Raw genomic sequence first — 57,671 nt, 5'->3', positions numbered from 1 at the left:
AACCGCAGAAGCCCTGACTCTAGGGATGGGATCCGCACAGCCCTATGATATGTATAGCGTCGTCATGTGCCACAAAGCGCGACATGCACCCTCCGCTGTACCGGTGACAGCAGATACGCCATCACCGTCGCTCGCCGTACCGGATCTCCGCGATTACGCGCATGCCAGCGCTCAGTCCATATGCACTGCCCGTCGCGTCAGATAACCGCTGAGTATTGCGTGGGATGCGCGCCTTGTAGGTGGCCATGTTTCCGCTATCCTACCTGGCGGCTTCAGTGCTCGGCTTGTCGCCCACCTCTACGGCGTCGACGTGGATGGCATAGGATCAGCGAAAGTCTGCGAAATTGCCGTACCAGGCGTCGATCAGCGGACCGACGCACACAGCCCCGAATTCAGCGCGGCCCCCCAGTCAGGCCAAGACGATTTGGCGGTGTTCCTCGGTGGAGGAGCTACGGTTGCCCTCCGGGGATACAAATCCATCCAAGCGGTTGTCGATTGCGGTTGTCGATTGCACCAGCCTAGGTGAGCAGGTTCGCTTCGACGCAATCGGCGATGAAGGCATCGCAAGCGGCAATCTTTGCTTCGACATTAAGTTCTTCCGCGAGCTCCGCTGTGACGAGAAATCCGAGTTCCTGAAATTCGGCCACCCGCAGCTTTTTGCGTTGGCGACGGTTCCGTCGTTTGCTCATGGGTTCAATTCCTTTGGGGTGACCGGCCAACCCGAAAGACCGGTGCCGTACCTCGATTGTCGCTGCAAGACGACCGCACGTGTGCGTGTTGCCCAGACCCATGCGCTCGGAAAGAACGTCGCACCCCAGTCGGCGGGGTCCGGCCGGGAGCAGTCGCACGACAAAACGTATCATCCGCCTGATGTACACACTCCGACCCAATGCCTTCGCCATCATGCATCACCGAAAGCGACAGGCAGGCATTGATCGAAATCCCATTCACGAGAATGGTGCAAGCGCCGCACTTGTCGTGTTCTCCTGAGCGGCCAGTCCATGCGCGCATCGTCGGTCCAGGAATCATCGGCTTGGCGCCCTTCGTTGACGCCCCCACATTGCACAAGTCCGTCGACAGCAAACGAAACGACGCACGGCTTTCGTGACAGATCTGTCATGCAGGAACTCTGGGCAAATGCCACGCTGAGAATCCGTAGCCGTAACTCTAAACGGAACTTCAGCTTCCACGAGCCTGCTTAACAAGACTTAACAACGGGCACGATGCTCGCGAGCCACAGGCCGCATGCAAAGTCGGCTCGCTCCAACGCCTCTCGCACAAACACATCTTCATGTATGGAGATGCCACCATGGACGCCGCTCCGGCCGCGGTAACGTCCTAGGATTTTGCGGCCATTCGACAGATGCTCAGCCACCGTGACAATATTCAAACTTCACCCCCGAACCACATGGGCATGCATCATTACGCCCCGCTGTTGATTTGCACCGAATCCTGACCCACGCGCAGCATTCGGTGCTCGGTGGTGCTGCAGTGAGCACAGTGAACGCCGGCATCGATGCGTTCGGGCGGGCAGCAGCGCTCGAATTGCAAGGCAAAATTCGCGTGAATGTCGTCAGCCCAGGATAGGTGTCGGAGACGCTTGAAGCGATGGGGCGCGACCCCGCCAAGGGCGTTCGGGCAGCGATGGTCGCACAGGTCTACCAAGAATGTATTCTCGAAGATACTTCCGGGCTGGTGGTGTTGGTCACCCACTGAATCGCATCGCCCGCGCGCCGCTTCAAGCCGCAATCATGAGGCTGATCGGCCGTGTCCCGAGCGTCGTTCCATGATGAGGGTCGACCTAAGGCAGATCTCTTATGCTTCAGATATTCACTAATCGCGGCCGAACCTCGAGTACGGCTCCATGCTCTCACCACGCGCTAGAGCAGGGAGCTGCACCGCGCGTCGCACGAACATCTCGTCGAACCCGCGCTCGACCAGCAACTCCTAGAGGTCGCACAGGCTCAAATTGAATCGGAAGTACTAGCGCACCGCGATGCTGATGATCTCAGCGGGAAAGCGATGGCCGTGACAACGGCGATCTTGTCTTCTTCACTGCGACCGAGCCGACAAGCTGACAACGCCGTCGGACATTGAGCGCCGCAGCCGTACTGTCCTATGTCGCCAGCTCTCTGATCTTCTCGACGACCTCCGGATTGGCAAGCGTGGACACGTCGCCAGGTTCCTGCTGGTTGGAAATCGCCGCCAGCACGCGGCGCATGATCTTGCCCGAGCGTGTCTTGGGCATGTCGGGAACGATGATGACCCGATGCGGGCGCGCTATCGCGCCGATCTGGGACACCACCGAGGCCGAGACCTTGTTCGCGATCTTGGTGGAAGGCGACAATCCCGGCTTGAGCGACACATAGAGATCCGGCACCTTGCCCTTGACCTCGTCGGCCACTGGCACCACCGCTGCCTCGGCGACTTCTGGCACCAGCAGTGCAGCGGATTCGATCTCCTTGGTACCGAGGCGATGGCCGGAGACGTTAATCACGTCGTCGATGCGACCAAGGATGCGAAAGTAGCCGTCCGCCGCCTGCATTGCGCCATCGCCTGCCATATACGGCCAATCGCGCCAGTCCTTGCTGTCGGGATTCTTGCAATAGCGCGCATAGTACTGGCGCACGTAGCGGTCCGGATCCTTCCAGACGGTCTGGAATATGCCCGGCCAGGGATTGCGGATGCAGATATTGCCCGCCTTGCCCGAGCCGGCCGGAACCTCCTTGCCGTCCTCGTCAAAGATCACCGGATGAATGCCCGGAATCCCCGGGCCCGTGCTGCCGGGCTTCATCGGGTGGATACCCGGCAGCGTGCTGCAGAGAAAGCCGCCATTTTCGGTTTGCCACCAAGTGTCCACAATGACCGCCTCGCCCTTGCCGACTTCACGGTGGTACCACTTCCAGACTTCGGGCTCGATCGGCTCGCCCACCGTGGTCATGTGCTTGAAATGGAAGTTGTACTTCGATGGCTCGTCGGGCCCATTGCGCCGCAGCGCGCGGATTGCCGTGGGCGAGGTATGAAAAATATTGACGCCAAGGCTTTCCGCAATACGCCACGGCCGGCCGGCGTCGGGCCAGGTCGGCACGCCTTCGTAGACGACAGACGAGGCGGCGAGCGCGAGCGGGCCATAGACGATATAGGAATGCCCGGTGATCCAGCCAATATCGGCCATGCACCAGTAGACGTCCTCAGGATGGATATCCTGGATGTACTTCGATGTCCACGCCACATAGGACAGGTAGCCGCCGGTAGAATGCTGGCAGCCCTTGGGCCGGCCCGTGGTGCCGCTCGTGTACATCAGGAACAACGGTGCCTCCGCCGGCATCGGCTCGGGCTCGACACGCCTACCGCGGAACCCGGCGAGCACGTCATTGAGAATGACATCGCGGCCCTTTACCAGTGTGGCGGCACTAGAATACTTGCCCGGGTAGCGCTGCCAGATCAGGACCTTCTCGACCTGCTGACCGGCGCTGGCGGCCTCTGCCACGGCGATGTCGGCCTTCTCCTTGTGATCGAGCAATTCACCGCTGCGGTAATAGGCGTCCATGGTGATCAGCAGCCGGCTCTCGGAGTCCGCGATGCGCTCGGCGCAAGCCTTACCGCTGAAGCCGCTGAATACCTGTGAATGAATCACGCCGATGCGCGCGCATGCGAGCATGGTGATTGGCAGTTCGGCCACCATGGGCATATGCAGCGTGACGCGGTCGCCGGCCTTCAGGCCGCAGAACTCGCGCAGCAGGGCGGCCAGCTCATTGACGCGAACAAAGAGCTCCTGGTAGGTGAGGTGTTGCACTTGCTCATGCTCTGGCTCGGGCACGAAATGAATCGCAGCCTTGTTCCTGTACGCAGCGAGGTGGCGATCCACGCAGTTGTGGCAGGCGTTGATCCTGCCGCCGACGAACCAGCGCCAGAAAGGCGGGTGGCTCGTATCCACCGTCGTTTCCCAGTATTTGTACCAGTCCAGCAGGTCTGCGAACTCCTTGAAGCACTCGGGGAAATGGTCGAGGGAGAAGCGTTCGAAAATGCGCGGGTCGGTCAGATTGGCCTGCGCAATGAACTGGCCCGGCGGCGGGACAAAGTCCTCCTCGGGCCAATGGACCGCGATTTCGGCCTCGGACACATCGGCCGATTCCTGTCTTGTAGTGTGGCGTAGCGATTTGCCTTCAGACATGACGATTCCCCATCACTTTTCATGGCATCCATCGAGGTAGAGAGTCGATGCCACTAGCCCGCGACAGCTGCCTGAAACGACTAGTCCATATTAAGTCCGGGCACCGGGAGTTTCCAGGAAATCGCCCTACGCTGTCCGCCGAGCCGAGAGCTTGCCTGCTGGCCGCCATAGGCTAGATTCGTAGTGGGGGGCCATTGGAGAATGGCAATGACCAACGATCTTCTCGTGGAACGCGTGGACGTGTGGGCCGCAACCATACCGGATCGGCCCGGCGGCCTCGCGGGGGTACTGGAGGTCTTGCGCGATGCCGGTGCAGACCTGCAATCTGCAATTGCGCGCCGCACGCCAGAGGACCCCGGCAAGGGTGTCGTGTTCGTGACACCGCTGCAGAATGACAGGGAAATCCGTGCAGCTGCCCAGGTCGGCTTCAATGTCACGCACAGCCTGCATTCGGTGCGTGTTATGGGCGGGGACCGGCCCGGCATCGTGGCGGAGCTAACCCGCAGGCTGGCAGAAGGCGGCATCAATCTAAGCGGATTCTCTGCCGCCGTCATTGGGGTGCAGTTTGTCGCGTTCGTGTCGGTCGACTCACTCGAAGATGCGAACAAGGCAATGACGATCCTGGGCAAGGGCTGAATCCTGCCGCGGGGTGTTTGGCTGCGATGCAGACAGATCAGCGTTATGGAAGCGAGGTCAGCTCATTTTGGGAATGGATAGGGCGAATCCACTTGCGTGAGAAATGCCCGCAGCGCTGGTAGCACCACGGTAGCCATGTCCAGCCTGGGCACCCCACACCTCACTGGCGTTGAGACTCGCCCGCGCCGCGCTAGCCTTATTGCGACCCTGGGCCGAAAGTACTTCGGCACCGGCGCGAGGCCCTTGGCAGCCGCGCGCAGGATGCCCATCGCGCCGGCATCCGCAATGCTGTGGTACTCCCCTTCCCATCCGCCCAGCGCTGGAGTCCTCCGTGCGCTCTCATTGCTGGTGGCAACATAGTGACTCCCGAGCTATGCGTATCATGGCTGCCGTCTGCGGCGAGCCAGGCCCGAAGTCCACGCCAGGCTGCTGATGTCGATGCGTCGGCAACCGATCGCCCGAGCACCGGGGCTGCATTGGTCTTCGTCATTGCCATCGCGTGGGGCAACTCGCAATCCCGCTCGCCCCGGCTTCCTTGGGCGTGCCATTGCATGAATAGTACGAGCGTCGGTCGGATCCGCCGCCAATCCTGGGTCCAGGAACGGTAGCGTTCGGGCCTTTGGATTCACATGGTTATCATCTATGATGTGATTCATGTAATCATCGTATTGCCATCTTGAGGCTCCCATGGAGCAGAAGACCGCCCGGCTTACGCTGCTCATTGATCCCAACAAGAAAGCTGCGTTCGAGCGCCTTTGCGCACAGCAGGATCTGACAGCCTCGCAGGTAATACGGCGTCTTATCCGCGACTACCTCGCCCAGCATGGCGTTCAATATGTCCCCAGCGGCCTGGACACGGACAATGCGGAAGCCATTGGCAACGAGAGGCCACAGGAGGCGCCGTCGCGGCGCGACTCAACACCTCCCGCTAAGCGGCGTGCGGTCCGGCGCGGAGCCTGATCCGTGAGCAGTGCGCACCCTCTCACGCAATGGCTCCATCTCGACTGGATGCTTGTTGTGATTGGGGTCTGGCTGTTTGTCGGCGTGGCAGGCGTTCTGGCGCTGCATCGGTTTGCCCTGATATCCCGCGTGCTGTTCCCGATCGGCGGATTGCTAGGGCTGGCGCTGTTCGGTCTGGCGCTCCACGCCGTGTTCGGCACGCCTGAGGTTGCTGTGCTGCCCATTGGCCTGCCAGCGCTGCCATTCCACGTCCGGCTCGACAGCCTGTCCGCCTACTTCCTGATGGTAATGGGGGGCGTGGCGGCCGGCATTTCGACGTTTGCGGCTGGTTACTTCCGCAAAGGGGAAGGCACGCCGCCGGGCCTGCTTTGCCTTGAGTACCATCTGTTCCTCGCCAGCATGGCCGGGGTGATCCTGGCGGACGACGCGTACTCTTTCATGGTGATGTGGGAAACCATGGCGCTGTCGTCGTTCTTCCTGGTGACCGCCAACCACCGCATCGCCGAAGTGCGCCGCGCCGGCTATCTCTACATCACGATGGCGCACATCGGGGCGATCGCGGTCCTGCTGTGCTTTGGCGTGCTGCAGGCCAACACTGGCGACTATACGTTTGCCAACATGCGAGCCCTGGCGCTGACGCCGTTCTGGGCCTCCGTCGGGTTCCTGCTTGCCCTGTTCGGATTTGGCGCAAAGGCTGGCATCCTGCCGTTGCACGTCTGGTTGCCGGAGGCGCATCCTGCGGCGCCATCGCCGATATCGGCAATGATGAGCGGCGTCATGCTCAACACTGCGATCTACGGCCTGCTACGCGTGTCCTTTGACTTGTTGCAGATTCGTCTGTGGTGGTGGGGCGGATTGCTGCTGGCCATTGGCCTGGCCACCGCGCTGTTCGGCGTGGTCTTCGCGGCGGTACAGACCGACATGAAGCGGCTTCTGGCCTATTCGTCGATCGAGAACATGGGCCTGCTCTTTGTTGGCATGGGCCTGGCCCTGCTGTTTTCGGCCTACGGCATGACGCCAATAGCTGCCCTGGCCCTGACGGCCGCGCTCTACCATGTTGCCAGCCACGCCTTCTTCAAGAGCCTGCTCTTTCTGGGTACCGGGAGCGTGCTGCATGCTACAGCTGAGAGAAGCCTGGGTAAGCTGGGCGGATTGATTCGCTATATGCCATGGGTAGGCTGGCTTACGCTGCTGGGCGTGCTAGCCGGCGCGGGGCTGCCCCCGCTTGGCGGTTTCGTTTCGGAGTGGCTACTGCTGCAAAGCTTCCTGTTCACGCCTGGCCTCCCGGAGCCGATACTGACCATGCTGGTCCCAGTGGTCGCGGCACTGATCGCGCTGGTGGCGGCCCTGGCCGGCTACACCATGGTCAAGTTCTTCGGCGTGATCTTCCTCGGCCAGCCGCGTGAGCCCAAACTGGCCTATGCGCAAGACGCCGGTAGCTGGGAGCGCGCGGGCATGCTGTGGCTAGCGCTGGGCTGCCTCGCGCTTGGCCTGCTGCCGACCCAATTCGTCCAACTGATCGATCCGGTGACGCAGCAACTGGTGGCGAGCGGACTCGGCGCCCGGACTGCGGCCAGCGGCTGGCTGCTGGCGCCGAACGGCCTGGCTCAGGCCAGCTATGGGCCTGTCATTTTCCTGTTGGGCATTCTGGCCAGTTTTGCACTTGCCTACCTGCTGGTGCGTCGCTTCTACCATGGTCGGCTTCGCCGCAGCCCACCCTGGGCTTGCGGCTTCCCATGGGGCACCGCGCGCATGCAGGACACTGCCGAGGGCTTCGGTCAGCCGATCCGCCAGATCTTCGAGCCGTTTTTTTTGATGCACCGTGACCTGCCGACGCCATTCGATGAACAGCCGCGCTACCGGGTCACTGTTATGGACCATTTCTGGCACTGGCTGTATGTCCCCGTGATCAATCTGACATCGTATCTGGCCCGGCTGGTTGGTCTGATGCAGCAGGGACGGATCTCAGCGTACCTGCTGTACAGCTTCCTGACCCTGGCCGCTACGCTGCTGGCCGTGATGTGATGAGGATTGCATGAACCTGACCGGAACCCTGTCACAGCTACTCGAGATCATGATCTCGATCACGCTGGCACCGCTGCTGACCGGTTGGGTCAATCAGTGGCGTTCCTGGTTGCAGAATAAATCCGCGCCCAGCCTCTGGCAACCGTATCGGGTGCTGCATAAGCTGTTCAACAAGGAATCGGTGGTCGCCGACAATGCGTCGCCACTTTTCCGCGCCACGCCCTATGTGGTGTTCGGCTGCATGGCGCTCGCTTGCTCGATTATCCCTACGGTTTCCACCGACCTGCCACTGGCACCGGCCGCCGACGCAATCGCCTTGGTCGGCCTGTTCGCGCTGGCGCGGGTCTTCATCTCGCTGGCGGCGATGGACGTTGGCACCGCCTTTGGAACTCTGGGCGCGCGGCGCGAGATGCTGATCGGCTTCCTGGCGGAGCCGGCGCTGCTGATGGTGCTGTTCTCCGCCTCGCTGGTCTCCAAGTCAACCTCGCTCACCACCATTGTCGAGACGATTGCTCATCGCGACCTGGCCATCTACCCGGGACTGGCATTTGCAGGCGTTGCGTTCACCATGGTATCGCTGGCAGAGAACGCCCGTGTGCCGGTCGACAACCCTGCCACCCACCTCGAGCTGACAATGATCCACGAGGCGCTGATCCTGGAATACTCGGGCCGGCATCTGGCGCTCCTTGAGTGGGCCGCAAGCCTGAAGCTGTTTGCCTATTCCTGCATCGGCCTGGCGCTATTCTTTCCGTGGGGAATCGCTGAAGCGCAAGCGCCTATTGCCATGCTGCTGGCGCTGCCCGCGCTGCTGTTCAAGCTCATTGTGGGTGGAATCCTGCTCGCGGCGCTGGAGACGGCGAGCGCCAAGATGCGCATCTTCCGTGTGCCGGAGTTCCTGGCCACCGCCTTTCTGCTGGCGGTGATCGGCATGCTGGTCCACCTGCTGTTGGCTCACTGACGACAAGAACAATGACTGCGCTCCTCACCCAGTTCGTCAACCTGCTCGGCGCGGTGCTGCTGATCCTCGCCTTCGCCATGATCTCGCAGCGACGGATACCGTCGCTGATCAACTTGTTTACGCTGCAGGGCGCGACCCTGGCATTGGCCACCGCGGTCGTTGGCTACGTGACGGGTCAACCGCACCTTTACCTGTCAGCCGGCCTGACCCTGATACTCAAAGTATTGCTCATCCCCTTTCTGCTGCACCGCGTTATCAATCGTCTCCAGATCCGCCGGGACGTCGAGACGCTGATCAATATTCCCACCACCATGCTGATCGGCATCCTGGTGGTGATCTTCGCCTTCAATCTCACCATGCCGATCTCACGGCTGTCGCTGAAGCTGGCCAGCGGCACGCTGGGCATAGCGCTGGCTTGTGTGTTGTTGTCCTTCCTGATGATGATCACGCGCTCCAAGGCGGTGCCGCAGGTTATCGGCTTCCTGGCGATGGAGAACGGCCTCTTCTTTGCGGCCACCTCCGCGACATACGGCATGCCGATGGTGGTCGAGCTGGGCATCGCGCTGGATGTGCTAATCGGCGTGCTGATCCTGGGCGTGTTCATGTTCCAGATCCGTGAGCAGTTCGACAGCCTGGACATCCGTCATCTTGAGAAGCTGAAGGAGGATTGAGTTGATTGCGCTGGCCCTGTTGCTTGCAATTCCACTCGCTGGCGGGCTGGTGCTGGCGCTGACGGGACATCGCGAACGCGCACGCGACATCAATGTCGCCTTCAGCCTGGGCACATTTCTCGCCGCCTGCGTGCTTACGGCGCAGATCGTCGCCAATGGTCCCATGCTGGCATGGGACAGCGAGTTCTACATCGATCCGCTGAACGTCTTCCTCGTTGCGCTGACTGCGTTCGTGGGCCTGACGACTTCAATCTTCTCGCGGCCGTACATGCGGGTTGAGCACGACCACGGCAAGATGACCCCGCCGCGGCTGCGCCTGTACCACAGCATGTATCAGCTCTTCACCTTCACCATGCTGTTGGCGCTGACGACCAACAATCTGGGCATCGTGTGGGTCGCGATGGAGGCCGCCACACTAACCACTGTGCTGCTGGTCAGCGTCTACCGCACCGCCGCCAGCCTCGAGGCGGCATGGAAGTACTTCATCCTGTGCGGGGTGGGGATTGCCCAAGCGCTGTTCGGCACGGTACTGCTCTACATGGCGGCCGAGAAGATCATCGGTCCGGAAGGTGGCGCGTTACTGTGGACTAATCTGAACGCGGTCAAGCGTCAGCTCGATCCCAACATCATCACGCTGGCGTTCGCCTTCCTGTTTATCGGCTATGGCACCAAGGTCGGCCTGGTCCCGCTGCACAACTGGCTGCCTGACGCCCACGCCGAGGGTCCGACCCCGGTGTCTGCCGTGCTCTCCGGCCTGCTGCTCAATGTGGCGCTCTATGCCGTGCTGCGCTGCAAGGTGCTGACCGATGGGGCACTGGGCAACCATCTCACTGGCCGCCTGATGATGGGGTTCGGCCTGGTATCGGTGGTGGCGGCGGTCTTCTTCCTGATCCGGCAGCGCGACATCAAGCGCATGTTTGCGTATTCATCCATCGAGCACATGGGCATGATGACCTTCGCCTTTGGCATGGGCGGACCGATCGCGAGCTATGCCGGCCTGCTGCACATGACGGTGCATTCGCTGGTCAAGTCGGCGATCTTCTTCGCCGTCGGCCACGCCGCACAGAAGGCGGGCACGCAAGTCATGGACGACATCCGCGGACTGATCCGTGTCAGCCCCACGGTGGGCTGGGGCCTGATGCTGGGGGCGCTCGCCATCCTGGGCATGCCGCCTTTCGGGGTCTTCGCCAGCGAGTTCCTGATCGTCACGACCGCCATGCGCGAGCAGCCGTGGGCCACCCCCTTCCTGCTGATGGCACTCGGGTTGGCGTTCGCCGCGGTGTTCAGCCGGGTGCAACCGATGGTCTTCGGCGACACCACGCTCAAGCCGCTGGCGCATCCGCCAGCGCTGGTTCCGGTGTTCACGCACCTCGCTTTGGGACTGATGCTGGGCCTCTATATTCCGCCCTATCTCAACACCTGGTACCGCCAGGCTGCCGCAATGCTTGGGAGCTGAACCGATGACACCGTCAGATTTCAGCGTTGATCTGGAGCGGCTGCCCGCGCCGCTGCCGGTCTGGCATGGCCAGGTCGGGCAAGACGGCTGGTCCGCTACGGCCCGAACGGTAGCAGACGCTGGCGGGCGCCTCGTCGCGCTGTGGGGCATCGACCGGAGCGCCATCGGCGGTACGTTGGCGGCATGCGTAACGTACGCCACGCCGCAGGGACTGGTATGGCTCGAACTACGGCTTGATGGTGTCGCGCTTGCTGTACCGGATCTGACCAGCTTATTCCCATGTGCAGGCCGAATGCAACGTGCCATGACCGACCTGGTAGGTATCGCCGTGCAGGGCAGCCGCGATACTCGGCCCTGGCTGGACCACGGCCTGTGGCCACCCGGGGCGCGGCCGCTGCAAAGCGGCTCGCAGGCGGGTGTGGCCGCGGCCGGCAAACTGCCCGCCAACTATCCTTTCGTACGGGTGGAGGGCGACGGGGTGCATGAGATCGCGGTCGGCCCGGTGCATGCCGGCATCATCGAACCCGGCCACTTCCGCTTCTCCGTGGTCGGCGAAAAGGTGCTGCGGCTGGAAGAACACCTGGGCTACACGCACAAAGGTATCGAGCGGCGTTTTACCGAACTGCCGCCGCTCGAGGGCTACCGGCTGGCCGGCCGGGTCTCGGGCGATTCCACCGTGACCTATGCCTGGGCCTATTGCATGGCGCTGGAGTCTGCCTGGGGCTGTGCGCTCCCATCGCGGGCAAACTGGCTGCGTGCCCTGATGCTCGAGCGTGAGCGCGTGGCCAATCACCTGGGTGACCTGGGGGCGCTTGGCAACGACGCGGGACTGGCCTTTGGCCTGGCGCAATTCTCGCGCCTGCGCGAAGACTGGCAGCGGCGGTCAGGAGAGGCTTTCGGCCACCGGCTGATGATGGACGCCGTGGTACCGGGCGGCGTTGCGCGGGACTTGACCCCAGCGATGCTTGATCGCCTGCAACAGCAGTGCGACGACATCGAGCGGGAAGCCCGCGTGCTGCGTGCGGTGTACGACGAGCATGCGGGCCTGCAGGACCGTTTTCTCGGGACGGGATGCGTCACGCCACAGCTTGCCACCCAGCTTGGGCTTACCGGGCTGGCCGGGCGCGCCAGCGGCCGCGCCGCGGACCTGCGCTGCGACCATGCCTGGCTGCCCTACGATAGCCTCGCAGTGAAAATGGCGATGCAGCGCGGCGGCGATGTCGCCGCCCGCGTGGCGGTGCGATTCGATGAGGTGCTGGAGTCGCTGCGACTGATCCGTGCCATTTGTGCAGGCTTGCCGGACGGCCCTATTCGAATCGTGCTGCAAGCGCGAGCCGGCGCCGCCATCGGGGCGGGATGGGTGGAGGGCTGGCGTGGCGAAGTCCTCGTCGCGCTTGAACTGGTCGATGACGGCAGACTCCTCCGCTGCCATTGCCACGACCCATCGTGGCAGAACTGGCCGGTGCTCGAGCATGCCATCATCGGCAACATCGTGCCGGACTTTCCGCTGATCAATAAATCCTTCAACCTCAGCTATTCGGGGCACGATCTCTGATGTGGCAAATCCTTAAGCAGATCGCGCGCACCGGTATCGTCACTGAGCCCGCGCCTCTCAGCTCGGCGGGCGAGACCACCACCATTCAACGCATCCACCAGGAACTGCTCGACATTCTCGGCCAGGCACTGACGATTCGGCAGGTCGACGCAGGTTCGTGCAATGGCTGCGAGCTGGAGATCCACGCACTCGGCAATCCCTACTACAACATCGAAGGCCTCGGCATCAAGTTCGTCGCGAGCCCGCGCCATGCCGACATGCTGCTGGTGACCGGACCCGTCTCGCGTCATATGGAAGAGGCCCTGCGGCGCACCTACGCGGCAACCCCGGAGCCCAAACTGGTGGTGGCAGTAGGCGACTGCGGCTCTACCGGTGGAATCTTCGGGGAGAGCTATGCTAGTTGCGGTCGCGTCGGCAACGTCATTCCGGTCGACGTAACGGTGCCGGGCTGCCCACCGCCACCCATAGAAATCCTGCGTGGGATTTTGAGCGTCGTGCGGCAGACCAATTCCCACCGGCGCTAGCGATGTAGCGCGCGGGGTAGCGCTGCTTGCGATGCCCTTCAAGTTGCCAAGTTGGGCTCAGCATCCAATCTTGGACACTGCATAGCGCCCGACGCGAGGCCTCGTCTCACTGCCACAGTGGCACGGTCGACTACAGGCCTTTCGGACTGGGTGCTATCAATATGGCATGACGGCCAAACGCCCGTCGCTCACTGGCGTGCCATACCTGGATGCCATACGGACCAGACAACGCGTGTGGACACCTATACCTGGGCACCGGCTGGTCCTTTCCAACTATCACTCACGATCGTTCGCCGCCAACCTGGGCGCGCCGACTTTCGACCTGGTGGTGTAGTCCACCTCGTACTGCTGCAAATAGTCGCGAATCAACTGCCGAACAACCTGAGATGGCGTCTGGTCTTGGGCGGCACACAGATCCTCAAAGGCCTTCTTCTTCACCGGGTCAATCAATACGGTCAGACGAGCAGTCTTGGATTCCATACGTTCTAGAGTGTCATTGTATTATAATGGCATTATCATTACATACAACGGCGAGACTCGCTACGTTCTCATCGACCATCCACCGCGGTGACTCCACCAGCTTGGGCATGACGAGCGGCTTCCGAGAAGCACAACACGTGGCACCTGTACAGATGAGTCTTGAGGTTCACCATTCTTGATGAGGGCGCGGTGGTAGAAGTGACGTTAGAGGCGACTGCCAGAGATGGATTTCAAGGGCGGAATTCCGCGCGGTTGGCTTTCACGGCCAATCAGTTTGAGTGCGAGATCAGGCTCACCAGCGGCCCCTGGATCGCAAACGCCAAGAATGTGATGGAGGTCATGCGCCTGTGTGCCCGGGTGGGGGCACATATATGCATCCAGGCAGACGGCGTGGACGAGGCCGCCGCTGTCGTCACTATTGCGGCATTGTTAAAGGGGGAGAAGCTCCCCAAGTCGCTCTGATGGACCGACAGATGCGAGCCGACCGCTCCTCGTTTGAGGCTTATCTGAAATTTCTTGCTGAGTCGACCAACGACGGCACGCCCCAGGTGTTGGAAACCCAAAACGCGTTGTCGCTGCATTTCGACGCGCTCGCCACGCAAAGCCTCATGTCGCGCAAGGATCCCGACAAGCTCGTGTTGGGCTATACCCGCACGATGATGGGATTCCTGCTATTTCACCCGACGCCCACCAGGATCTCGATGATTGGCCTGGGTGGGGGCTCGCTTGCCAAATACTGCTACCGGCATCTGCCCAACGCCAAGATCGTGGCAATTGAAATCAATCCGGCAGTCATCGCCCTGCGCGAACAGTTCCAGATCCCGGAGGACGAACGACTCGAAATCGTCTGCGCGGATGGCGCTGAATATGTTGCGAGCCAGAATGCGCGACCGGACGTCATCCTGGTGGACGGATTTCTGGCCGACGGCATGCCGGTACAGTTGGGCACTGCGGACTTCTATGCCGACTGTCACGCACGCCTGGCCGATACCGGCGTGCTGGTAGCGAATTTTCTCGAAAGCGATCCGGATATTCCGCTCTATCTGGAGGAAGTCAGCGCCGTGTTCGGAAAATCGATGTCGATTTCCCTGTCCGAAGACAGTTGCAACTACACGCTGTTTGCCTGGAAAGGGACGCACGAGCTGCCCTCTCTGGAAGCGCTGATAGCGCGTGCGCGCATCCTGGAAACGGTGCACTCGCTGAAACTGGCTGCGGCCGCCCGCCGCCTGAAGCGCGGTGAGCAGCTTGCATCGAACCGTGCCTCCTGGCCCAAGCCCGCAAGATCGAAGATCCGGTATTGACACCGCCCCCCGCCCCCCGCCCCCAGGCCTCCTCTCAACGCGACCATGTCAATCCTGTACTTGCGTAAGCTGACTGGGAAGGAGCGCAATCCCGGAACCAATCAGCAACTCGCCCGCTACCTGGCCTTTGTTGCAGGGGCGACCAACGCGGGTGGCTTCCTGGCTGTACAGCAGTACACCTCGCACATGTCGGGGATCGTGTCCGCCATGGCCGACAACCTGGCGCTTGGCAGTTTCTGGCTGATGCTGGACGGCCTTGGCGCCCTGCTGTCGTTTCTGGCAGGCGCTGCCTGCTCAGCGGTGCTGATCAACTGGGCCCGGCGCGAGCGGCTGCATAGCGAATACGCCTTGCCGCTCATGCTGGAAGCCGCGCTGTTGGTATGTTTTGGCCTGCTGGGAAGCAAGCTCGAGCACCATGAATGGTTGTTCGTGCCAGCAACCGTCATGGTGCTCTGTTTCATCATGGGCTTACAAAATGCCATCGTCACCAAGCTGTCGAATGCCGAGATCCGCACCACGCATGTGACCGGCATGGTCACCGATATCGGCATCGAACTAGGCAAGCTGTTTTATTGGAACCTGTCCAGGGCCGAGTCGAGCAAGCCACTGGTGCTCGCCAATCGGCACAAACTACGGGTACTCACTACGCTCGTCGCATTGTTCTTTGCCGGTGGCGTCGTTGGCGCCTTGGGGTTCAAGCACGTCGGGTTCAGCGCCACGCTCGTGCTCGCAACCCTGCTGCTCGCCCTCGCTGCCGTCCCGGTGCTGGACGATGTGCGTCAGCACTTGTGGCGCCGGGACCTGCTGCCACACCTGATCGCACGTTCTCGGCGTTGGGCTCGCGCAGTCAAGGAAGATGTGTACGCGGTGTGGCTGGCCGCGCAAGATCCCCGCACGCCATGGTATGCGAAAGCACTGGCCGTGCTGGTCGCCGCTTATGCCTTGTCGCCCATTGATCTGATTCCCGATTTCATTCCGGTGCTCGGCTTTCTGGATGACGTGGTGGTGGTGCCTCTCGGCTTGTTGCTGGCAATTCGGTGGATTCCGGTTGAGGTGATGCGCGAGCATCGCGCGGCGGCTGCGGCGGCCGCCAACCGCCCCGTCAGCCGCGTTGCGGCGCTGGTGATCCTGGCGCTCTGGGCCATTGCCTCGGTGTTGGCATCGGTCTGGCTCGCACGGCATCTCGCCAGGCGGTGAGATACCTGAAACGACGGCCAGATCAAGCGCAGCTATCGGCCATTCCCACTGCCAAGTCACGGTTGAACTGCCCTCGGGGTAGAAATGATGCCCTTTGCGAATGCGCCAAGCGGAAGCAAGGCGCAGAACCGCGCGGCAAGCGCGCATGAGATGAGTGAGAACCTACGTACGAACCTGCTTGCACTAATTGCGCTTGGCAAAGAGCGCGGTTTTCTCACGCGTGGCGAGTTGAGCGATCAGCTTCCGGATTACGAGGACACGTCCGGCATTCTCGACCGGACGTTGCCAATGTTGGCCGATCTCGGCATCGAGGTCGTCGACCGGGCACCAACGGACTTTGCAACATGGCTGAATCAGGATGCGGCACGCTCCGCGAATGATGAGGACGCCGCAGAGGAAGCCGCTGCGGTTATCACGCAAAGCGACGGTCGACTGACTCGCACGACCGATCCCACGCAGATGTACCTGCGAGAGATCGGCGCGATTCCCCTCCTGACGCGCGAGGAGGAGGTGACCATTGCCCGGCGAATCGAGGATGCGTTGGCGGAAATGATGGCGGCGATGGCGGCGTGCCCCGCAGTGGTTTCCGAACTCTTGACGATGGCCGACCGGGTTGCATGCGACGAGATGGCGTTTGATGACCTGGTCGACCATATTGTTGAGCTGCCTGCCGAGGCAGGCAGCAGCCGGCTACCCGAGGCGCAGGCGCAGGCGCAAACCGATACTAATCCGGAGGATGACGAAACAGGCCTCGAGGATCCCGTGCCGACCACGTCTTCTGAGCGCGCACCGGTGCGGTGGAGGGGCATTGCCGTTGAAAAATTCGACGCGATCCGGTGCCGAGCTGGTGAGCTTGCGAGTGTCGCGCGCTGCCCAGAGCCCGATCCCCTCCTGTATTTCAGGGTGCTGGCCGCCATCCAATATGAGCTTGCGGCATTTCGCTTTAGCCCGCCTGCCATTGCGGCGCTCACGCAGATTCTTGAAGCGTTGATCGAGGAGGTTCGTCAAACAGAGCGCCGCATCGCCAAGATATTGATCGACCAGTGCGGCATCACGCGCGAAGTATTTTTAGAGCAATTCAGAGATCAAGCCCGAAATCTTGACTGGATGACCGCACTCGTGGCTGAGAACTCTGCCATCCGTGCTCAGCTGATCAGGTGGACGCCGGAAGTGCGAGCGCTTCAGCAACATTTGCGTGCGATGGAAATACGGGCCGCAATGCCACTTGGCGCTCTGCGGGAAACCGCCAAGCAGGTCGCGAAGGCAAAGACGAAGGCCCAGCAAGCCAGGACTGAGATGATCGAGGCCAACCTCCGCCTGGTGGTCTCCATCGCCAAGAAATATCAGTATCGTGGCTTGCCGTTGCCGGATCTCATCCAAGAGGGAAATATCGGATTAATGCGCGCAGTGGACAAATTCGATCACCGACGCGGCTACAAGTTCTCAACCTACGCAACGTGGTGGATTCGGCAGGCGGTCATACGTGCCATCGCCGATAAGGCGCCCGCCATCCGCATCCCAATGCATCTTGTCGAGACGATTGGCAAGATCAACCGGCATACACGCGATATTTTCAGGGAAACAGGCGCCGCGCCAACGCCGCCCATGCTGGCCGCACGCATGGCGATGAGCGAGAAGCAGATCAAATCCATCCTGAATGTCGTCAAGCAACCGATCTCGCTGGAGATCCCATTGGGCGAAAGCGGGGATGCCCTACTTGGCGACACCTTGGCTGATGAGGTCACGATATCCCCAGTGGACGCGGCGATCCAAGCGACGCTCCAACAGGAACTGGAAGCCATTCTGGCAAGGCTAAAACCGCGTGAAGCGAAAATTTTGCGCATGCGCTTTGGCGTAGGGCTGCAGACCGACTACACGCTTGATGAAATTGGTGCGCAGTTCGGCCTGACGCGCGAGCGCATCCGCCAACTGGAATCCCAGGCATTGCGAAAGCTGCGCAAACCTGAGTTGACGGCACGGCTCGATGCCTTCGCGGAGGGAAAAACATGAGCGAAGAACAGCATCACCGTGCCGTTGATCTGATCCACCTGCTCTACGCCGCACTGGTCGGCTTGGTGACGCCCGGCGGAGGCAAGGAAGCCCGTGAGCTTGCCGAGAGCGCTATGCAAGAGGCGTCTGAGTTCCTCGGGCTACCGCCGGGGAACGGTAGTTGAACAAGAGCGCGGCGCCCAGTCGGGATGAGCGTAGTGCGCAACCTCTGCGGTCTCGGCTCGCCCTTGGCCAACTGTCCGCTACCTGTACCAATGAATAGCCAAAAGATCAGATTTCTTCGTTCACGAATTCCCACATTCGAGTGCACCCCTGGATGTCATGACTGTTGTGGGCCCGTGACAACCTCAACGGAAGAGATGTCGAGGCTTCCCGCTAAGAGCGATGCCGAGCATGAGATTGCGTTGGCAAACCTAAGTTGCCCTCATCTTGATACCAAGGGATGCAGCGTGTATGCGGAGCGCCCGTTGATTTGTCGCTTGTTTGGCACAACCCCAAGGCTTGCCTGCCCGAACGGAAATCGGCCGGACAAAATGATCGATCTCGACATTGAACAAGAGATACAGCGCTTCTTTGTAGAGACACGTCACGTGCTGGTCTGAGCCAAGAGGCCACAGGCGGAACAACAGAGCGCAGACAATTCTCTATCGTAAGGCCGTCTCGTGCAGGCGAGCCAACGCTGGCGGCCGGCAATGCCGGCGGTATCTGAGCCCCGGACTCCAGATCAATTGGGTACTGGATGAGATCGGGCGAGAGTCTGTCGCGATTACTTTGCGGCGCGCGTCGGCAATCCATCATATTGGGACCGCCCCGACGCCACACCGGTGCATTTTCGGAAGATTCTTAGCCCGGCCTCACTTGCGCTTACACAAGTCAGCAGCAATCGGGGGTTCCGCCCGCGCGCAAATCTCCCATACTGTGAGTGAGCCACCGGCCCTCGGCGGCCGCGTGCGCGGCCAGGCCATGACCCTCGGCAACGCGAAGGAGCACAGATCGACATGCCTACCTATGAAGAAGGACGCTTGGCGGCCATCGCAGTCAGGCTGGCGCTGTCCTCTGGACTTCCCCCTGCGAATGCGAAAGCCGCACTGGATCTGGCGAGCAGCATGATCGGCGATCAGTTGGCAGCGACGCCTGCTCAAGACAAGGAGCTTTGTATATCGTCTGTGGCCCGCGACCCTCTCGGCGGCGCCCGGAATCGGGAAGTATCCAGTTCAGACCGGTTGTAGAGAAAGCCGAGCCGGTCTGCGGCCTTGTAGAAGCGCTGGCGCATCAGGTCCGCCCAGCATGCACGTCGCGAAGCTGGCATCGTAGTCTTTGCCGCCGCGCATCTCGCGTACACAGTTCACAACGCACTCGGCCCGATCTGGGAAATGCGCCTGCTGCCATTCTTCAAACAGCGGGCGCACTTCCCAGGGCATTCGCAGCACGATGTAGTTCGCGTAGAGAGCGCCACCTTTGCGCGGCGGTCTCCCCGCTCCAGGTCCGGCTCCGTGACGAACAGAATGACCGGTGCCACGCTCACTTCTACCCGGTATCTATCCGCCGTGGTATCTGCCGGGTTGCACCATCTGGGCTCGCCTGTTTGCAGTAGATCAGGCATCTCAAGGTCGGGCTGCGGCGCAGGCGTAGACCGTTCTAAAGGTGTCACCGTTGCGTCAACTCGCGCGCGCGACTTGCCGAGAGCCTGTGCTCCCGCTGAGTAAGGTCCCACGACGGCAAGGGCCGGTCAGAGCGGACTTCGATGACTTTCCGCGTTTTGGCTCGGAGCACGCATGCAAAGTCGATCTGGGCGATTGAGGACCTTGACTGACTGCGGACCCTAGCCTCCCGAAAACGAATGTCTGGTGCTCCACTGAGGATTCAACCGGTCAACGCAACGGATTGATGGAATCGTTCAGCCGGTGTATCGAAGTCTAGTGCTCATTGAGCCGCCTCGCTACGGCGTTGAGCTTGGCTTGCGAATAGACAGCGAAATCGGTCCCTTTGGGGAAGTACTGTCTCAGAAGGCCGTTTTTGTTTTCGTTTGAGCCGCGTTGCCACGGATGCTGAGGATCGCAGAAGTGGACCTTGATGTCCGTGGCCACGCTGAAACGCTTGTGTTCCGCCATCTCGGATCCCCGATCCCAGGTGATTTGTAGAGTTCCTGCGGCAATTTGCACGCATGCTTGATGAGTGCATTGACGACCGTCTCGCTGTCCTTGCTGGCAATCTTCACAAGCATAAGATAGCGCGTCTGGCGTTCGACAAGCGTCACGATCTGGCTGCTCCCGCTACCACACAGCAGGTCGCCTTCCCAATGACCGGGTATTGTGCGGTCCTCGGCCGTGGCAGGCCGCTCACCGATCGACACCGTGTCACAAATCCTGCCGTGGTCGTCCGTCTTTTGTGTGTGATGGCGCGATCGACGAATGGCTCGTGAGCGCCGCAAGTGCTCCAGCAACTCCTTTTTTAGCACGCCGCGGGCCTGTATGTAGAGGCTACGATAGATAGTCTCGTGTGACACCTTGTAGTCCTTGTTGACCGCATATGCATGCTTGAGCCAACCAGCAATCTGCTCAGGAGACCACAGCATCCGCAGCTTGTCCGACACCACCCGCGCCAGCACTCGGTTCCTGACCAGCTTACATACTCTTGGGCGACGGGCCCGCTCCCAGGCAAGCTGGTCAGCCCGATTCGCCCGATAGCCCTGGCCTCCACCGTTGCGCGCGAGCTCCCGACTGATGGTAGAAGGCGCGCGTCCGAGCCGGGCCGCTATTGAACGGATCGAGAGACCAGCAACCAATGAGCGCGATATCTCCTCTCGCTCGGGGAGCGTCAACGCCAACCTGGAGCGGTGTCGTTGCGCTGGTTGAATACCGCCGGTTTCCGCCAGAATCCGTGGTACGGATGAATGATTACGATCGAAAAGTTGGGCGATATGCTGAAGAGATTTTCCCTTCTGCCAACGCTCCCACATCAGCGCCTTCTGGCTTTCCGTGTAGTAGATACGCTGCCTTTAATGAGCAAGATGGTCAGCCTGACCGAAACAACCCGATCAGCAAACGCTGATCGGGTTGTTTCCTTTTCGGAGAGATCATCATGGGCACCGCAACGTTGATCGGGATCGATCTGGGCAAGCACTGCTTTTTCCTGCACGCACAGGATCGCCGCGGCCACGAGGTCTGGCGCAAGAAGCTAACACGAGCCAGGCTCCTGGCGCTGCTGGCCAATTGCCCGGCGGCAGGCCGACCTGGACAACATGGCCAGGTCGTCTTCGAAGCAGCGCCTCAAGCGTCTATATTCCGCCCGGCGTGACGCGCTCGGCCTTACCCGGCCTTTTGCTCGGGGTTACGGGACGGCCGAAGGGTGGCCGTATGTCGCCGCGGTGATGGACTGTATTGTTGGCTGGTCGATGCAAGCCACAATGACCTCACGGTTGGTGACCGATGCCCGAATGATCGCGCTACACCGGCGAGCCCCCCCGCGACGTCCTAATCACTCTGACCAAGGCAGCGAGATTGTCATCCAGTTCGCGTCGCACCTAGTCCGCCATCAGGCTTGCTGATTGCCTATCTTCGGTGGTGGATTCGATCGTGCCCCCCTTCTGAGAGCACTACTGTTACATAAATGTAACATTATAGAAGCCACGTATTTCTCAAGTTAGTTCGAGTTACTTGCCTAATTCCGGTAGCTGGATACATTGAAGAAGTTCATAACTGTTGCATGGTAATAGACGGTAAAGCTTTAAAGAGCTTTGCTTTGCTTCGCTTACTGTTAACGTAACGGGATGCTGCAAAGCGGAGTTCCGGCGAAATTAGATCGGAACTTATAACGCTCCCGTTTACTAGATTCAACTCGCTTCCGCGAACAAAAGGTGACTTATGGCGATGCCTAAGGATACAGATGATCGCGTGCCTAAGCCGGTTCCTCGTGGCGACACAACGGCGCCCCGTGGCAAAGCCGGTCACGCTCTCCAACGCTCCGGAGATCAGGGCTCCCGCCAGCAGGGCAGCGAGGATACCGCGTATCCGACGGGTCCAGCTGTAAGGCGGCAGCCCCACCAAAGTTCTCAAGGAGATTGAATCATGTTGAGATTCTGTAACTCTCATCCGGTTCGCATCTGGACCGCGATAAGTTTCTACAGTCCCGAGGACTGCGGCGGCGAAGGCGGCAACTGGCAGAATATCGGGTGGTACCCGGTCGACTCCGGACAGTGCAAGGTGGTCTACCGCAATGACCTGGCTGACCTCAATCGATTCTGGTACTTTTTCGCCGTGGCCGACGATGGGGCCGAATGGCGAGGTGACTTTCCGACTTTTGTGAAGAATCCGGAGGCTTTTAACCTCTGCGACGGGATCGGAACTACGGCGCTGCAGCGAATTGGCTTCAGGGAACTCGATGTTGGAGACAGCGACGATTTCACACTTACATTTGTGACTTGACTCGTTATCCCAATCGAGTCCAATCGAGCCAGCTTGGGCTTTTTTCCGACCAGCGGCAGTCGTTCGCCACACGGTCAGTCATACGGTCATTCGAGCGGCTGCTCCGCATCAAATCTAATACTTGTACCGTTGGGTTGCTGCCGTCTCGGTGGACACCTTGTTAAGGTGCGAAGGTGAAACCGAAGTCATGATTGATGCCATTCACGAACTTTGAAACGTATTGGCACTCGCTACGGGGCGCCGCTCAATCGCCCTTCTATATCGCCAAGTTGTTTGAGTTCGCTATGGATATAGGGCATGAAGATACCCAGCACGGGGCCCCCCTGCCACGGCGATGAGAACCTGGACATGCAGTGAGCCTATGAGTCGCCTCAGCTCGACCCGCAACTCGGCCTCGGCGCGGGCGGCTGGCGCGGCCGAATGCGCCTCGCGCTCCGAAATCAGGTTCAGATACGGACAGAATGCTCACCTGTCTGAGCTGTAGTATGTAAAACAGGGTTCACGCTTGCTTGGCTCAGTTCTCAAATTTTCTTCACGGCGCGGCCTGGCCCGTCTGCTGCAAGGCAGCTCATTGACCCATTTGGATCAGCAGGCTCGCGGGCTGGTAGCGTAACCAAGGTCCACGCCAGTTCAATCGACCAGCGGGCTCGTCTGCTGCCAGATCCCTGATACCTTGCTCGACCTGACATTCGCAGCCACTGTAGCGGTGTCGGTGCTTTCCTAATTGGGATCGAGGTCCCTTTCATGCTACCAGGCATTCGCGTCACGCCCCATTTTCAACCGCACCGGGCGTTACCCGTTCGTCCTCCGGCATCGTCGCCAACGCCGCCGTGATCGCCATTACGATGGCCGTCACGATCGTCTCCATCGGAGTGCCAGGTCCGAATACGCGCTGCACGCCCGCGTGGCGCAGTTGCCGCATGTGTTGTTCCGGGACAATCCCGCCAAGGAATACCGGCAAGGTACGAGCTTGACCGCGCACCGCATGCAGCACATCCAGCAACGCAGGAACCAGGCCCAAATGCGCGCCGCCGAGCGATGACACCCCCAAAGCATCAAACCCTTCGTTGTGCGCCTTGACCGCAACGGCCTGTGGCGACTGGAACAGCGGCGTCAGCACCACCTCGAATCCCGCATCCGTGAGCGCGCCGGCCACGGCCCGCACGCCACGGTCGTGACCGTCCTGGCCGAGTTTCGCCAACAGCACGCGCGGGGGACGTCCAAGTCGCCTGCATAGGCCGGTCGCTTTGGCACAGGCCGCCGCCCAGGACGGACTTCCCGCACGCGTAGCGCCATATTGCCCGGCCTGGTAAGAGGACGGCTGTTTGTAGCGCGGCCAGACGGCCAGGAGCGCACGGGTGCACTCCCCAACCGTGGCTCGGCAGCGCATAGCGTCCATGGCGAAATCGAGCAGATTGCCCGTTCCGGACCGCGCCGCCACAGCCAGCGCATCGAGCGCTTGCCTCAATGCCGCATCGTCGCGCGTGCGCCGCAGGGCCCCCAGACGGTGCGCCTGCCGGACACGCGTGCTGACGCCATCGACCTCGCTACACGCCTGTGGCTCTGCACCGCCTTGTTCGTACCGGTTCACTCCCACGATGACGTCATCGCCAGCATCGATGCGGGCCTGTTGGTCCAGCGCGCCCCGGTGGATCAGCCGCTGCACCCATCCCCCTTGCAACGCGGCCAGCACACCACCTTGCGCGTCGATCTGTGCCAGCAGGCCGCGCACGCCATCGGCCACTCGCGCGGTCAGCGATTCGACCAGGTAGGAGCCGGCCCAAGGGTCCGCCACGTCGCACAGCCCGAACTCGTGCTGCAACATCAGTTGCGTGTCGCGTGCCAGCCGCGAAGCCTCGGCCCCCGGCAATGCCAACGCCTCGTCGAAGCCGTTCGTATGTAATGACTGCGTGCCACCAAATACCGCTGCCAATGCCTCTACCGTCGTGCGTGCGATATTGTTGCGCGGTTGCTGCGCCGCCAGCGACCAGCCTGATGTCTGGCAGTGCATGCGCATCGCCGTCGCCCGTGCCGAGCTGCCGCCATGCGCACTGACGATCTCGTGCCACAACAGGCGCGCCGCGCGCAGCTTCGCGATCTCGACATAGAACGACTTACCCACGCCGAAGAAGAAACTCAGTCCACCACAAAACTGATCGACGTCGAGGCCACGCGCGCTCAACTGGGCCAGGTAGGTGCGCGCGTTCGCCAGCGTCAGCGCCAGCTCCAGAACCGGGTCCGCGCCAGCTTCCTGGAAGTGATACCCGGAAATCGACATGCCGTGGAAACGAGGCGCGTGCCCGCCCAGCCATTCCACCACGTCGGTCGCAATCCGCAGCGACGGCACGGGCCCATGGATCCAGGCATTGCGGACCATGAACTCCTTGAGAATGTCGTTCTGGATCGTGCCGCGTAGCGCGTGGAACGGCACCCCGCTCTCCTCGGCCGCCACCAGGAAGGCAGCCATCACCGGCAGGACGGCGCCACTCATCGTCATGGACACCGATACCTGGTCGAGCGGAATGCCATCGAACAGTCGGTGCATGTCGTCGACCGAGTCGATGGCCACGCCGGCCATGCCGACGTCCGCCATCGCCGCTTCATCTTCCGACTCGTCCGAATCGTAGCCGCGATGCGTGGGCAGGTCGAACGCCACCGACAATCCCTGCGCGCCCTGCCTCAGCGCCTCGCGATAGGCCAGGTTGGACGCAGTGGCATCAGCAAAGCCGCCATACTGTCGCACCGTCCAAGGCCGCTCACGATACATCGATGCATAGGGCCCACGCACGTAGGGCGCCTCCCCTGGCAGACTGCCAAGGTGGTCGAGGCCCGCAATGTCCGCGGGACCATAGACCGGCTTCAGCTTCCACCGCATGTCCGCGGGGTCCATGGCGTCATCGGCTTCCAGCGTCACCGTTGCCTCCAGCGCTTGCGGGTCACCACATCGGCGATCTTGTCGCCATCGCGCGCCCGACGGATCTCGCACCAGTGTCCTAAATCGGTCTTGTCCACGCGCGCGGCCGCGAAGTTGAGTTCCAGCGATTCGCCCACATTCACGTTGCCGTGAAAGAACAGATCGCGCTCGCACATCACAGGCGGTTCGGGGTCCATGCGCCAATGCCACTCCGCGCGGTCGACCATTGCCTGAAAACTGGCGAAGTAGAGCAGGTCGGCGCCGTTGAAATCTGTATAGGGGCAAGGCAGGAACTCGATCGCATGGGCGGTGGCATGCCGCAACTGCTCCAGCCCAAGGTGCGCGCCCCAATCACCACCACGAAAGCGGCGTGCTAGCGCCGACAGCTGCAGCCCGTCGGCCGCTTGCGGAACGGTCGCGTCCGCCCCCACCGCCATCGGCATGGCACGTATCACCGAGCGGTTGTCCCGCTCGCGCGTGCGGCGGACGAATGTGGAAAGCATCGTCACCCTGGCGCGCAGTGCACCCTGCGACACCAGCACGTGCTCGCTCAGGTATTTGGCACCACCAGCCGGCTTCAGGAATGAATCGATGGTGAAGGCATCGTTCTCGCCGATCGCTTCTAGCGACGCTTCGCGGATACGGATGGCGGTGAACGCCGCATAGACGCGATGTCCGTCGGCATCGCGAAAGTCTGGCACCGCCTGTCCGGCGATGCCGGCGAGCTGTTGCCAGTGCCGGTCCCCGCAGGTCTTCCACAGCCAGTTCTCGGACAGGCCGGTGTAGGAAAGCGCGGGCATGCCCGCGACGAAGTGCGAACGGGCGGCTTCCATGTCAGGCAGCCAGTGCATCCCGCCGGCTTTCCGACGCGATCAGGTCGGCAAGATATGCCGCGTCACGTGCGATGCCGGAGAAGCGCCCCGAGCCCCAGGTATGCAGCCAGGGCAGCCCAAGGAAATACAGACCCGGCTGCGTCGTGACTCCACGTTCATGGCCCGGATAGCCGCGTCCATTGAATACCGGCACTTCGAGCCAGCTGAAATCGGGTCGGAATCCGATTGACCAGATGATGCTGCCGATGCCTGCGGCAACCGGGTCGACGCCGTCGCGCTCCCCCGCCGGCGTCCAGACGGGGCTGTAGACGCTCGCCGGCGGGGCATCGATGCCACGCTCCGCGATGTACTTGTCGATGCTGGCGTTGATGCGGTTGTACGTGGCGTCGGAATCGTCAAGCGCCTCGCGCAGGTTTGGAGCAAAGCGCAGCAGGCCCTCGCGGTAATCCTCAAGCACGCCGTACAGCTCCATCCCCTCGCTAGCAAACCTGCGCAGGTCGATATCGCGCCCGCCGTCGCGGCCGGTCACGTAGTGATTGGTGTTGTCGCGCACGCCTTCGCGCAGCGGATGCTCCGTTACCGGCAAGTCGTAGTACTTCATGTCGGCCAGCCAGTCCACTACGTCGCGTCCGCGGTAGAAACGCGCGCAGCGCGGCGCCTCGCCAACGGCCAGGTAGACCTTGCGCCCGGCCAGATGCAGATCCTCGGCGATCTGGGCGCCGGACTGGCCTGACCCGACCACCAGCACCGCACCCTCGGGCAGAGACTCCGGATTGCGGTAATCGGCAGACTGGATCTGCGCGATGCTGTCCGGCAGCCGCTCCGCCATGCGCGGCATGATCGGCACGTGATAGCCACCCGAGGCCACCACCACCTGGTCCGCCGTGAACGTGCCATTGCTGGTGACGACGGTGTAGCCGCCCTGCGCGTGGCGTTTGACGCTGCGCACTTCGGTATGCTCGCGCACCGGCGGCGCCACCTTCTCGATAAAGGCGTCCAGATACGCGATGATCTCGTCGCGCTTCATGAAGCCGTGTGGATCGCTGCCGGCATAGGGGTGTCCGGGCAGCGCGCACTGCCAGTTCGGTGTGACCAGGCAGAACGCGTCCCAGCGTTGCGTGCGCCAGGTATGGGTCATGGTGTGCTTTTCGAGCACGAGGTGCTCGATGCCCGCGCGTTGCAGGTAATAGCTGATCGACAAGCCGGCCTGGCCGCCGCCTATCACGATCACGGGAAGGTGTTGGGGCTCGGTGTCGGTGTGGGTGGCATTGCTGTGGTCTGACATGATGAATGTTTCCTTCGAGGGAATGCAGGGGGCGCGGCGTATGCCCCGCGGTATGGCCTTGCTAGGCCCTAGCGACTGAAGCCGAGAACTTCGACGGATGCATCGGGCTGGCCGTCAAAGCGCCTCGCATCCCTCTCGATCGCTCTTGACTGGTCCTGTGCGGCCGAGCATGCGTAGCCGTACTTCCTGGCTACGCGCTCGGAAGCCTCACCGAGCGCGCGGCGTGCCCGCGCCACGAACTCAGGCAGTGCGTAGACGACGCCCACCTCGAAGTGCTCGGTCACGATGGAAGATGGCGAGTAATAGCGCACCTCTCGCTGGTCCGACCAGCGAACGTGCAGGTAGGTCACCGGCATGATTCAGCATCCTTGTGCGATGGCGCCGGACAGGTCCGCTTCGGCGGGCTGCGACGGCAAGATGAAAGGCGTCGCGCCGTAGTCCCACACCTCCGCCGATTCGCCCTGGTAGGCGATACGGAGGCGATGCGAGGCGTCGAGCGCGCCAATGTCCGCGCAGGCAATCCCGCGCGCATGGAAGCGGGCGCAAATGTCCGCGGTATGCCTGGTGTCGACCGCCAGTACGAAGCCGTAGCTCGGGAACGCCGCCAGCCAGCGCGACATGGGAACGCCCGGCGGGATCGGTAGCGCATCGAGATCGATCGTGCCGCCCACTCCCGAGCACTCCATCAGCATCAGCGCGGTACCGACTGCTCCGCCCATACTGATGTCCTTGGCTGCTGCGCACAGCCCCTCCTCGGCCAGGACCGGCAACAGTTCCAGATCCCCGCGCAAGCGCCCGGCGGGCGCGTCGGTTGAGGCATTCCAGTACGGATAAGGCTCCATGAACGCGCCGCGCAGGTCGACCGCCATCACAAGCCGTTGCCCCGGGCGCGCCGCAAAGCTGGTCAGCAGGCGTTTCGCGCGGCCAAGGATGGCCACCGCCAGTTGGGCGCCATCGCTGCGGGCGTTACTGTGCCCGCCCACGATGGGTACGCCGTAGGCGGCCGCAGCCGCGGCCATGCCACGCATCACTTCCGCGGCACCGCCGAGGTCTTCGCTCCAGATCGCGTCCACCACCGCTAGTGGTCGCCCCCCCATCGCGTAGATGTCGCTGATGTTGACCATCACGGCGCTGTATCCAGCGAACCACGGCATCGTGCGGAGGAAATCGGCCACCATGCCTTCGATGGCAAACAGCAAGTGGCCGTCGCCATCCGGAATCGCCGCACAGTCGTCGCCCAGCAGGATGCCACGGTCTTCCGCGCGCTGGCTTGCCGGCAAGGCACGGTGCAGGTGGGCCAGCATCCCGGCGATGTCGGTCTTGTGGCCAAATCCCCGACTTTCGCGGAGGCCCCGGGCCAGCTGCGCCGCGTTCATGCGCCCCTCCTGCCGTCAATCTCGAAGCCGGCGAATGGCGTGTGGCACGGCGGGTAGTAGTTCAGTTCAGCCTGCATCAGGTGATGCGGCCGGTCGAGCAGCATCTCCTCGGCCAGGGTGCTCCAGTGCAGTCGGCGGAACAACGGCACGTTCTGGCTCTGCACGTGGGCAAGAAAGCGCTTGCCCCCCAATGCATGAGCACTGCTGACAGCCAGCCGAATCAACGTAGCGCCGATGCGCCCATGGCGCCGGTGCGCCAGCGCCACTGCCAGCCGCGACCCATACCAGACGCCCGGCTCGCTCTCGTGGATGCGCACGGTGCCTACCACCTGCCCGCGATCGCCGGCCCATTCATCGGAAAGCTCCACAGCAACCAGCAGCTGCGCGGCGTCGTCGACGGCGTCGCGATCATCGTCACGAAAGATCCCCTGCTCGGTGCAGAACACTGCCCGACGCAGTGCATAGGCCTGCTCGATCTCCCAGTGGGCCTCCGCCCAGCGCACCTGGTATACGGGAATGGCCGGCACTTCGACACACAGATCGCGGCTCATGTCAGCCCTCCTTCGTAGGCCGACAGGGACGAGCATGCCCCGCACTTGCCGCAGCCGGCCTTGATGTCACCCGACCGCATACCGGCCGCAGTCACCATCTCTCCCAGTGGTGCGAGGATGTCACGCATGAACGCCGGCGTTGGCGCCGGATGGTCCTCCAGCGGCGTGCCGGAGATCGGTACAAATGGCACCACGAACGGGTAGACACCGATGTCCACCAGCTGGCGCGACATTGCCAGGATCGCCTCGGCCGTATCGCCTAGCCCAGCCAGGATGTACGTGCTGACCTGCCCGCGGCCGAACACGCCGACGGCGCTGCGAAAGGCCTCCATATAGCGCGCGATGGGCACCGTGGCCTTGCCGGGCATGACGCGCTCGCGCACGGCGGGCGTGACCACTTCCAGATGCATACCCAGGCTGTCCACGCCTGCAGCGTGCATGCGCGCGAACCATTGATAGTCATCGGGCGGCTCGCATTGCGCCTGGATGGGCAGGTCCACCGCTGCCCGAATGGCGAAGGCACTCTCGCAGAGAATGCTCGCGCCCCGATCGGGCGTAGGTGGCGTACCGGTGGTCAGGACCATGTGCTTCACGCCGTCGAGCAGCACGGCCGCGCGTGCCACCTCCGCAAGCTGCTCCGGCGTTTTCCGCGCGATCGTGCGTCCCGCCGCCAACGACTGGCCGATTGCGCAGAACTTGCAGGTCTTGCGGCGGCTTTCGTAGCGAATGCATGTCTGGAGCACGGTGGTCGCCAGTACGTCGGCGCCATGCAGCGTGGCGATGTGCGAGTAAGGCACGCCTTCCAGGGTCTGCATACCATAGAACCGTGGCGCCTTTGGGAAGCTGATGTCGGCGATCGGAATGGTGCCGCGTCGGAGCGCGCTTCTGCCGCCCGCGTCGGGCGCGGAAGCCACGAAGGGAGAATGCCACGCGCTGCTGGTATGCACCGGCACCATGATCGTCACACCGTCGATAGTCACGGCCTTGTGGTCCGATGGCCCGGCGCCACCACGGCGACTGGCGGCACCTGCAAGTGGAGCTTCCAGACGCAGCCCGACGGATTGAAGTTCAGTCATCAACTGCCGGCTCGAGGCCGACTTCGACTCGTTGGGATGCATGGTTAGAACTCCATGGAAAGGACGAGAGAGACGCGGAGGAATCCCGCATGGCAGACACGGTGCTCGCCGGCCTGTCGTTGATGGTAAGGCTGAGCAATTCGGGGCGCGCGTAATGGCCGACTGAATCCATCATGCGCTTGCGCTTGGTGATCAGCCCCATGTCCAGATCCGCCACGACCATGCCCTCGCCCTCGCGCAATGGCGGCGCCAGGTGCTGCCCCTCGGGGGATACGATCGCTGTATTGCAACCACCGCGCAGCGCCTTCTGCAACGCGGCGTCCGGAGTGATGGAGGCGATCTGCGCATCGGTTAGCCAGCCCGTGGCGTTGACCACGAAGCAGCCTGCCTCCAGCGCGTGGTGACGAATCGTCGCCTCGATCTGATCGGCGAAGATCGGCCCCACCAGCGATCCCGGAAACTGGCTGCAGTGGATTTCCTCGTGCTGGGTCATCAGTGCATAACGCGCCAAGGGGTTGTAGTGCTCCCAGCAGGCCAGCGCGCCGACGCGGCCAATGGCAGTGTCGGCCACCTTCAGGCCCGCGGCATCCCCCTGGCCCCAGATCATGCGTTCGTGGAACGTGGGCGTCAGCTTGCGCCGCTTGACCGCCAGCCGGCCTTCAGTGTCGAAGATCAACTGCGTGTTGTAGAGGCTGCCGTGGTCGCGCTCGTTGACGCCGAGCACGACCACCATGCCGTGCCGGCGCGCCTGCTCTGCCACGGCGTGCGTCACAGGACCGGGTATCGTCACCGCCTGCTCGTACAGGCGCAGATGATCGCTGCCCGATTGCACGGGCGGGCGCACAAAGGAAAAGTATGGGTAGTACGGCACGAAGGTCTCGGGAAAGACGATCAGCTGTACGCCATCGCGCGCGGCACGCTCGATCGCGTCCACGACCTTCGCAAGGGTGCCCTCGCCGCTTTCCAGGTCCGGCGCAATCTGGACGGCCGCGGCACGTACCATTCGTTTTGGTGTCATGACGATACCCCTCGCGTACGCTCAGACGGTCCAGGTGTCGACGATGAGCGCGTTCTCCTTACGGTGAAGCAGCTTCAGGTCGAGCACGTCGAGCGGGTTGATCGGGCGGACGCCCTCGATCAGCGAGGCCTCGCCGTGGCCGTAGAGAGCCTGCAGCGCGAAGCGGCACGCGTAGACCTTGCCGCCTTCGGCCATGAACTTCTTGAGTTGCTTGTTGAAGTTCAGGTGGCCGGGGAATGCTTCGTCACCCAGCGTGGGAAAGCCGCGCTGCAGACCCAGCGTGACGCCGGGCCCGTAGAGCAGGATGCTGGTGTCGAAGCCCTTGCGCTGCAGACGCGTGGCTTGCAGCATGTTCACAAAGCCAATCGAGCCTTCGAAGGCGACCGTGTGGAACGTCACCAGCGCTTTCTCGCCAGGTTCGGCCTTGACGTCCTCGAACACCTTCTCTTCGAAATCGACCAGGTAATCTCCGTCCTTGTGGGCAGGTTTGTTGACTACGGGCATGCTTGGCTCCAGTGCTTGATGGTTGGGAACTGCGGACCGCCATCGAAGGGCGGGCCCGGCCGGGGCTTGCCCCCGACGCACTCCACCGTGTGCAACTGATATGCCATTGACCGGTCCTGGCTATCCGATCAATCCGCGATCAACCAGACGGCACGCAATTGATCGCATCGTTGATCGCATCGCCGCTGTCTTTCCGGCGTCACAGATGCGATCACTGGGGATCTGCGCGCCCACTGAATGCATGCACCGAAACCATGCCGCGCGCATCCGAAAGGCGCATCGGCATGGTGCAATCCGCGCCATGCCGCGGGCGGCGGCACGCGATTCCGATGCGATCAAGCGGGCATGGGATATGCATTCAATCGGCGGACGACGCAGCAGCGCACATCGCATGGAGAACATCGTGTCCGGCCTCACCAGTCACTGGGCGAAGCGGGTCGCCGAAAGCGCCAAACCCGCTTACCTGACCATTCCAGACCTGATCGAAGAGGCACTCGCCGACGGACGACTGCAGGCGCGCGACCGCCTGCCCGGCCTGCGCGACATGGCCGAGGCGCTCAGCCTCAATTACTCGACCGTGGCCCGCGCCTATGGGGAAGCGCGCAAGCGTGGGCTGATCGATGCCAAGGCGGGCGCCGGCACCTATGTGCGCGGGCGGGCGCCCACGTTGCCACTACGCGGCGGCACCAGCGCCGAGATGACGATGAACATGCCGCCCGAGCCCGCGGAGCTTGCGGCACGACTGCGCGAATCCGCGGCGGCGCTCGTCGGTGCAGCGGATCCCTATATGCTGCTGCGCTACCAAGACTTCGGCGGCACTCCGGCCGATCGCGCCGTCGCCAACGGCTGGCTGCGGCAACTGGTGCCGGCGTCCACCGCCGACCGGCTGCTGATCTGCCCCGGCATCCACAGCGCGCTGGTGGCGCTGCTGTCGCAGGTCGCGCGTGGCGGGCAGACGCTATGCGTGGAGAACCTGGCCTATCCAGGCATCAAGGCCATCGCCGCCCAGCTTGGCCTGCGCGTGCAAGCGTTGCCCGGCGACGAGGAAGGCATGATCGGCGCTGCCTTTGAAAGCTTCTGCAAGGCGCAAAAGCCGGCCGCGCTCTATTGCAATCCGACGATCCAGAACCCCAGCACCCGAACCATGCCCCAGGGGCGGCGCGAGATCCTGGCCGACATCGCGCTGCGCTACAACGTACCGATCATCGAAGACGATGCCTACGGCATGCTCCCCCGGCACAAGCCGGATGCCTTCGCGACGCTCGCACCAGAACTGACGTACTACGTCACCGGGCTGTCGAAGTGTCTTGGGGCGGGATTGCGCACCGCCTTTGTCCTGGCCCCAACGCCGCGCCATACACAGCGTCTGGCCGGCACGTTACGTGCCACCACGGTGATGGCCAGCCCGTTCACCACATTGCTGGCATGCGCCTGGATCAAGCAGGGCACCGTCGATGAGATGCTGGCCGCTGTGCGCGAAGAGTGCGCCGCACGGCAGGCCATTGCGGCGCGCGTGCTGGGCGGGCATGCCTGCGCGGCCGATCCGGATGGCTTTCACCTCTGGTTGCCGCTGGACGCCCATTCGGCATGGCGCCCCTCCGAACTGGCGCTGCACCTACGCTCGCGCGGCATCGGCGCGGTCTCGGCCGTGGCATTCTCCACGGACGGCAATCCGCCCGACGCCATCCGGCTATGTCTCGGGGGGCCCAGCGAGCGGGACGAGATCGAGGAGTCCTTGCAGATCGTCGCCGATACATTGGACGATCCACATCATCTGCATTCGGCCATGCTGTGACGATCACCTCAGGGGCTGCGCCCGCCCCTGAACGCGATAAGGCCGATGCCCATTCAGAAGCGGACATACACTGCAGCGCTTTCAGTTGGCCGAGAAGGGTCGGGAAGCAACTGATTCCGAGCTCTCCCCGGGCGGTACTCGCAAGTCACGCCGCAGACCTTTCAGCTAACCGCGTAGCGTTAGTATGGGCGGTACCCCTTGTCCGTCCATAGTCGAGTTCGGATGCTGTTCCTGCCTGATCGCGTGGCACCGCAGCCGGCCGCCGGCCTCCTTTCTCGCCAGGGGACGGCGGGCGTGCTCCATCTATCGCACGGTAATCTTCTTCTGGACTGTAGCCTCCATCTTCGGCAGGACCACCCGAAGCACACCATCCTCATAACTGGCGTCGACCTTGCTCTCGTCGACAGTCGTGTCTAGCGTAAACGCGCGTTGCATAATCCCGCTGTAGCGTTCTCGCCGGATCACGCGCTCGCCTTCCTTCTGCTCGGACGAGCTTTCCACCTTGGCGGAGATCATCACCGTGCCCCGCTCTACGGAGACCTGGATATCTTCCTTCTTCGCGCCAGGGATTTCCGCCACCACCATGTATTCCTTTTCCGACTCGCTGACATCGACCTTGAATGCCGCGCCAGCTTCGAATCCACCCCGCAGCGAACGCAACATGCCTTGCAGCATGTCGCCGATAGGCTCAATGGAGAACGGATCATACAGTCTGATGTTGCTCATGACTCTCTCCTTGGAAGGTAAGACGGGCCCGAAATCTACGCCGCCGATTCATGCTTGCATACGTCTGTCGCAGCCGTTTGTCCTTTGCCATCGTCAGGCCGGACGTCCGACGGGTATCGTGCTCCGCAAACAATCGTCCGAAAGCATGGAGCACCATCGTGCCCGACATGGCACCCCCGTTGAATCCAGAACCAGGTATCTTGCAATCATCTTTCGCATAAGGTGTAGCCACCAAGGATTTGCATTAGAACCGTCCATCGGCATGAGCCCCCTAACGCGCTCAGGCTTCCTCCGGCCACTTGACAAGCAATACCGGAACCTGGCACTGGCGCACGATGCCCTCGGCTACGCTACCCATCAGCAAGCCTCGCAGCCCGCGGCGCCCATGGGTTCCAGCCACGACGACCTGAGCGTGGCTGCTTTCCACGACGCGTCGAATTTGGCCGGCGAGGTCACCGAGCGACACAATATCGTCGACCATAGTGATGTGGCTTCGAACATGCTTGGCTTCGGCTTTTGCCACGGCAGCGGCCAGGAGCGCCTGCCCCTCATTGACGAGCGTTCTTCGCACGTCATTCTGTTCATAGCCCGGGTCGATGACGTGGACAATTTCCAACTCCGCCCCGCAGGTTTCGGCCAAGCCGATTGCTTCATCCAGCCCCCTATCACTGCAATGGCTGCCGTCGATTGCTACCAGAATCTTTGTGTACATATGCGATTTCCTCCTGTGAGAAAGATCAGCGGTTTTTGGCTTACCGCTCTACCCTCCCTGCTCCCCTTCCCTATGGCCTCTGCCGCGACCAGGCAACGGTCTTTCGCGATAAGTAGCACGTTGCCCGTTCAGGCTTTGCCGTTGGCAAATGGCAGGTGGCGGATTGCCTCCTCGATCGTTTGTGCGGCGGACAAGCGGCACACGTTGCTCAACGTCGCCCGCATGGCACCAAAGTACGTGGCGGCTTGCGGCAAGCTACGGTCATTGACGCACTCCTTGCGTGATAACTACTACTTTGACCGGCCTTCCGTATACGGATCGAACTTACCACTCCTTGCCACATCGTCCGGTTGCGGACGTTCGTCCGGCGACTTCTGCGCGGGCGCGAGATGAGTATCGGTTTTCTCGCCTTCCGAATAAGGATCGAACTTGCCACTTCGGTTGGCGTCCTGCTTCTTCAGATGCTTCGAGGCTGTCTGCTTTCCACCGGCAGCGTGTGCGCCGCCATACAGGTCACCGCCATCCGTATAGTTTCTTTGTGCACTGGCGGGCGTGCCCGCACGGGCAGCAACAACGGCCGACGCACTGAATAAGAGCTTCCGGTTCATATGCATCTCCTTCAAACAGATCATGTGGCTAGACTTAGACTAGTAAAGCCAGTCGCCCGACCCTTGATGCACGTCAAACCTGTTAGCTGCTGAAGAACTAGCCTTCCCGTAGAGGAAAAACCAGACCTCCTGGGGCGACTGGCTAGCCCGCTGACCTTGATGCTGCTGATACCGTCCAGCGTGTCGGCGTTTCGCCGGGACTTCGCCGCGTCGATTTGTTGCCTGTTGATACAGTGTGCGCGCGAGCGGTCGTGACACAATTGCATCGATGAACAGATCGTCTCGGAGACTGGCTCAAGAAGATGCTTGTGGACCCGCCATTTGGAATGCTTGACGTGGGCAGCGTGGCACCGCACGTCAATTGCACAGGCGCTCCATCGGGACGACTACGCCGCACGACGCCGTGCGCTTTTCATCGCTAGCTCCGTGGCCGTACCGAAACCGCTTTCCGCTACCTCCAAGGCTTGCTTTGCCATCCACTGCATGGACTCGTAGAGCGCAGTGGTGGCTCCTACTGCCCCCTGCCAGGCAGCCAGCGGCGGCATCGAATCTGAGGGCGCACCCTTTCCTACGCTATCAATGACTCCCTGCAACTGGTCCTTAGCCGTTGTGTATTGGACTTCGGCAACGCGTACGAACTCCGCCTGTGTGGCAGCCACGATGTCATACCGCTGGCGCCAATAGTTCGACGCATTGTCGGTCGCCAGACGAAATAAATTGATCTGCAAGTCGCCAATTTCTTGTGGAGTTTGGGCCGACGCGGCTTTCACAACGCCATCTCGTGCCTGTTCCAGTGTTGCCTTTGCAGTTCGAAGGTTTAATTCCATCACCTTCTCGATCCCCTCAAGGACCTTCCCGCTGAGTCCAGCCATGGCTTCAAGTCCCGCTATTTGCACCTTAGTCCATTGCTCCGGTGTCCACTGTGTCATCTTGCGTCTCCTGAGTGCGGCCTGCTCCTGCCCCGTTCAATGACAGACCTTAGAGCGAGTTGAATGTGTAGCAATTTCAGCGTCTTTCCCACTTGCCATGGACGGCGATGCGAAAGCCCCAAGGGCTAACGATAACGCCTTGCATCACCGAAGCTGGGTGAAACGCTCCTCACCAATGCCTTAGAGGCTCGGCCTATTTGCATGAGCAAAACCTAGCGCTTTGAGATAAGCGTAGCCTTGGACCGTGACCTGTGGCCGACTACGGCCTGGACTGAGGCATTCAAGTGTGACCAGTTGCCGCTCGCGCAGGGCGTCCACATCTTCATGATCCAGCAACGTCGGCTCAGCGCTGTCGCTTACCAGCAAAAGGGTGGCGAACTCATGATGACTCAGCACAGTCGTCTCCTAAGCTATTGGTCGAATAGTGCTATGGGACTTCACTATCGTCCGCGAAAGCTGCTCTGGTTTGATCAGGCCGCGACTTCTCGCTGGAACACAAGGTCTGGCTGGTGAGCCCACATCTTCGTGCTCAGATCGAGCATATTAGTCGCTCGCAACTGACTGTTCAATACGAGTCGAAGGCATATCTCGCTTGTTGATAATTCGGAGCATATGGCTGTCTCATGTATCACCACTTGATGCATCTCAATGGTTCCGCAGTGCAGATCGACCATTCGACATCTCTTTGGGAGAGTAGCGGAGGCAGAGTCTCTTAACGAAGCGCCAAGCGGACAGGAAACGTAGTAGCCCGAGACTGTTGACAGCAAAGGCAGGTCAAGCAGGACTGTCATGAGCGAGTTGCGGTTGATGATCGGTGCGTACGCTCATCCAAAAGGGGGATGGGCACTCACCGGGCGGTGTGGCAAAAAATGTGCATGCCCGTAGCGCAAGACGACAAACGCCAATCAGCGGGCCAATACACAGACAGTTCAAACGGGGAGCGACAATGACAACGGCACGAGCTACGACCAAAGGAGAGGCCATTTGCCTGCTCAAGGCTGCCGAGGTTGGACTCGTCGAACTCGACTACGAGACTGGCTGGCGAGACGCCGCCGAACTCAGGCGCCTGGGTGAAGAGGCTGGCATCCGCGTGGAGTATCGCGGACATGAGAGCATTGTTGTCAAATCGCCAGCGGCGCTCGTTGCCGGCTTGAAGCGACAAAAAGTGACGTTCCGGCAACGCAATCTCTTCTGCCAGTTTGAGCTCAGCGTCTTACCTGTATGCGAACTTGAGGCCCTCGAAGCAAAAGCCGCCAGGCTCGGGGACTACATCCTGGCCGGCCATTTGCTGCGGGAAGTCGATACGACCTGGTCCGAATAGAGAAACGGACATTTCGGCAGTCACGTCGGATGGCAGGTTCTCGGCCGAATCCGCCATAGGCGCTGGGCAGGTGCATGGCGCAGAAGGGTCGGCTACTGCCGGCCACCGTCAACTCTGCGGCTCGCCAGGTGATCAAGGGGGGACGACTGCTTCGGGCGGAAACAGCCACAAGCGGATATTTCGTCCAGAGCAGCGGCTAAAGGGTAATTGCCCAGGCCCCATACTGGGCGGTGCGCTCCTTGATCGCGAGGAAAGTACGAAGCTTCTGCGACTGGCGGGAAGCCATTCCTGGAGGGTGAGTTCATGTGCCGTAATGGATGCCCGAATTGCAGAGTCATGGCAAGGCGAGTCATGGACGCGGTGCTCTCCTGCCTCTGTTTCCATGTGTTCTTGTTTCCCGCCGAAGCTCTGGGCATGGAGTTTCGCATCTACCACCAACCTCAGATCAACCTGAGGATGATTGTGGCGGAGGGAAGAATCCAGACCGGTGATGCAGACAGGTTCCTGGCGCTCGCCAAGATTGCCGATCGGGATGACGAAGGGCTGGTTACGTTGATTTTGAATAGTCCTGGCGGCAATGTTGAAGCCGCCTTCCGGTTCATCGATGCTATGGACAAGGTGCGCGTCTATACGGCAGTCCCCGACAATGCCAGTTGTGCGTCTGCGTGCGCTTCGATCCTGTTTGCATCAGGGGAACGCCGCGGCGTTCTTGGTTCTGGATTGTTGGGCTTCCATAGTTGCTATAGACGCCGTGGGGGTACCTATGTTGAAGATTCTCTTTGCAACGAAGTCATCGCGGCAAACGCCATGCAAAGGGGAATCAGCCATGCAGCCATTAATCGCTTTGTTGCCGACTATGGCGCGCGCGACATGGCGTGGGTCGGACGAAATAACGCCTGCAAGTCCCTGCAAGGACTCTGCAAGCCAGGGCGCCTGGAAAATCGAGCCGATACAAGGGCCGCGCTAGCGCGTAGCTTCGATTGCAGCAAGCTCGTATCCATTCAATCCCAGCTGGTTTGCGGAGATGTGGAGCTTGCACGCGTCGACAAGGAGCTAGCTGATATATATGGTCAGAATCTTCAAGCCTCATCCAATAAGGCACGCATACGAAAAGATCAACGAACCTGGCTTCGAGATTATCGAAACAAGTGTAGTGATAAGGCCTGTCTGCTACGCGTCTATCGCCTGCGCATCAATGATCTGAAACGATTGCGATCGTGATGGTGATTCGGGATAGCCCGCTGCGCCGGACAATGTCTCGACGAGGGACGCCCTCGCAGGGGGAATTGGTCGCGCATTAAGCACTTCAGGTCACTCGATTTGCACGAAAATTCTCATCTCCACTTGGGAAAGATTTCATATTAGGTTCCAACGCCAGTTCGGCTAGAGTGGGCAACGAAGGTCAGCAGGAAGCCCATCTGGCGGGCTCGCGATACTGAATGAATGCCCCCCGACCTGTACGCTGACAGGAGCTGCGTTCCCACAGGATGGATTGCTCCTGCATTGCGTTATCGGCGCGTCGACATGAAATTGTCATGAAGACGCTCTAGAAAAATTGTTCGTGCCCGCAGAATTGCAGAGTTCATGGCGGAGGCCACAATGGATGCAGGAAAGCAGCTTGCTCATACGCATGAAGTGGGCACCAAGACAGGCCTGGTATTGCAGAAGCGCCTGAAGAATGCGCAGGAAGCCTTCAGCGACCGTGTGCGGCACGCAACGGGCGATGGTGCCGCTGCGCCATCCTCGTGGATGGCCGGCGCTGATCCCATGAGTTGCTACGCCTATGCGATTGACAGCATGCAGCGCGCCATCCTGTTCTGGGACACGCTCAGGCAGCGTGGCAATCACTTTGTAGAGAACACCACTCAAGGGCTCAAGCCTGTCCTTCATTTCGACTACGAAACCGTGCTCGACGGACGCCAGTTTGCGCGTCCCGTGAACTACGCTCTGCTCAGGATTACACCAGCAGCAGGCGTCACCATCGACGACAGCCGCCGCCCTTATGTCATCATCGATCCGCGGGCCGGCCACGGCCCGGGTATCGGCGGCTTCAAGGACGACTCGCAGGTGGGCGTAGCCATGCGGGCGGGCCATCCGGTCTACTTCGTGATCTTTTTCCGCGACCCGGAGCCCGGGCAGACACTGCTCGACGTGTGCGAAGCCGAGCAGGCGTTCATCAAGAAGGTGCGTGCCCTGCACCCGGACAGTCCCAAACCAGCCATTATCGGCAATTGCCAGGGCGGCTGGGCGGCCATGATGCTGGCTGCGTCGGATCCAGACGATACCGGTCCCATCGTCATCAACGGCGCCCCCATGTCGTACTGGAGCGGCGCCTGGAGCGAAGGTGAAGGCGACAATCCAATGCGCTACTCGGGCGGTCTGCTGGGAGGCACCTGGCTGGCCTCGCTCACCGCGGATCTTGGCAACGGCAAGTTCGACGGCGCCTGGCTGGTGCAGAATTTCGAGAACCTGAACCCGGCCAACAGCCTCTGGGACAAGTACTACAACCTGTACCGCAAGGCCGATACCGAGCCTCCGCGCTTTCTGGAATTCGAACGCTGGTGGGGTGGCTACTACCTCATGAACCGCGAAGAGATCGAATGGATCACGCGAAACCTCTTCGTGGGCAACAAGCTCTGGAGCGGCGACGTCAAGAGCGCAGCCGGCAAGGCCTTCGATCTGCGCGACATCAAGTCACCCATTGTGTTGTTTGCCTCGATGGGAGACAACATCACCCCGCCGCAACAAGCCTTTAACTGGGTCGTGGATCTCTACGGCAGCACCGAGGAAATCAAGGCCAGAGGCCAGGTCATCGTCGGCATGATGCACCAGAACATCGGGCATCTTGGCATTTTTGTCTCGGGCAAGGTGGCCAAGAAAGAGCACGCGCAGATTGTCTCGGTACTCAAGAGCATCGAACTGCTACCTCCCGGGCTCTACGGCATGGTGATCCACGAACGAGAGTCTGGCAACGGCGTCGATTATGACGTCGAGTTCCAGGAACATACCCTGGAGGAGATCGTCGGCAAGCTCAATCGTTTCCAGCGCGTCGATGAAAAGCCGTTCGAGGCTGTTGCCGCGCTGTCCGACTTCAACCAGCGCGCCTATGAGCTGTTTGCCCAGCCGCTCGTGCAGGCGATGTCGAGCGAGATGTCGGCGCGCCTGTTGCGCGAGTGTCATCCGCTGCGGGTCCAGAACTGGGCCTTCTCCGACATGAACCCATGGCTGGCGTGGCTCGGCCCTGCTGCCGAGGCTGTCAGGGCGAACCGACAGGCGCTGGGGGCGGACGCGCCGCTGCGGGAGCACGAACAGGTTGGCGCCGAAATGGTGAGCGCAACCCTGGATGCCTATCGCGCCGTGCGCGACGCCATGACAGAAGCCACCTTCTTCGGCCTGTACGCGAACATGTTCTCCTTCTATTCCCGCGGCGAAACGCCCACGCACGCGAGCATGCATGCTGTCACTTCGCCGGGAGAACTGCCGGAGGTCAAGGATGCCTTGGCCTCCGTGGAGCGCGGGGGCTACACCGAAGCACTCGCCCGCGTGGCTTGCCTACTGAAACGCAAGGGAGAGCCGTTGCCGCTGTCCCGGCTGGAACTGCGCAAGGAACTGGTTGATGACTTGGTGGAGTTCCTGCCGGAAATGGCAATGGACGAGTGGCGCAGGATCCGTGGTCAGCAGGAAATCATCGCGCGGTATGCACCGGAACAGGCGATCGAAGCGCTGCCAGCCTTGCTCAGGAATCCGGCGGACCGGCAACGGCTGCACGCCCTGGCCTCGAAGTTGAGGGCAGACGAGCGCCTGCTTGGTTACGAGCCGACAGCCGAGCAGGCTGCCATGCTAAAGCGCATCCAGGTGGTCCTGGCTGGCAGCGCGGAGCGTCAGCATCGCGCGGCGGTGCCGCTTGCCCGCGCGTCATAGCGCGACTGCCCCCCTGTCGAAGCAGGGTTCTGACACCGGCGGCTGGTGACGCAGGAGGTAGCCCGTGAACGCAAAACACGAGAAATATCAGCGTCTGATCGACTTCTGCAAGTCGATTCCCCCTACACCCACCGTCGTCGCCCATCCATGCGACCAGAGTTCGCTCGAAGGGGCTGTGCAGGCGGCACAGATCGGCCTGATCGCGCCAATCCTGGTGGGGCCCCGTAGTCGCATAGAGGAAACCGCTCGCGCCGGCGGCATTGACATCAGCCCATACCCTATCGTCGACGCGCCGCACAGCCACGCCGCTGCCGAGGCCGCGGTACAACTGGTGCGCGAAGGCAAGGCCGAGGCACTGATGAAAGGCAGCCTGCATACCGATGAGCTGATGGGCGCCGTGGTCAGGCGTGACGGCGGGCTGCGCACCGAACGGCGCGTCAGCCACTGTTTCGTGATGGACGTGCCTGGCCACGAGGATGCGCTGATCATCACTGATGCCGCCGTCAACATTGCTCCAACGCTCGATGAGAAAGCGGACATCCTGCAGAACGCCATCGATCTCGCGCATGCGTTGCATGCCAAGGAGGTCCGTGTGGCCATCCTGTCGGCCATGGAAACCGTCAATCCCAAGGTGCCATCCACCGTGGAGGCGGCGGCCTTGTGCAAGATGGTCGATCGCCACCAGATCACCGGCGCACTGGTGGATGGCCCCCTCGCACTGGACAATGCCATCGATCCCGAGGCCGCGCGGATCAAGAAGATCGATTCGCCTGTGGCAGGCCACGCCAACGTATTGCTGGTGCCCGATCTTGAGGCCGGAAACATGCTCGCAAAGAGCTTGTCCTTTCTGGCTGGCGCCGACGCCGCAGGCATCGTACTAGGGGCGCGGGTACCCATCATTCTCACGAGCCGTGCCGACTCCCTGACGACGCGCCTGGCGTCCTGCGCGGTTGCCGCACTGGTGGCCAAGTTCCGCCGGGAGTCCGGCCGCACGATGGGGTGATGCGATGGCCGACGTCATTCTTGTCCTGAACGCGGGTTCGTCAAGCCTGAAGTACTGCGCCTACGATACCCATGGGGATGCGCTGGACTTGATCCTGCGCGGCAGGATCGATGGGCTATACACGTCACCGGCCTTTCGCGCGATCGACACCTCGGACACTGAGGTTGAGGCAAGGCAATGGGACGATGGCACCGAACTCGGGCACAGTGGTGCGATTGAATTCCTGGCGGATTTCCTGCATGGTCATGGAGAAGGCCACACGCTGGTCGCCGTTGGGCACCGCGTGGTACACGGCGGCATCCGCTTCACGGAGCCGGTCAAGGTAACCGGTGAGGTGTTGGCCGAGCTGCAGACGCTTAATCCGCTTGCCCCCCCCTGCACCAGCCACATAACCTCAAGCCGATCCGCATCCTTGCCGAGCGGCGGCCGGAACTGCCCCAGGTGGCCTGTTTCGACACGGCCTTCCACCGCGCACAACCGGAGACCGCCCAGGCCTTTGCACTCCCGGACTCGGTGACCGGGCGTGGCATCCGGCGCTACGGCTTTCACGGACTATCCTACGAGTACATCGCCAGCGTCCTGCCTGGCGTGGACGCCAGGGGCGCAGCGGGCCGTACCGTGGTGGCGCACCTCGGCAACGGCAGCATGTGCGCCATGGTGGCCGGGCGCAGCGGGCCAGCACCATGGGCTTCACGGCAGTGGACGGTCTGCCAATGGGCACGCGTTGCGGCAGCCTCGATCCGGGTGTGATCCTGTACCTGATCAACGAGCTCGGCATGGATGCCCATGCCATCGAAGACCTTATTTACCGCAAGTCCGGCCTGCTCGGCGTTTCAGGCATCTCCAGCGATATGCGTGTGCTGCTTGCCAGCGACGATGCGCGGGCGCGCTTTGCCGTCGAGCTCTTTACATACCGTATCGGGCGCGAGCTTGGTTCGCTGGCGGCCGCGGCGCAAGGACTAGACGCGCTGGTCTTCACCGCCGGCATTGGCGAACATGCCGCGCCGATCCGGGAGCGGGTGTGCCGGCAGGCCGCATGGCTGGGCGTCACGATCGATCCCGAGGCAAACGCCGGTGGCGGGCCGCGGATCAGCGACGCGCTGGCCCGGGTCCCCGTATGGGTGATTCCCACCAATGAAGAGCTGATGATCGCCCGGCACACGAGGACAGCCATCGAAGAGGTGACGCCATGAAGACCGTCAAGCTAGAGCAAGCGGTCGGCCTGATCCCGGATGGCGCCACCGTGATGGTGGGCGGCTTCATTGGGGGTTGGCACGCCAGAGCGGATCATGGAAGAACTCGTACGGCAGGGCAAGCGGGACCTGACCGTGATCGCCAACGATACGGCAACACCCGGCCGAGGCATCGCCAAACTGGTCACGGCGGGGATCGCGCGCAAGGCGATTGTCAGTCATATCGGCCTCAACCCCGAAACCCAGCGCAAGATGATCGCAGGGGAGATGGAGGTGGAATTGGTCCCGCAGGGAACGCTGGTCGAGCGCATCCGTGCCGCCGGCTGTGGCCTGGGTGGCATCCTCACACCCACCGGCACGAATCGCTGGCGCCCGCACACGCACCGGTCATCGAAAGCTGATCCAGGCGCACCGTCAGTCAATCCCAGGGGCGCACAACATGAGACCAGGTCGAAGCGCGGCCAACGGCGCCCTGCTACTGGGATGCTGGCTGGCGATTAGCACCTCAAGCGTAGCGGCGCCGGTGGTTGTAGCCCGGATCGCATGATCATTTCGTCCGCGGGGCACACCGACACCCTCCCCCGCTAATATCCCCTTGTACCTGACCTGGGCTCGTGCCTGAGGTCAATTGAATGCCGAGTCGATCGTCAGGATCCCGTCTGATCAGCCCGCAAAATGCCCCATAAAGCACCCAGATAGGAACAGGAGCTAGGAGCGTACTTTCAAGCTTAAAAGCACAATTAAAATATTCATAATATTTGCCTCCGCCATCCGGGAGCGCTTCGTCCTTAACAGTAGGCGCGGCCAGCAAAGAACAGTGCCAGTAGCATGAAAGTGAAAGCTACACTGTCGCCAAAGTATCTGGATCCCAAGACCGGTAAGACGTAGTCTGGCCGAGGCCGAGGACGCGCACCGGCCTGGCTTGGTAAGAACCCCAATCGTTTCTTTTTATTGCAGAAGAGGCTACCTAAGGTCCCTTCAGGCTCCAAGTGCTCTTCTCTAGCGCCATGAATTCGGTTTGATGTGATGTGCCCATCGAAATGAAGCGGGTATTCGGTGACGGTAAATGCCTGCAACGTGCTGTCAGATCCGAGGAGTTTGCGCGCATATATCCGACGCGATGCCGCCGGCTCATCCTGGCGGCGATGTCGCCCGGCGTGGTCATGATGCCGGGCAAGCTCTCGGTCCTCTCGAAGCTCGCGATGCCGCGCCGCTATACGGACCCGGCCTACCTGCAGAAGATCGGCGCGGATCTACGGAGGCGCCTAACGTACGAATGCCCATCGACCGAGGATGCCCTGAAAATCCAGCCGCCGCCAGGGCGCGGCTAGGTCTATCAGTTCCTGACCGCATGGGGGTGGAGCAGCCTGCTCTGGCTCGATACACTACGCCCGTGCACCCGGGTGATGCGCGGCAACGACGACCCCATTGTGCCGCTGCACCCGTGATCTGGAACTTCCTTCGACAGACATCGTGTTGAGCTATTGGACTGGCAAGAGGGCCGGCAGGGCCATGGCTGGAGCCGGTGCGCCTGAACTGCGGCTGACCCGCATGCGGGCCACCGCATCGTGCTTGCTGGCCGCCATGATCGGCCTGCTGATCGTCAGCATCATTTTCCAGCGCGACTATCCGGCGCTGGCATGGCTGCGCGCCTTTGCCGAGGCGGGCACCGTGGGCGCGATCGCGGACTGGTATGCCGTGGTGGCGCTGTTCCGACATCCGTTCGGCATTCCAGTGCCGCACACGGCAATCATTCCGCGGAACCAGGCGCGGATTGCCGATGGCCTGGGCAGCTTCGTCGAACAGAATTTCCTGACGCCGGAAATCGTCGTCGACAGGCTCCGCGGCCAGAACGCAGCCGGAGCCGTGGCGGCCTGGCTGGTCCGGCCGGAAAACAGCAGGTTGATTGCCTGTTCGGTCGCGGATTCAGTTCCCGCGTTGCTGCGCAGCTTCGACGACCAGGAAGTCGCTCGCTTCTTCGAACGCACGGTGGTGCCGCAACTGCGCACGCTCGACGTGTCGCGCCTGGCCAGCAATGTCCTGACGATCCTGACCAAAGGCGATCACCATCAGCCGTTGCTGGATCACGGGCTGGGGGCGCTGGAGCGCTGGCTCGTCGCCAACTCCGAAGTGGTCAAGGCAAAGTTCAGCGAGGCGTCGAGGTACACGCCGGCACGCTTCGATGCATATATCGTCAGCAAGTTTGTGGAAGGAATCATTGCCCTGCTGCATGAAGCCGTGGCGAATCCCGAGCACGAGCTGCGTCAGCAGTTCGATGCCGCGGTGCGGGAACTGATCTGCAAACTGCAGACCTCCGATGACTACCGGCGTGTCGGCAAGGCATGGACACGGGACTGCATACGGTACCTCAGACAGGAGGACTACTACAGGATCCTCTGGGAGCGTGTGCGAACGTGCCTAATCGCCGATATCGGTAGCGAACGGTCCCCGATCCGCGACACGGTGGCGGCAGCCCTGGCTTCCATCGGCAAATCCGTCTTGGAAGATCCGGGAATCCAGCAAAAGCTCAATGTGTGGTGGCTGGATCTCGTGCGCACTGTAATGCTTCGCTACGGACGCCAGATCTCTGCGCTGATCACCGAGGTCGTTCAGAGCTGGAACGCTGAGGAAGTCGGCCGGAAGATCGAGGCCGAAATCGGGCCCGATCTCCAATACATACGCATCAATGGCACCTTCGTCGGTGGCACGGTGGGCGTGCTGCTCCATGCTGGAGCGCTGTTGCTGGTCTAGATATGTGTCGGCATAGCCAAGGGAACATCTACCAGTGGTGCCCCACATATCGACGCGATCCTTTGGCGGAGAAGGCGTGCAGGCCGGCCGGATCGCCTTACCCGCAGGAGCACGGCAATGGATCTACAGTCGGGAACCGGCCTTCGGCCCGAGCTATTTCCTTCGCTCGACGCGGAAATGCTCGATCGACTGTCCTGCGTCGACGGCGTGCTGCAGCCATTCTGGCAGAGCGCCAACGCCATTCCAGCCGTGGCCATCGGCGTCCCGAAATCCAATGATGCCCACGGCAGGGCCTCCGGCGACGCCGAGCGCCGCGAAACAGCCCGCCGCCAAGCTGTTGCGTTGACCGGTTGAATCTACACCGAACGCCGGTCGTCCGCGGTTTCGCTCTCGAGTTCATCGAAATATTTCGACTGCACCCCGTCCTCCGAGTGCTCTGCAACGAAAACTACTCCGCAAAGCACAGCACGGCCTTGCCCAGGGGCCTACAGCAGACCGGATCTCCTACGGCAAACGTGGCATCGACCTGGGATGCGGCTGCGGATGAGGAGTCGGCGCAACGCGAGGTATCTGAATATATGGCGCGACGACGTAAGGGTACGTCGCCGATCCGTTACCCGGCGGAGTCTCGTACGTCGAAATTTGCTGCGTCCCTGTGATCTTCTGCTGCGAAAGTGGCGCGGATCGCAACTCAGTACCGCTCGACCCGTCGCTAATGCCGCGCTGGGTACTTAGAACATGGGATCGACTGCTTGTCTGCGGAGCGGCAAATGCAGCCGCTGACGCCACCAACAGCGTGATCGCGACGGTGGAATTTACCAATTGGGTCAAACGGCGCGACACGGTGGCGCGCCTGGGCGGGGACGAATTCACCGTGATCATCGAGGACATCGAAGACATCCGGCACGTCGCACAGATTGCACAGGCATTGCTGAACGTGGTCGGGCAGCCGATCGACGCAAACGGACGCACCGTGTACGTGACACCGAGCATCGGCATCAGCATCTACCCCGACGACGGCACCGACCAGCGACAGTTGCTGATGCAGGCCGATCGCACCATGTACGAGGCCAAGGACGAAGGCAAGAACAATTTCCGCTTCTTCGCCACGCAGATGACCTCGTCCTCGATGGAGCGGATCACGCTCGAAAGCGAGTTGCGCAACGCCCTGGTGGCCGACGAATTCCGCCTGCACTACCAGCCGGTCTTCGACTTGCGCAGCGGGGCCATCGTCACCGTGGAAGCGCTGCTGCGCTGGCAGCATCCGTCGCGGGGCCTGTTGCCACCAGGCGCATTCATCACAACGGCCGAGGATTCGGCATTGATCGTGCCGATTGGCGCCTGGGTACTGCGCGAAGCCTGCAGGCAGGCGCGCATCTGGATCGAAGAGGGTTTCGCGTTCGGCCGGATTGCCGTCAACCTCTCCGCGCGGCAATGCCGCCACGAGCAGTTCCTGCATGTCCAAACGGTGTACCTTGTGGTGTGCGCGTCCACGGGCCTTGCGAGCCAAACTACGAATCCGGTAGGACCGTACGTTGGCACATCGGGCTTGCCGGCGGCAACCGTCCACCATCGCCGGTACCCACCAGAACGAGCACATGGCGTTTTCAGGAAGGCGGCATGCGACCCGGCTACCGTGGCAGGCGCGATCCGCGAGTTTTTTGGTCGCGACAACCAGCGCGGCCTCATCAACTCTTGAGTCTAGCGCGCCCCCTCCCTGCCAACCTTGCGTACTGCGGCATCATCGCGGCCGCCACACCACCCTTGCGGGGCGGCTGAGTGCCACCACCACCACCACCATTACCACCACGAAATGGCGGCGGTGCGGGCTGGCATCAGCTGCGCCGCGCTCCCGGCGCGGCGCCGACGTCCTGTCCCACGAGAGGCACGAGCTGCAGCAATCCTGAGTCTGTCGCGACCGCCCTATGCATCGGGATCGCCTCCACCGCGCTTCGCGCTCTCGCTGCCCCCAACCTCCCATCCGCCGCCTGCCGCCGCAAATATGCGCACCAGCCCGACGCGCAGGCTGGTGTCCGACGCCGCCTGCTCCGATTCGGCATTGAGCAGGTCACGCTCGGCCACCAGCACGTCCAGCAGCCCGACGTAGCCGAAGCGATACTGTGCGCGCGCCAGCTCGGCCGAGCGCCGGGTCTGCTCGACACCTGCCGCCAGTGAAGCGTTGCGCGACTGTTCGTTCAGGTACGCCGACATCGCACTTTCCATGTCTTCCAGCGCATCGAGCACGGTCTGCTGATAGCTGAGGAATGCCTGTGTCTGACGCGCGTCGGCAGCGTTGATCTGCGAGCGGATGCGGCCGAAATTGAGCACCGGCTGCACGAGGCCCACGCCGAGCCCCCAAGGCGTCGACGAAAACGGCGTGGCGTTCTGTACCCCGAACAGCGCAGTTAGCGAGATGTTCGGGAACAGTTCCGCCACCGCAGCCTTGCGCGCGGAGATCGACGCCGCCAATCGCCGCTCGGCCGCCCTGACATCGGGTCGCGTGGCAATTACCGCAGCCGGCGCCGACACAACGATGCGGGCATCGAGCGCAGGCTGCGATGCGGGCGCCACCGCGAGCGGCAACGTACCGGGTGCGCGGCCAAGCAGCGTCGACAGTCGGTTGGCCGCGGCATCCCTCGCAGCGCGCAAGCTAGGCACGCGCGCTTCTGTCGCTGACGTCTGCGCCGCCGCGCGCTGGACGTCGAAGTTGCTCACCAGTGCGCCGCGTTGCTGCGCCTCCACAAGTTTCAGCGTCCTGCGCTGCGTGTCGAGATTTCCCGTCGTCAGCGCGATCTGCCGATCGAGATTGCGCAACTCGAAATAGGTACGCGCCACTTCCGAAAGCAGTGCCACTCGCACGGCCTGCTCGCTGGCCTGCGTCGACTGCAGGATGGCCGCTGCCTGCGCCGTGCGGGCCTGGTTTCGGCCAAACAGGTCCACCTCCCACGCTGCCGACAGCGCCGCTTGGTTCACCGTAACCGACCTGTCGTTGGTCAGCAGGCCCCGGTTGCCGCGCTCGCTGCTCGCCACGGCATTCACCTGCGGCGCCAGCGCGGACTGCGCCTGCAGGCGCACCGCCCGCGCCTCCTCCACCCGGGCCCGCGCGATGGCCAGCGACTTGTTTCCTGCGAGTGCCTCGCCGATGAGCGCATCGAGCGCCGGATCGCGGAAATGCGTCCACCATTGCTGGTCGGTCTTCGTCTCGTCGTTGCTGACGATCAGTTCCGCATGTTCCTGCGTGGGTGCCAACGTCTGCCAGCGCGGCGCGAACGCTACGCCGGATTCCTGCGGCCCTACGGGGTGGGTACAGCCGGCCACCGCGACAGCGGCCAGTACGAAAGCGGCCAGTCGCTCAAGCTTCAACATGTTGCCCCACCTTTTCCTTCCGCTTGATGCGTTTTTCGAGGTTCCGCATCAAGACATAGAAGACCGGCGTCAGGAACAGCCCGAAGAACGTGACGCCGATCATGCCGAAGAACACGGCAATCCCCATGGCGTGCCGCATTTCCGCGCCGGCTCCGTGCGATACCACCAGCGGCACCACGCCCATGACGAAGGCGATGGACGTCATCAGGATCGGGCGCAGGCGCAGGTTTGCAGCCTCGATGGCGGCCGATAGCGTGCTCTTGCCATGCATTTCCAGCTCTCGCGCGAACTCGCATATCAGAATCGCGTTCTTGCACGCCAGCCCGATCAGTACGAAGAATCCGATCTGCGTAAACAGGTTGTTCTCGCCCCTGGTCAGCCAGACACCCGCGATGGCCGAGAACAAGCACATCGGCACGATCAGGATGATCGCCAGCGGTACGAATGGGCTCTCGTACTGTGCGGTAAGCACCAGGAACACCAACAGCAGGCAGATCGGGAATATGATCAGCGCGGTGTTGCCGGCAAGGATCTGCTGATAGGCCAGTTCGGTCCATTCGAAAGCCATGTCGGCCGGCAGCGCTTCGTTCAGGATGCGCGTGATCGCCGCCTGCGCCTGTCCCGTCGAATAGCCGGGGGCCGGGCGTCCATTGATATCCGCCGAACGGTAGGCGTTGTAGCGCGAAGCATTGTCCGGGCCGCTGGTGTCGCTCAGCGTCACGACTGCGCCCAGCGGAACCATCTTCCCTTCGACGTTGCGCACTTTGAGCGCGAGGATATCCTCCCGCTTCGAGCGGTAATCGCGGTCGCCCTGCGCGATGACCTGGTAAGTGCGACCGAACTTGTTGAAGTCGTTCACGTAGAGCGAGCCCAGGTAGATCTGCATGGTCTTGAACACATCGTCGACATCGACACCAAGCTGGGCGGCACGAGTACGGTCCACGTCGGCATAGAGTTGCGGAGTGGAGACGTTGTAGTTGGTGTACACGCCCGCCAGCTCGGGCGCCTGGCGCGCCTTGTCGAGGACCGTCTTCACAACCTTGCTCAGCGCCAGGTAACCGGCGTCACCGCGATCCTCGATCTGCAGCTTGAAGCCCCCGGTATTGCCGAGCCCCTGCACAGGCGGCGGCGGGAACACGGCAATGAACGCGTCGCGGATCGACGCGAACTGCTGCTGCAGGGGCGCCGTCATGCCCGGACCGGAGGTCCCCAGCTTGTGCAGATCCTCGAAGGACTGCTCACCGAGGAACACGACGGCGGACGATGCGCTGTTGATGAAGCCGTTCAGCGACAGGCCCGGCAACTGCACTGCGTTGCGCACACCCGGCGTCTTCAGCGCGGCATCGGACATCTCCCGCACCACGGCCTCCGTGCGGTCGAGCGTCGCGCCGTCGGGCAGCCGGATCAGGTTAACCAGGTACCCCTTGTCCTGGATGGGCACGAATCCGGCCGGCACCCTGACGAAACCGAGCACAGTCGCTGCCAGCAACGCCGCATAGAGCACCATCGATCCACGCTTGTGCTGCAGCACCCGCTGCACACCTCGCCCATAGGACTCGCCGCCTGCGCCAAACGCACGGTTGAAGCGCGCAAAGAAACCGCCGAGACATCTGTCCATCAGGCGCGTGAGGCCGTCCCTTGGCGCATCATGCGAGCGCAGCAGCAATGCCGCCAATGCTGGCGACAGCGTCAGCGAATTGAAGGCGGAGATTACCGTCGAGATGGCGATGGTCAGCGCAAACTGGCGATAGAACTGCCCGGTGAGGCCGCTGATGAATGCAATGGGCACGAATACCGCGCAGAGCACCAGCGCAATGGCGATGATCGGCCCGGTGACCTCCTGCATCGCCTTGATGGTGGCCTCGCGCGGTCGCAGCCCCGTGGCGATGTTCCGCTCGACGTTCTCCACCACGACGATCGCGTCGTCGACCACGATGCCGATTGCCAGCACCAGGCCGAACAACGACAGCGCATTGATCGAGAAGCCGAAGCCGAGCATCACCGCGAACGTACCGATCACGGATACGGGCACGGCCAGCAACGGGATGATCGCGGCACGCCAGCTCTGCAGGAAGAGGATCACCACCAGGACCACCAGCGCGATCGCTTCGAGCAGCGTATGAATCACTGCCTTGATCGAGTCGCGCACGAACGTGGTCGGGTCGTAGGCGATACGATATTCCAGGCCACTCGGAAACCGCTTGTTCAGCTCCGCCATCTTGGCGCGGACGCTGTTCGAAATGTCGATGGCATTCGCGCCGGGGGTCTGGAAGATCACCAGCGCCAGCGCCTGCTTGTTGTCGAGCAGCGCACGCAAGGCGTACTCGCTCGCGCCCATTTCCACGCGCGCCACGTCCTTGAGGTAGGTCACCACCCCCGCCTCGCGCTTGACAATGATGTTCTCGAACTGATCGACGTCGGTCAGGCGGCCCTGCACGTTCACCGGCAACTGGATCTCGACACTATCCTTGTATGGGGGGCCGCCGACGACGCCCGCGGCCACCTGGACGTTCTGCTTGCGGATCGCGGCCACTACCTCATCAGGGTTCATGTTGCGTTCCGCGATCTTCTGCGGATTGAGCCACACACGCATCGCGTAGTTGCCCGAGCCGTACAGCTTGATCTGACCGATGCCGGGGATCTTCGCGAGTTCATCCTTGACGTTCAGCAGCGCGTAGTTGCGCAGATAAAGCATGTCATAGCGGTCCGACGGCGAGACCAGGTGCACGACCATCGTCAGGTCCGGCGAACTCTTGACGGTGCTGACGCCGAGTTGACGGGTCACCTCAGGCAGGCGCGGCAGCGCCTCGTTGACGCGGTTCTGCACCAGTTGCGTCGCAAGGTCGGGATCGGTACCGAGCTTGAATGTCACCGTCAGTGTCAGCACGCCGTCGCTGGCAGCCTGCGACGACATGTACAGCATGTTTTCGACGCCGTTGATCTGCTCCTCGAGCGGCGTCGCCACGGTTTCGGCAATGACCTTCGGATTGGCGCCGGGGAACTGCGCCCGCACGACCACCGATGGCGGCACCACCTCTGGGTATTCGGAAATCGGCAGCTGCGGAATCGCGATCAGGCCAGCCAGGAAAATGAGAATCGAGATGACCGCGGCAAAGTTCGGGCGGTCGACAAAGAACTTCGAGAGATTCATGCCACTACTCCGCGCCGCGTACTGCCGACGTGGCAGCGGCTTTCAGCTCGTCGGCGGCGACTTCCTTCGGCACCACCGTCGCGTCGGGGCGCACGAACTGCAGGCCCCGTGCGATCACGCGCTCACCAGACTGAAGTCCGCTGGTGACGACGTGCCGCCCATCGAGCCCGGCGCCGAGCCGGACTTCGCGATAGACAACCTTGTCGTCGCGCCCGACGACATAGACATACTTCTTGCTCTGATCGCTGCCGATCGCCACATCGGGAACGACCAGCGCCACGGTATCGCTGGCGTCGGACAGCCCGATCGATGCGAACATCCCTGGAACCAAAGCGCCATCGCGATTGGCGAACTTCGCCCGGGCGCGGATCGTGCCGCTGCGCGTGTCGATCTTGTTGTCGAATGTGTAAATGACGCCCTTGTAGACGTTCGCCGCATCGCCCTGCACCCGCATCTCTACTGGGATCTGCTGTTCCTTGCCGAGCGTGCCGGCGTGCTGGCGAATCGACTGGGTGTAGACCTGCTCATCGACGTCGAAGTCGGCATAGATACCATCGTTCGACACGATGCGGGTCAGCACCGGCGCATTCGCGCCCGGTTGCACCAGATTGCCGACGGTGATCTCCGCGCGGCTGATGCGGCCGGCGATTGGCGCCTTGACATAGGCATAGTCGAGATTGATGCTGGCCTGGCGCAGCGTGGCGTCGGCCGCCAGCACCGCGGCCTGCGCCATGCGGTGTTCGTTGGTGCGCTGGTCATGCACGCTCAACGGAATCGCTTCGGCATCGATCAGCCCCTTGGCGCGCCCGTACTCGGCGGCAGCAAACTCGGCGCGAGCGCGTGCGGCCGCCAGATCGGCGCGGGCCTTCGCTACAGCCGCCTCGTAGGGACGTGGATCGATCACGAACATCACGTCGCCCGCCTTTACCGTCTGCCCGTCATGCACGCGGATTTCGACGATCTTGCCGCCGACCTCGGGCCGCACCAGCGCCTCGTCCACGGCGTTGAGGCGCCCGGAAAAATTGGCCCAGACGCGGACCTTCTCGGGCTCCAGTGTTTTCACTAGCACCTCGGGCGTGGCCGCCTTGAGGGGGGCCGCCGCGCGGGTGTCCTTCATTTCCATCATGGCGATCACGGCGCCGGTTGCCACGATCAGGACCGATCCCGCCACCCACCAACGCTGGCGCGGGTTCGTATGACGCTTCTTCATTTCTGCCATTGCTTCACCAACTCGATCATTCATGAACTTCAAGAAGACCTGCTGCACCACGCGAGGCCCATCAGCGCGCCGTGTTCTGCGGCGCGGCGACCGTGCTTGCAGCCAGGTCATCGGGACGGGCGATGCGTGCCTGCGCCCACTMGGCCACCAGCAGCGCGACCACGATGGACACAGCACCGACGAGACCCAGCGCGTGGGGGTCGATCCACGTGATGGCGGCACCGCCAAGCAGGCCCGACATCGACACGCCGACATAGATCGCGGCCGAATTCAGTCCCAGGAGCAGCGGCGCGGCGGCGGGCGTGATGCTGATCAGCCGGTGCTGTTGCGGAACGAGCAACCCCCAACCGCATAAGCCCCAGACGACAAGCGCAGGAACGGCGGTGACAAGCGACGCCGAGGTCCAGGGCAACAGCGCGAAATCGAGCGCAACGATGGCGATCGCGGCATTGATAATGCGGCGACTTCCAAAGCGGTCGGTCATCCGGCCGGCAGCCAGGTTGCCGACCGTAGCCGCCACGCCCCAGAGCAGCAGGAGGCCGGCCAGGATGCGCGCGTCGCCGCCTGTGGCCCGGTCGAAGCTCGATCCGATGTACGTGTAGACCAGGAAAAGACCTGAGTAGGCGAGCCATGTCGTCAGCAGCGTCAGCACCACCCGGGAATCGCCCAGCGGCGCGAGCCGACGCGCGAGGCTGACCGGAGGCGGCGTCGGGATATCGCGCAGGCGCCAGGCCACGCCCATCGCAGCCAACGTGCCGACCGCCGCGACAAACCACATCGTCGCGCGCCAGTCGAACCAGCCGCCGATGAAGGTGCCCAGCGGCGCGCCCAGCGCGGTGGCGCTGGACAGCCCGGCGACCACGATAGCAAGCGCGCGGCCCCGCTGTTCGGGAGGCACCAGCGACGCACCGGTGGCCGTCGCCGTCGGGCTGAACATTGCGGCCCCCAAGCCGGCGATCAGGCGGCTGGCCAGGACGAGCCCGATGCTGGGCGCTACCGCCGTCAACACGTTGCCCAGCACGAACACGGCAAGCCCGGCCAGCAGCAGCCGCTTGCGCGGCCAATGAGCCGCCGCCGCCGCGATGACTGGCGAAAGCAGCGCGTAACTCATCGCATAAAGCGTGACCATTTGCCCGGCCAGCGCCACCGACACGCCCAGCGATGCCGAAACCTGGGAGAGCACGCCAGCCACCACGAAGCTGTCCGTTCCGATGGCAAACATGCCGCTGGCCAGAACTATCAGACGTTTATCCATTTGGAAGTCCTTTTGCGGCACATGCGGGCCATCCAGGCGCACGTCGGGTGCCAGTAAGTTTCATGATGAAACTTACGATAGCGCATTAAGTTGCATGACGCAACTCTTTCATCTAGCATGACGACATGTACCGAAAAACTTTCGAAGGCATGAACTGCTCGGTGGCGGGCGCGCTCGAGCAGGTCGGCGAATGGTGGAGCCTGCTCATCGTGCGGGAATGCATGATGGGTACGACGCGCTTCGACGATTTCCAGCACAAGCTGGGTATTGCGCGCAACGTGCTGACCGCGCGGCTCAACCGTCTGATCGAGCACGGTGTGCTGGTGAAGGTGCTGGCCGAGGGCAGCGAGCGGCGCGGCGAGTATCGGCTCACGGAGAAGGGGGAGGCTCTTTTTCCTGTTCTGGTCGCCCTGATGCAGTGGGGCGACGAATGGTGTGGGCACCAGACGCCGATCCGGATGGTCGAGGACAGCACCGGGCACCCCATCGAACCGGTAAGCGTGCGCGTAGGGGCGCGCAAGCTTGGCCTGCGTGACGTACGATTCGAGCTGGGCGACGGCGCCACGGCAGGTACCAAAGAGGTCGTCAGGGCGCGCAACCTTGCCATTCTGGGCAAGGAGTGCCTGACCTGAACGCCTGCTGGGTCTGGCGCGGTCTGTAAGCGTCACAACGCGGCACCATCGTGCAGCAATTCGCCACGGGGGCCCCGACGCGAGCGATGCAACCGGATTCGAATAAGGCCGGCTACTTGCCCACCCCACGAGTACTCGCGCGCCTCCCCCGCGAAATAGAGTGGCCTCCCCGAGACAGATCGCGCGCTCACTGGACCGGCACCACAAGCCGGGCACCACTGGGTGCGGATTCAACCGGCCATGCAACACAACAGACAAACACGCCGCTCCTTGACCAGTCAGGTCCCGAACTTGCCGCTCAACTCAACGGCCAAGAGGGGGCGGTCAGAAACGGCCGCAGCATCGCAGTGGGCATCGACCCGTTGAATCCACGGCCAGTTTCTGCCTTTCGACTTTGCACGTTAGGCGGCCGGAGTCTGTGCGACACCTGCCACTCCAGGCGTTCCTCGGAAGTCGCGAACTGGCGATGTTCAACCTTGCCATTGACAGCAAGCTGCGCGCGCGTGACCTAAACCGCGAGAGCCGGCAGGAAAAATGAAGTCAGCGTCATCGATGAATTCGTCTCGCAGCAATGCTGCCTGAGACGGCGCCCAGATTGACGCCTCGCACAACTCGATGCCGCGCGGTAAAGGTTAGTGTGCGGCGATAAACTCGCCAATGGCGGCTTCGTCGGTGGGTAGCCCAAGTTGGGCGAACAAATCGACGAAGGTCGGAAACTGCTTGGTCATGATTGATTTCTCTTTTGAACGCGCACCGCGACGTTGATCGTCATGTCCGGGGGAGCAACACCAGGCCTGCCGTCGGCGAGCGCTTGTTGAATGCGCTTCGTGCGACCAAGGCGCAAACCGCCAGCGTTCCAGCCAGTACACCGAGGGACGACGAGGTGTGCCCGTGAGATGAAAATCCCGTCGCGAAGGCGACGGCGGCCATTTCCAACTTACGACCGAGTTTGTGATTGCGTGTCATAGCGGTTGCCGCCCTTCGCCTGCGCTTATTCAGGTGGCCCGGCTCCCAATGCCGCGCCACCGACCGTGGATATCAGTACTCAGTCACCGGCGCATGCACCGGAGCGATCGATTGGTGCGGAGTCTGGGTGCGCTGGGCGGCCTTGTGCACCATCGTGTAGGCGTAGTCGATGCCCATGCCGTAGGCGCCCGAGTG

Annotated in this window: 50 protein-coding genes and 4 pseudogenes (1 of these 54 running past the window's edge); 30 read left to right on the top strand and 24 right to left on the bottom strand. The window is 62.2% G+C overall.

The window, feature by feature from the left end; all coding sequences use genetic code 11:
* Positions 1-17: the 3' portion of a substrate-binding domain-containing protein gene (locus AC1DOX_RS24160; RefSeq protein WP_441621904.1), read on the top strand. Its footprint begins 805 nt before the window's first position; 17 of the gene's 822 nt are visible here — the last part of the coding sequence; its start codon lies off the left edge, out of view; its stop codon occupies positions 15-17.
* Between the two features lie 501 nt (positions 18-518).
* On the opposite strand, the gene AC1DOX_RS24155 is transcribed toward AC1DOX_RS24160, so the two are convergent.
* The 3 genes from AC1DOX_RS24155 to acs form a co-directional block, all read right to left on the bottom strand.
* The gene (locus tag AC1DOX_RS24155; RefSeq protein WP_441621902.1) at positions 519-689 is read right to left on the bottom strand and encodes a 50S ribosome-binding protein YggL; all 171 of its coding nucleotides are present in this window, start codon (positions 687-689) and stop codon (positions 519-521) included.
* A 678-nt stretch (positions 690-1,367) separates the two neighbouring features.
* Positions 1,368-1,514 carry an SEC-C metal-binding domain-containing protein gene (locus AC1DOX_RS24150; RefSeq protein WP_441621900.1) on the bottom strand — a complete coding sequence of 49 codons (147 nt, stop codon included), beginning with the start codon at positions 1,512-1,514 and terminating at the stop codon, positions 1,368-1,370.
* Positions 1,515-2,116: 602 nt separating this feature from the next.
* Positions 2,117-4,174 carry an acetate--CoA ligase gene (gene acs, locus AC1DOX_RS24145; protein WP_441621898.1) on the bottom strand — a complete coding sequence of 686 codons (2,058 nt, stop codon included), beginning with the start codon at positions 4,172-4,174 and terminating at the stop codon, positions 2,117-2,119.
* Between the two features lie 207 nt (positions 4,175-4,381).
* Here acs and AC1DOX_RS24140 point away from each other — a divergent pair, with 207 nt between their 5' ends.
* From AC1DOX_RS24140 to AC1DOX_RS24105, 8 genes are all read left to right on the top strand, one after another.
* The gene (locus tag AC1DOX_RS24140; protein ID WP_441621896.1) at positions 4,382-4,810 is read left to right on the top strand and encodes an ACT domain-containing protein; all 429 of its coding nucleotides are present in this window, start codon (positions 4,382-4,384) and stop codon (positions 4,808-4,810) included.
* A 687-nt stretch (positions 4,811-5,497) separates the two neighbouring features.
* Positions 5,498-5,770, top strand: coding sequence for a ribbon-helix-helix protein, CopG family (locus AC1DOX_RS24135; protein ID WP_441621894.1), 273 nt, complete (start codon positions 5,498-5,500; stop codon positions 5,768-5,770).
* Positions 5,771-5,773: 3 nt separating this feature from the next.
* Positions 5,774-7,795 (top strand): hydrogenase 4 subunit B, encoded by a 2,022-nt coding sequence (gene hyfB, locus AC1DOX_RS24130; RefSeq protein WP_441621892.1) that lies wholly within the window; start codon positions 5,774-5,776, stop codon positions 7,793-7,795.
* 10 nt (positions 7,796-7,805) lie between these two features.
* A complete protein-coding gene (locus tag AC1DOX_RS24125; RefSeq protein WP_441621890.1) occupies positions 7,806-8,753 on the top strand; it encodes a respiratory chain complex I subunit 1 family protein in 948 nt (315 codons plus the stop codon).
* 11 nt (positions 8,754-8,764) lie between these two features.
* Positions 8,765-9,424 (top strand): formate hydrogenlyase, encoded by a 660-nt coding sequence (locus AC1DOX_RS24120; protein ID WP_441621888.1) that lies wholly within the window; start codon positions 8,765-8,767, stop codon positions 9,422-9,424.
* Position 9,425: 1 nt separating this feature from the next.
* Positions 9,426-10,880 carry a hydrogenase 4 subunit F gene (locus tag AC1DOX_RS24115; protein WP_441621886.1) on the top strand — a complete coding sequence of 485 codons (1,455 nt, stop codon included), beginning with the start codon at positions 9,426-9,428 and terminating at the stop codon, positions 10,878-10,880.
* A 4-nt stretch (positions 10,881-10,884) separates the two neighbouring features.
* Positions 10,885-12,435 (top strand): hydrogenase large subunit, encoded by a 1,551-nt coding sequence (locus tag AC1DOX_RS24110; RefSeq protein ID WP_477101534.1) that lies wholly within the window; start codon positions 10,885-10,887, stop codon positions 12,433-12,435.
* Positions 12,435-12,959 carry an NADH-quinone oxidoreductase subunit B family protein gene (locus AC1DOX_RS24105; protein WP_441621884.1) on the top strand — a complete coding sequence of 175 codons (525 nt, stop codon included), beginning with the start codon at positions 12,435-12,437 and terminating at the stop codon, positions 12,957-12,959. The genes AC1DOX_RS24110 and AC1DOX_RS24105 overlap by 1 nt, the downstream gene beginning before the upstream one ends.
* Positions 12,960-13,235: 276 nt before the next feature.
* Here AC1DOX_RS24105 and AC1DOX_RS24100 read toward each other — a convergent pair whose 3' ends face one another.
* Positions 13,236-13,439, bottom strand: a complete 204-nt coding sequence (locus tag AC1DOX_RS24100) for a CopG family transcriptional regulator (protein WP_092140477.1) — start codon at positions 13,437-13,439, stop codon at positions 13,236-13,238.
* Between the two features lie 159 nt (positions 13,440-13,598).
* Between AC1DOX_RS24100 and AC1DOX_RS24095 the strand changes: the two genes are divergently transcribed.
* The 6 genes from AC1DOX_RS24095 (at position 13,599) to AC1DOX_RS24070 (ending at position 18,549) form a co-directional block, all read left to right on the top strand.
* On the top strand, positions 13,599-13,901 hold the full coding sequence (locus AC1DOX_RS24095) for an HPr family phosphocarrier protein (protein ID WP_441621881.1): 303 nt from the start codon (positions 13,599-13,601) through the stop codon (positions 13,899-13,901).
* An 11-nt stretch (positions 13,902-13,912) separates the two neighbouring features.
* The gene (locus tag AC1DOX_RS24090; protein WP_441621879.1) at positions 13,913-14,740 is read left to right on the top strand and encodes a fused MFS/spermidine synthase; all 828 of its coding nucleotides are present in this window, start codon (positions 13,913-13,915) and stop codon (positions 14,738-14,740) included.
* A gap of 45 nt (positions 14,741-14,785) precedes the next feature.
* Positions 14,786-15,937, top strand: coding sequence for a DUF1275 domain-containing transporter (locus tag AC1DOX_RS24085; RefSeq protein WP_441621877.1), 1,152 nt, complete (start codon positions 14,786-14,788; stop codon positions 15,935-15,937).
* Between the two features lie 84 nt (positions 15,938-16,021).
* Positions 16,022-17,947, top strand: a complete 1,926-nt coding sequence (gene rpoD / locus AC1DOX_RS24080; protein WP_441621875.1) for an RNA polymerase sigma factor RpoD — start codon at positions 16,022-16,024, stop codon at positions 17,945-17,947.
* Positions 17,944-18,111, top strand: a complete 168-nt coding sequence (locus tag AC1DOX_RS24075; RefSeq protein ID WP_441621873.1) for a hypothetical protein — start codon at positions 17,944-17,946, stop codon at positions 18,109-18,111. Before rpoD ends, AC1DOX_RS24075 begins: the two co-directional genes overlap by 4 nt.
* Positions 18,112-18,135: 24 nt before the next feature.
* Positions 18,136-18,549 (top strand): YkgJ family cysteine cluster protein, encoded by a 414-nt coding sequence (locus AC1DOX_RS24070; RefSeq protein ID WP_441621871.1) that lies wholly within the window; start codon positions 18,136-18,138, stop codon positions 18,547-18,549.
* Positions 18,550-19,810: 1,261 nt separating this feature from the next.
* On the opposite strand, the pseudogene AC1DOX_RS24065 reads toward AC1DOX_RS24070, so the two are convergent.
* Positions 19,811-20,906: pseudogene (locus tag AC1DOX_RS24065) on the bottom strand (IS30 family transposase).
* Positions 20,907-21,028: 122 nt separating this feature from the next.
* Here AC1DOX_RS24065 and AC1DOX_RS24060 point away from each other — a divergent pair.
* The 3 genes and pseudogenes from AC1DOX_RS24060 (at position 21,029) to AC1DOX_RS24050 (ending at position 22,371) form a co-directional block, all read left to right on the top strand.
* Entirely contained in the window at positions 21,029-21,244 is a 216-nt protein-coding gene (locus AC1DOX_RS24060; RefSeq protein WP_441621869.1) for a hypothetical protein, read from the top strand.
* Between the two features lie 40 nt (positions 21,245-21,284).
* Positions 21,285-21,446 (top strand): annotated as a pseudogene (locus tag AC1DOX_RS24055) (IS3 family transposase); the annotation flags it as partial.
* Between the two features lie 568 nt (positions 21,447-22,014).
* Positions 22,015-22,371 carry a DUF1036 domain-containing protein gene (locus AC1DOX_RS24050; RefSeq protein WP_441621867.1) on the top strand — a complete coding sequence of 119 codons (357 nt, stop codon included), beginning with the start codon at positions 22,015-22,017 and terminating at the stop codon, positions 22,369-22,371.
* Between the two features lie 763 nt (positions 22,372-23,134).
* Here the strand turns inward: AC1DOX_RS24050 and scpA are convergent.
* The 9 genes from scpA to AC1DOX_RS24005 form a co-directional block, all read right to left on the bottom strand.
* A complete protein-coding gene (scpA, locus tag AC1DOX_RS24045; RefSeq protein WP_441621961.1) occupies positions 23,135-25,261 on the bottom strand; it encodes a methylmalonyl-CoA mutase in 2,127 nt (708 codons plus the stop codon).
* A gap of 20 nt (positions 25,262-25,281) precedes the next feature.
* Positions 25,282-26,136, bottom strand: a complete 855-nt coding sequence (locus AC1DOX_RS24040; protein ID WP_441621865.1) for a Pnap_2097 family protein — start codon at positions 26,134-26,136, stop codon at positions 25,282-25,284.
* Positions 26,120-27,403: an MSMEG_0569 family flavin-dependent oxidoreductase gene (locus AC1DOX_RS24035; RefSeq protein WP_441621863.1), complete on the bottom strand. Its 1,284-nt coding sequence runs from the start codon at positions 27,401-27,403 to the stop codon at positions 26,120-26,122. The genes AC1DOX_RS24040 and AC1DOX_RS24035 overlap by 17 nt, the downstream gene beginning before the upstream one ends.
* Positions 27,404-27,471: 68 nt before the next feature.
* Positions 27,472-27,759, bottom strand: coding sequence for an MSMEG_0570 family nitrogen starvation response protein (locus AC1DOX_RS24030; RefSeq protein ID WP_441621861.1), 288 nt, complete (start codon positions 27,757-27,759; stop codon positions 27,472-27,474).
* 3 nt (positions 27,760-27,762) lie between these two features.
* A complete protein-coding gene (locus AC1DOX_RS24025) occupies positions 27,763-28,779 on the bottom strand; it encodes a sll0787 family AIR synthase-like protein (protein WP_441621859.1) in 1,017 nt (338 codons plus the stop codon).
* On the bottom strand, positions 28,776-29,330 hold the full coding sequence (locus AC1DOX_RS24020) for an MSMEG_0567/Sll0786 family nitrogen starvation N-acetyltransferase (protein WP_441621857.1): 555 nt from the start codon (positions 29,328-29,330) through the stop codon (positions 28,776-28,778). Before AC1DOX_RS24020 ends, AC1DOX_RS24025 begins: the two co-directional genes overlap by 4 nt.
* A complete protein-coding gene (locus tag AC1DOX_RS24015) occupies positions 29,327-30,406 on the bottom strand; it encodes an MSMEG_0568 family radical SAM protein (RefSeq protein ID WP_441621855.1) in 1,080 nt (359 codons plus the stop codon). The genes AC1DOX_RS24020 and AC1DOX_RS24015 overlap by 4 nt, the downstream gene beginning before the upstream one ends.
* Entirely contained in the window at positions 30,399-31,424 is a 1,026-nt protein-coding gene (locus tag AC1DOX_RS24010) for a Nit6803 family nitrilase (RefSeq protein WP_441621853.1), read from the bottom strand. The genes AC1DOX_RS24015 and AC1DOX_RS24010 overlap by 8 nt, the downstream gene beginning before the upstream one ends.
* A gap of 21 nt (positions 31,425-31,445) precedes the next feature.
* Entirely contained in the window at positions 31,446-31,928 is a 483-nt protein-coding gene (locus AC1DOX_RS24005; protein ID WP_441621851.1) for an MSMEG_0572/Sll0783 family nitrogen starvation response protein, read from the bottom strand.
* A gap of 403 nt (positions 31,929-32,331) precedes the next feature.
* On the opposite strand from AC1DOX_RS24005, the gene AC1DOX_RS24000 reads away from it, so the two are divergent.
* The gene (locus AC1DOX_RS24000) at positions 32,332-33,723 is read left to right on the top strand and encodes an aminotransferase-like domain-containing protein (protein ID WP_441621849.1); all 1,392 of its coding nucleotides are present in this window, start codon (positions 32,332-32,334) and stop codon (positions 33,721-33,723) included.
* Positions 33,724-34,026: 303 nt separating this feature from the next.
* Here AC1DOX_RS24000 and AC1DOX_RS23995 read toward each other — a convergent pair whose 3' ends face one another.
* From AC1DOX_RS23995 to AC1DOX_RS23980, 4 genes are all read right to left on the bottom strand, one after another.
* Complete coding sequence (locus tag AC1DOX_RS23995) at positions 34,027-34,449, bottom strand: Hsp20/alpha crystallin family protein (protein WP_441621847.1); 423 nt, start codon at positions 34,447-34,449, stop codon at positions 34,027-34,029.
* A 280-nt stretch (positions 34,450-34,729) separates the two neighbouring features.
* Positions 34,730-35,161, bottom strand: a complete 432-nt coding sequence (locus AC1DOX_RS23990) for a universal stress protein (RefSeq protein ID WP_441621845.1) — start codon at positions 35,159-35,161, stop codon at positions 34,730-34,732.
* Between the two features lie 290 nt (positions 35,162-35,451).
* A complete protein-coding gene (locus tag AC1DOX_RS23985; RefSeq protein ID WP_441621843.1) occupies positions 35,452-35,769 on the bottom strand; it encodes a hypothetical protein in 318 nt (105 codons plus the stop codon).
* Between the two features lie 386 nt (positions 35,770-36,155).
* The gene (locus AC1DOX_RS23980) at positions 36,156-36,698 is read right to left on the bottom strand and encodes a phasin family protein (RefSeq protein WP_441621840.1); all 543 of its coding nucleotides are present in this window, start codon (positions 36,696-36,698) and stop codon (positions 36,156-36,158) included.
* A gap of 946 nt (positions 36,699-37,644) precedes the next feature.
* Here AC1DOX_RS23980 and AC1DOX_RS23975 point away from each other — a divergent pair.
* The 10 genes and pseudogenes from AC1DOX_RS23975 (at position 37,645) to AC1DOX_RS23930 (ending at position 48,586) form a co-directional block, all read left to right on the top strand.
* On the top strand, positions 37,645-38,019 hold the full coding sequence (locus AC1DOX_RS23975; protein ID WP_441621838.1) for a PHA-granule associated protein 4: 375 nt from the start codon (positions 37,645-37,647) through the stop codon (positions 38,017-38,019).
* Positions 38,020-38,370: 351 nt separating this feature from the next.
* Positions 38,371-39,240: an ATP-dependent Clp protease proteolytic subunit gene (locus AC1DOX_RS23970; RefSeq protein ID WP_441621836.1), complete on the top strand. Its 870-nt coding sequence runs from the start codon at positions 38,371-38,373 to the stop codon at positions 39,238-39,240.
* A 378-nt stretch (positions 39,241-39,618) separates the two neighbouring features.
* Positions 39,619-41,940 carry a DUF3141 domain-containing protein gene (locus AC1DOX_RS23965; protein WP_441621835.1) on the top strand — a complete coding sequence of 774 codons (2,322 nt, stop codon included), beginning with the start codon at positions 39,619-39,621 and terminating at the stop codon, positions 41,938-41,940.
* 64 nt (positions 41,941-42,004) lie between these two features.
* Positions 42,005-42,943 (top strand): phosphate acetyltransferase, encoded by a 939-nt coding sequence (locus AC1DOX_RS23960; protein WP_441621833.1) that lies wholly within the window; start codon positions 42,005-42,007, stop codon positions 42,941-42,943.
* Between the two features lie 4 nt (positions 42,944-42,947).
* A pseudogene (locus AC1DOX_RS23955) lies at positions 42,948-44,136 on the top strand (acetate/propionate family kinase).
* A 96-nt stretch (positions 44,137-44,232) separates the two neighbouring features.
* Complete coding sequence (locus tag AC1DOX_RS23950; RefSeq protein ID WP_441621831.1) at positions 44,233-44,637, top strand: CoA-transferase; 405 nt, start codon at positions 44,233-44,235, stop codon at positions 44,635-44,637.
* Positions 44,638-45,176: 539 nt separating this feature from the next.
* The gene (locus AC1DOX_RS23945) at positions 45,177-45,467 is read left to right on the top strand and encodes a hypothetical protein (RefSeq protein WP_441621829.1); all 291 of its coding nucleotides are present in this window, start codon (positions 45,177-45,179) and stop codon (positions 45,465-45,467) included.
* A gap of 181 nt (positions 45,468-45,648) precedes the next feature.
* Entirely contained in the window at positions 45,649-46,887 is a 1,239-nt protein-coding gene (locus tag AC1DOX_RS23940; protein ID WP_477101530.1) for a DUF445 domain-containing protein, read from the top strand.
* A 117-nt stretch (positions 46,888-47,004) separates the two neighbouring features.
* Positions 47,005-47,241: a hypothetical protein gene (locus tag AC1DOX_RS23935; RefSeq protein WP_441621825.1), complete on the top strand. Its 237-nt coding sequence runs from the start codon at positions 47,005-47,007 to the stop codon at positions 47,239-47,241.
* A 454-nt stretch (positions 47,242-47,695) separates the two neighbouring features.
* Positions 47,696-48,586, top strand: coding sequence for a putative bifunctional diguanylate cyclase/phosphodiesterase (locus AC1DOX_RS23930; protein WP_477101529.1), 891 nt, complete (start codon positions 47,696-47,698; stop codon positions 48,584-48,586).
* Positions 48,587-48,810: 224 nt separating this feature from the next.
* Here the strand turns inward: AC1DOX_RS23930 and AC1DOX_RS23925 are convergent, their stop codons facing one another.
* The 4 genes from AC1DOX_RS23925 to AC1DOX_RS23910 are packed head-to-tail and all read right to left on the bottom strand — an operon-like array spanning position 48,811 to position 55,878.
* On the bottom strand, positions 48,811-50,253 hold the full coding sequence (locus AC1DOX_RS23925; protein ID WP_441624566.1) for an efflux transporter outer membrane subunit: 1,443 nt from the start codon (positions 50,251-50,253) through the stop codon (positions 48,811-48,813).
* The gene (locus AC1DOX_RS23920) at positions 50,240-53,404 is read right to left on the bottom strand and encodes an efflux RND transporter permease subunit (protein WP_441624567.1); all 3,165 of its coding nucleotides are present in this window, start codon (positions 53,402-53,404) and stop codon (positions 50,240-50,242) included. The genes AC1DOX_RS23925 and AC1DOX_RS23920 overlap by 14 nt, the downstream gene beginning before the upstream one ends.
* Positions 53,405-53,408: 4 nt before the next feature.
* On the bottom strand, positions 53,409-54,674 hold the full coding sequence (locus tag AC1DOX_RS23915; RefSeq protein ID WP_441624568.1) for an efflux RND transporter periplasmic adaptor subunit: 1,266 nt from the start codon (positions 54,672-54,674) through the stop codon (positions 53,409-53,411).
* Positions 54,675-54,684: 10 nt separating this feature from the next.
* Positions 54,685-55,878 (bottom strand): MFS transporter, encoded by a 1,194-nt coding sequence (locus AC1DOX_RS23910; protein ID WP_477114068.1) that lies wholly within the window; start codon positions 55,876-55,878, stop codon positions 54,685-54,687.
* Between the two features lie 125 nt (positions 55,879-56,003).
* Between AC1DOX_RS23910 and AC1DOX_RS23905 the strand changes: the two genes are divergently transcribed.
* Complete coding sequence (locus AC1DOX_RS23905; protein WP_441624570.1) at positions 56,004-56,510, top strand: winged helix-turn-helix transcriptional regulator; 507 nt, start codon at positions 56,004-56,006, stop codon at positions 56,508-56,510.
* Positions 56,511-57,142: 632 nt separating this feature from the next.
* On the opposite strand, the gene AC1DOX_RS23900 is transcribed toward AC1DOX_RS23905, so the two are convergent.
* Positions 57,143-57,238, bottom strand: a complete 96-nt coding sequence (locus AC1DOX_RS23900; protein WP_441624571.1) for a DUF2789 family protein — start codon at positions 57,236-57,238, stop codon at positions 57,143-57,145.
* A 310-nt stretch (positions 57,239-57,548) separates the two neighbouring features.
* Positions 57,549-57,671: pseudogene (locus tag AC1DOX_RS23895) on the bottom strand (hydrolase); the annotation flags it as partial.

The organism is Cupriavidus sp. 01L415, from assembly GCF_056400065.1.
This window is presented reverse-complemented; position numbering and strand designations above follow the sequence as displayed.

Coding starts and splice junctions, on each gene's coding strand:
- AC1DOX_RS24155 (WP_441621902.1), bottom strand. CDS start 689: ATGAGCAAACGACGGAACCGTCGCCAACGCAAAAAGCTGCGGGTGGCC.
- AC1DOX_RS24150 (WP_441621900.1), bottom strand. CDS start 1,514: ATGCCGGCGTTCACTGTGCTCACTGCAGCACCACCGAGCACCGAATGC.
- acs (WP_441621898.1), bottom strand. CDS start 4,174: ATGTCTGAAGGCAAATCGCTACGCCACACTACAAGACAGGAATCGGCC.
- AC1DOX_RS24140 (WP_441621896.1), top strand. CDS start 4,382: ATGACCAACGATCTTCTCGTGGAACGCGTGGACGTGTGGGCCGCAACC.
- AC1DOX_RS24135 (WP_441621894.1), top strand. CDS start 5,498: ATGGAGCAGAAGACCGCCCGGCTTACGCTGCTCATTGATCCCAACAAG.
- AC1DOX_RS24125 (WP_441621890.1), top strand. CDS start 7,806: ATGAACCTGACCGGAACCCTGTCACAGCTACTCGAGATCATGATCTCG.
- AC1DOX_RS24120 (WP_441621888.1), top strand. CDS start 8,765: ATGACTGCGCTCCTCACCCAGTTCGTCAACCTGCTCGGCGCGGTGCTG.
- AC1DOX_RS24110 (WP_477101534.1), top strand. CDS start 10,885: ATGACACCGTCAGATTTCAGCGTTGATCTGGAGCGGCTGCCCGCGCCG.
- AC1DOX_RS24105 (WP_441621884.1), top strand. CDS start 12,435: ATGTGGCAAATCCTTAAGCAGATCGCGCGCACCGGTATCGTCACTGAG.
- AC1DOX_RS24100 (WP_092140477.1), bottom strand. CDS start 13,439: ATGGAATCCAAGACTGCTCGTCTGACCGTATTGATTGACCCGGTGAAG.
- AC1DOX_RS24090 (WP_441621879.1), top strand. CDS start 13,913: ATGCGAGCCGACCGCTCCTCGTTTGAGGCTTATCTGAAATTTCTTGCT.
- AC1DOX_RS24085 (WP_441621877.1), top strand. CDS start 14,786: ATGTCAATCCTGTACTTGCGTAAGCTGACTGGGAAGGAGCGCAATCCC.
- rpoD (WP_441621875.1), top strand. CDS start 16,022: ATGATGCCCTTTGCGAATGCGCCAAGCGGAAGCAAGGCGCAGAACCGC.
- AC1DOX_RS24075 (WP_441621873.1), top strand. CDS start 17,944: ATGAGCGAAGAACAGCATCACCGTGCCGTTGATCTGATCCACCTGCTC.
- AC1DOX_RS24070 (WP_441621871.1), top strand. CDS start 18,136: ATGAGCGTAGTGCGCAACCTCTGCGGTCTCGGCTCGCCCTTGGCCAAC.
- AC1DOX_RS24060 (WP_441621869.1), top strand. CDS start 21,029: ATGGGCACCGCAACGTTGATCGGGATCGATCTGGGCAAGCACTGCTTT.
- AC1DOX_RS24050 (WP_441621867.1), top strand. CDS start 22,015: ATGTTGAGATTCTGTAACTCTCATCCGGTTCGCATCTGGACCGCGATA.
- scpA (WP_441621961.1), bottom strand. CDS start 25,261: ATGGACCCCGCGGACATGCGGTGGAAGCTGAAGCCGGTCTATGGTCCC.
- AC1DOX_RS24040 (WP_441621865.1), bottom strand. CDS start 26,136: ATGCACTGGCTGCCTGACATGGAAGCCGCCCGTTCGCACTTCGTCGCG.
- AC1DOX_RS24035 (WP_441621863.1), bottom strand. CDS start 27,403: ATGTCAGACCACAGCAATGCCACCCACACCGACACCGAGCCCCAACAC.
- AC1DOX_RS24030 (WP_441621861.1), bottom strand. CDS start 27,759: ATGCCGGTGACCTACCTGCACGTTCGCTGGTCGGACCAGCGAGAGGTG.
- AC1DOX_RS24025 (WP_441621859.1), bottom strand. CDS start 28,779: ATGAACGCGGCGCAGCTGGCCCGGGGCCTCCGCGAAAGTCGGGGATTT.
- AC1DOX_RS24020 (WP_441621857.1), bottom strand. CDS start 29,330: ATGAGCCGCGATCTGTGTGTCGAAGTGCCGGCCATTCCCGTATACCAG.
- AC1DOX_RS24015 (WP_441621855.1), bottom strand. CDS start 30,406: ATGACTGAACTTCAATCCGTCGGGCTGCGTCTGGAAGCTCCACTTGCA.
- AC1DOX_RS24010 (WP_441621853.1), bottom strand. CDS start 31,424: ATGACACCAAAACGAATGGTACGTGCCGCGGCCGTCCAGATTGCGCCG.
- AC1DOX_RS24005 (WP_441621851.1), bottom strand. CDS start 31,928: ATGCCCGTAGTCAACAAACCTGCCCACAAGGACGGAGATTACCTGGTC.
- AC1DOX_RS23995 (WP_441621847.1), bottom strand. CDS start 34,449: ATGAGCAACATCAGACTGTATGATCCGTTCTCCATTGAGCCTATCGGC.
- AC1DOX_RS23990 (WP_441621845.1), bottom strand. CDS start 35,161: ATGTACACAAAGATTCTGGTAGCAATCGACGGCAGCCATTGCAGTGAT.
- AC1DOX_RS23985 (WP_441621843.1), bottom strand. CDS start 35,769: ATGAACCGGAAGCTCTTATTCAGTGCGTCGGCCGTTGTTGCTGCCCGT.
- AC1DOX_RS23980 (WP_441621840.1), bottom strand. CDS start 36,698: ATGACACAGTGGACACCGGAGCAATGGACTAAGGTGCAAATAGCGGGA.
- AC1DOX_RS23975 (WP_441621838.1), top strand. CDS start 37,645: ATGACAACGGCACGAGCTACGACCAAAGGAGAGGCCATTTGCCTGCTC.
- AC1DOX_RS23970 (WP_441621836.1), top strand. CDS start 38,371: ATGGACGCGGTGCTCTCCTGCCTCTGTTTCCATGTGTTCTTGTTTCCC.
- AC1DOX_RS23965 (WP_441621835.1), top strand. CDS start 39,619: ATGGATGCAGGAAAGCAGCTTGCTCATACGCATGAAGTGGGCACCAAG.
- AC1DOX_RS23950 (WP_441621831.1), top strand. CDS start 44,233: ATGGAAGAACTCGTACGGCAGGGCAAGCGGGACCTGACCGTGATCGCC.
- AC1DOX_RS23945 (WP_441621829.1), top strand. CDS start 45,177: ATGAAGCGGGTATTCGGTGACGGTAAATGCCTGCAACGTGCTGTCAGA.
- AC1DOX_RS23940 (WP_477101530.1), top strand. CDS start 45,649: ATGGCTGGAGCCGGTGCGCCTGAACTGCGGCTGACCCGCATGCGGGCC.
- AC1DOX_RS23935 (WP_441621825.1), top strand. CDS start 47,005: ATGGATCTACAGTCGGGAACCGGCCTTCGGCCCGAGCTATTTCCTTCG.
- AC1DOX_RS23925 (WP_441624566.1), bottom strand. CDS start 50,253: ATGTTGAAGCTTGAGCGACTGGCCGCTTTCGTACTGGCCGCTGTCGCG.
- AC1DOX_RS23920 (WP_441624567.1), bottom strand. CDS start 53,404: ATGAATCTCTCGAAGTTCTTTGTCGACCGCCCGAACTTTGCCGCGGTC.
- AC1DOX_RS23905 (WP_441624570.1), top strand. CDS start 56,004: ATGTACCGAAAAACTTTCGAAGGCATGAACTGCTCGGTGGCGGGCGCG.
- AC1DOX_RS23900 (WP_441624571.1), bottom strand. CDS start 57,238: ATGACCAAGCAGTTTCCGACCTTCGTCGATTTGTTCGCCCAACTTGGG.